Annotated in this window: 32 protein-coding genes and 1 pseudogene; 7 read left to right on the forward strand and 26 right to left on the reverse strand. The window is 40.3% G+C overall.

Translation table 11 applies throughout. From position 1 onward, the window contains the following. Nucleotides 1-196: 196 nt before the first annotated feature. The 12 genes from trpC to scyA form a co-directional block, all read right to left on the reverse strand. Nucleotides 197-1,024 (reverse strand): indole-3-glycerol phosphate synthase TrpC, encoded by an 828-nt coding sequence (gene trpC, locus V7L20_RS14815; RefSeq protein ID WP_334744815.1) that lies wholly within the window; start codon nt 1,022-1,024, stop codon nt 197-199. 415 nt (nt 1,025-1,439) lie between these two features. Continuing rightward, nucleotides 1,440-3,641 carry an anthranilate synthase gene (locus V7L20_RS14820; protein ID WP_334744816.1) on the reverse strand — a complete coding sequence of 734 codons (2,202 nt, stop codon included), beginning with the start codon at nt 3,639-3,641 and terminating at the stop codon, nt 1,440-1,442. Nucleotides 3,642-4,030: 389 nt separating this feature from the next. Continuing rightward, nucleotides 4,031-5,227, reverse strand: coding sequence for a 3-dehydroquinate synthase (locus V7L20_RS14825; RefSeq protein WP_334744817.1), 1,197 nt, complete (start codon nt 5,225-5,227; stop codon nt 4,031-4,033). Between the two features lie 8 nt (nt 5,228-5,235). Then, nucleotides 5,236-5,868 (reverse strand): DsbA family oxidoreductase, encoded by a 633-nt coding sequence (locus V7L20_RS14830; protein WP_334744818.1) that lies wholly within the window; start codon nt 5,866-5,868, stop codon nt 5,236-5,238. A gap of 11 nt (nt 5,869-5,879) precedes the next feature. Further along, a complete protein-coding gene (gene tyrA / locus V7L20_RS14835; protein WP_334744819.1) occupies nt 5,880-6,959 on the reverse strand; it encodes a bifunctional chorismate mutase/prephenate dehydrogenase in 1,080 nt (359 codons plus the stop codon). Next, nucleotides 6,956-8,359 carry a glycosyltransferase family 4 protein gene (locus tag V7L20_RS14840; RefSeq protein ID WP_334744820.1) on the reverse strand — a complete coding sequence of 468 codons (1,404 nt, stop codon included), beginning with the start codon at nt 8,357-8,359 and terminating at the stop codon, nt 6,956-6,958. The genes tyrA and V7L20_RS14840 overlap by 4 nt, the downstream gene beginning before the upstream one ends. 162 nt (nt 8,360-8,521) lie before the next feature. Next, nucleotides 8,522-9,703: a scytonemin biosynthesis PEP-CTERM protein ScyF gene (scyF, locus tag V7L20_RS14845; protein ID WP_334744821.1), complete on the reverse strand. Its 1,182-nt coding sequence runs from the start codon at nt 9,701-9,703 to the stop codon at nt 8,522-8,524. Nucleotides 9,704-9,876: 173 nt separating this feature from the next. Continuing rightward, complete coding sequence (locus V7L20_RS14850) at nt 9,877-11,250, reverse strand: ScyD/ScyE family protein (RefSeq protein WP_334744822.1); 1,374 nt, start codon at nt 11,248-11,250, stop codon at nt 9,877-9,879. A 70-nt stretch (nt 11,251-11,320) separates the two neighbouring features. After that, nucleotides 11,321-12,601 (reverse strand): ScyD/ScyE family protein, encoded by a 1,281-nt coding sequence (locus tag V7L20_RS14855; protein ID WP_334744823.1) that lies wholly within the window; start codon nt 12,599-12,601, stop codon nt 11,321-11,323. A gap of 66 nt (nt 12,602-12,667) precedes the next feature. Next, the gene (scyC, locus tag V7L20_RS14860; RefSeq protein ID WP_334744824.1) at nt 12,668-13,636 is read right to left on the reverse strand and encodes a scytonemin biosynthesis cyclase/decarboxylase ScyC; all 969 of its coding nucleotides are present in this window, start codon (nt 13,634-13,636) and stop codon (nt 12,668-12,670) included. A 25-nt stretch (nt 13,637-13,661) separates the two neighbouring features. Then, nucleotides 13,662-14,726 (reverse strand): tryptophan dehydrogenase ScyB, encoded by a 1,065-nt coding sequence (gene scyB, locus V7L20_RS14865; RefSeq protein ID WP_334744825.1) that lies wholly within the window; start codon nt 14,724-14,726, stop codon nt 13,662-13,664. A 303-nt stretch (nt 14,727-15,029) separates the two neighbouring features. Then, entirely contained in the window at nt 15,030-16,916 is a 1,887-nt protein-coding gene (gene scyA / locus V7L20_RS14870; protein ID WP_334744826.1) for a scytonemin biosynthesis protein ScyA, read from the reverse strand. 1,688 nt (nt 16,917-18,604) lie between these two features. On the opposite strand from scyA, the gene V7L20_RS14875 reads away from it, so the two are divergent. Both V7L20_RS14875 and V7L20_RS14880 read left to right on the forward strand, forming a co-directional pair. Then, nucleotides 18,605-20,584, forward strand: coding sequence for a scytonemin biosynthesis sensor histidine kinase (locus V7L20_RS14875; protein ID WP_334744827.1), 1,980 nt, complete (start codon nt 18,605-18,607; stop codon nt 20,582-20,584). Nucleotides 20,585-20,725: 141 nt separating this feature from the next. Beyond that, nucleotides 20,726-21,658 carry a response regulator transcription factor gene (locus V7L20_RS14880; RefSeq protein ID WP_334744828.1) on the forward strand — a complete coding sequence of 311 codons (933 nt, stop codon included), beginning with the start codon at nt 20,726-20,728 and terminating at the stop codon, nt 21,656-21,658. Nucleotides 21,659-21,788: 130 nt separating this feature from the next. Here the strand turns inward: V7L20_RS14880 and V7L20_RS14885 are convergent, their stop codons facing one another. The 6 genes and pseudogenes from V7L20_RS14885 to V7L20_RS14910 all read right to left on the reverse strand — a co-directional run bounded on the left by V7L20_RS14885 (nt 21,789) and on the right by V7L20_RS14910 (nt 27,314). Further along, the gene (locus tag V7L20_RS14885; RefSeq protein ID WP_334744829.1) at nt 21,789-22,991 is read right to left on the reverse strand and encodes an AAA family ATPase; all 1,203 of its coding nucleotides are present in this window, start codon (nt 22,989-22,991) and stop codon (nt 21,789-21,791) included. A gap of 864 nt (nt 22,992-23,855) precedes the next feature. Beyond that, on the reverse strand, nt 23,856-25,019 hold the full coding sequence (argJ, locus tag V7L20_RS14890) for a bifunctional glutamate N-acetyltransferase/amino-acid acetyltransferase ArgJ (RefSeq protein WP_334744830.1): 1,164 nt from the start codon (nt 25,017-25,019) through the stop codon (nt 23,856-23,858). A 138-nt stretch (nt 25,020-25,157) separates the two neighbouring features. Continuing rightward, nucleotides 25,158-25,289 carry an ATP-binding protein gene (locus tag V7L20_RS14895; RefSeq protein ID WP_334744845.1) on the reverse strand — a complete coding sequence of 44 codons (132 nt, stop codon included), beginning with the start codon at nt 25,287-25,289 and terminating at the stop codon, nt 25,158-25,160. Between the two features lie 166 nt (nt 25,290-25,455). Next, complete coding sequence (locus V7L20_RS14900; RefSeq protein ID WP_334744831.1) at nt 25,456-26,172, reverse strand: histidine kinase dimerization/phospho-acceptor domain-containing protein; 717 nt, start codon at nt 26,170-26,172, stop codon at nt 25,456-25,458. Nucleotides 26,173-26,507: 335 nt separating this feature from the next. Next, nucleotides 26,508-26,918 (reverse strand): annotated as a pseudogene (locus V7L20_RS14905) (PAS domain-containing protein); the annotation flags it as partial. A 63-nt stretch (nt 26,919-26,981) separates the two neighbouring features. After that, nucleotides 26,982-27,314: a hypothetical protein gene (locus V7L20_RS14910; protein WP_334744832.1), complete on the reverse strand. Its 333-nt coding sequence runs from the start codon at nt 27,312-27,314 to the stop codon at nt 26,982-26,984. Between the two features lie 2,063 nt (nt 27,315-29,377). Here V7L20_RS14910 and V7L20_RS32630 point away from each other — a divergent pair. Beyond that, on the forward strand, nt 29,378-30,346 hold the full coding sequence (locus V7L20_RS32630) for a WGxxGxxG family protein (RefSeq protein WP_442943551.1): 969 nt from the start codon (nt 29,378-29,380) through the stop codon (nt 30,344-30,346). Nucleotides 30,347-30,738: 392 nt separating this feature from the next. On the opposite strand, the gene V7L20_RS14920 is transcribed toward V7L20_RS32630, so the two are convergent. The 3 genes from V7L20_RS14920 to V7L20_RS14930 all read right to left on the reverse strand — a co-directional run bounded on the left by V7L20_RS14920 (nt 30,739) and on the right by V7L20_RS14930 (nt 33,645). Next, nucleotides 30,739-31,422, reverse strand: a complete 684-nt coding sequence (locus tag V7L20_RS14920; protein ID WP_334744833.1) for a TrkA C-terminal domain-containing protein — start codon at nt 31,420-31,422, stop codon at nt 30,739-30,741. Between the two features lie 48 nt (nt 31,423-31,470). After that, on the reverse strand, nt 31,471-32,799 hold the full coding sequence (locus V7L20_RS14925) for an NAD(P)-binding protein (protein WP_334744834.1): 1,329 nt from the start codon (nt 32,797-32,799) through the stop codon (nt 31,471-31,473). A gap of 72 nt (nt 32,800-32,871) precedes the next feature. After that, a complete protein-coding gene (locus V7L20_RS14930) occupies nt 32,872-33,645 on the reverse strand; it encodes a glucosamine-6-phosphate deaminase (RefSeq protein ID WP_334744835.1) in 774 nt (257 codons plus the stop codon). A 194-nt stretch (nt 33,646-33,839) separates the two neighbouring features. On the opposite strand from V7L20_RS14930, the gene V7L20_RS14935 reads away from it, so the two are divergent. After that, nucleotides 33,840-34,526 (forward strand): HAD family hydrolase, encoded by a 687-nt coding sequence (locus V7L20_RS14935; RefSeq protein ID WP_334744836.1) that lies wholly within the window; start codon nt 33,840-33,842, stop codon nt 34,524-34,526. A gap of 56 nt (nt 34,527-34,582) precedes the next feature. On the opposite strand, the gene V7L20_RS14940 is transcribed toward V7L20_RS14935, so the two are convergent. After that, entirely contained in the window at nt 34,583-35,209 is a 627-nt protein-coding gene (locus V7L20_RS14940) for a PadR family transcriptional regulator (protein WP_334744837.1), read from the reverse strand. Nucleotides 35,210-35,719: 510 nt separating this feature from the next. Between V7L20_RS14940 and V7L20_RS14945 the strand changes: the two genes are divergently transcribed. Next, entirely contained in the window at nt 35,720-36,178 is a 459-nt protein-coding gene (locus tag V7L20_RS14945; RefSeq protein WP_334744838.1) for a helix-turn-helix domain-containing protein, read from the forward strand. 158 nt (nt 36,179-36,336) lie between these two features. Here the strand turns inward: V7L20_RS14945 and gatA are convergent, their stop codons facing one another. From gatA to V7L20_RS14960, 3 genes are all read right to left on the reverse strand, one after another. Further along, the gene (gene gatA / locus V7L20_RS14950) at nt 36,337-37,797 is read right to left on the reverse strand and encodes an Asp-tRNA(Asn)/Glu-tRNA(Gln) amidotransferase subunit GatA (RefSeq protein ID WP_334744839.1); all 1,461 of its coding nucleotides are present in this window, start codon (nt 37,795-37,797) and stop codon (nt 36,337-36,339) included. Nucleotides 37,798-37,994: 197 nt separating this feature from the next. Then, complete coding sequence (locus V7L20_RS14955) at nt 37,995-39,197, reverse strand: acyl-CoA dehydrogenase family protein (RefSeq protein ID WP_334744840.1); 1,203 nt, start codon at nt 39,195-39,197, stop codon at nt 37,995-37,997. A gap of 543 nt (nt 39,198-39,740) precedes the next feature. Next, nucleotides 39,741-40,118, reverse strand: coding sequence for a hypothetical protein (locus V7L20_RS14960; protein WP_334744841.1), 378 nt, complete (start codon nt 40,116-40,118; stop codon nt 39,741-39,743). Nucleotides 40,119-40,866: 748 nt separating this feature from the next. Between V7L20_RS14960 and V7L20_RS14965 the strand changes: the two genes are divergently transcribed. Then, nucleotides 40,867-41,076, forward strand: coding sequence for a hypothetical protein (locus V7L20_RS14965; protein WP_334744842.1), 210 nt, complete (start codon nt 40,867-40,869; stop codon nt 41,074-41,076). A 1,135-nt stretch (nt 41,077-42,211) separates the two neighbouring features. Here V7L20_RS14965 and V7L20_RS14970 read toward each other — a convergent pair. Then, a complete protein-coding gene (locus V7L20_RS14970) occupies nt 42,212-43,048 on the reverse strand; it encodes a phytanoyl-CoA dioxygenase family protein (RefSeq protein ID WP_334744843.1) in 837 nt (278 codons plus the stop codon). A gap of 364 nt (nt 43,049-43,412) precedes the next feature. On the opposite strand from V7L20_RS14970, the gene V7L20_RS14975 reads away from it, so the two are divergent. Beyond that, a partial coding sequence (locus V7L20_RS14975; protein WP_334744844.1) for a hypothetical protein occupies nt 43,413-43,636 on the forward strand: 224 nt, incomplete at its 3' end.

Consider the following 43,636-nt stretch of genomic DNA (forward strand, 5'->3'; position numbering starts at 1 on the left):
TTTAGCTCCGTTAACGAGTCTTTGATACTCGTGAATGAGTCTTTTAGCTCCGTTAACGAGTCTTTGATACTCGTGAATGAGTCTTTTAGCTCCGTTAACGAGTCTTTGATACTCGTGAATGAGTCTTTTAGCTCCGTCGTCGAGTATCAGAGCATCATTTTTTTAGGTTGCAGATTCTATAAATTAGGTAATAGCTTTAAGAAAGACTTAAAAGACTACGCACAGCTTGTTCTACATCGCTTTGTTTAACTAAAGATTCTCCAATCAAAACCGCACGCGCACCAGCTTCAGCGACAAGAGATAAATCAGCAGGTGTATACAGTCCAGACTCGCTGACGACGGTGATATTCAAAGTTTGTAATTGTTGTTGACGCTGTGCTAAAAGTTGCTGTGTTGTGCTTATATCGAGGGTAAAATCTTCTAAATTGCGATTGTTGATTCCTACTAAACTTAGGTTGTCAAGCTTTAGCACTCGATCCAGTTCAGCCAGGGTATGGACTTCTACCAATGCATTCATGCCTAAATCATGAATTAGTTGCAAAAAAGCCTGAAGTTCTTGATCTGATAAAATGGCGGCAATCAACAAGACTGCATCTGCACCTGCTGTTCGGGCCAAATAAATTTGATAGGGGTTAATGATGAATTCTTTGCACAGTAGGGGTAATGCTACTTGTAATCGCACAGCCCGCAGATTATCAAAACTGCCTTGAAAAAACTTATGATCAGTCAGGACTGATAAACAAGCTGCGCCACCTCGTTCATAAGCTTGAGCAACAGCTACGGGGTCGAAATCTGCGCGGATAATACCACGGCTAGGTGATGCTTTTTTTACTTCGGCAATTAAGCTTGGTTGGTTAAGATTTTCTTGCAAAGCATTCAAGAAATTTCGCACAGTTGGGGCTGCCTTTAACTGTTGTCGCAAGGAGGTTAAAGGCAGTTCTTGCTGCATTTGTGCGATTTCTTTCTTTTTATGCGACACAATTTCTTCAAGAATATGGCGGGGAGGGGCAACTTGGTTAGTCATAATCTTTTAGAGGAGTGAGGAGGTTAATAGTTAAGAGTTAGGAGTTAATAGTTATTAATTATGAGTTATCTATGAGTTTTTGAGTTAAGAATTTCAGTTCTCCAAATTCTCTATTCTCAACTCCTAACTCCTAACTGCTAACTTTTAATCAATAACTCTTTGGTATGAGTTCTGAGTTAATAGTTATTAATTATGAGTTATCTATGAGTTTTTGAGTTAAGAATTTCAGTTCTCCAAATTCTCTATTCTCAACTTTTAACTCCTAATTCCTAACTCCTAACTTTTAATCAATAACTCTTTGGTATGAATTCTGAGTTAATAGTTATTAATTATGAGTTATCTATGAGTTTTTGAGTTAAGAATTTCAGTTCTCCAAATTCTCTATTCTCAACTTCTAACTCCTAATTCCTAACTGCTAACTTTTAATCAATGACTCTTTCGTTTGCGTATATGCACATACCACATTTTTAATGATTTCCAGACCGACTTCTCCCGCTAGAGTCATGATTGATTCTGGATGAAACTGAACGGCGGCGATGGGAAGTGTTTGATGTTCAATGCCCATAATTACGTCGTCATCAGAAATCGCTGTAACCTTGAGTTCTTTTGGCAAATGTTGCGGTAGGGCAAACAATGAATGATATCTACCCACTGGAAAAGATTGTGGTAAATTTTTGAATGTCACGGAATTAGGATCGGTGACAAAAATTCGTGAGGATTTACCATGTTGGGGATAGTTGAGAACTCCCAATTGTCCATCAAAAGCTTCAACGATACCTTGCAATCCTAGACAAACTCCGAAAATAGGAATTTGGCGATGAAGAAGGGCACCGACTGTCTGGGGAACCCGAAAATCACTTGGTCTACCAGGACCAGGAGATAATACAACTAAGTCAGGGCGTTCTGTATCGAATAGCGATTCTGAGAAACCATGACGGAGTGTAGTTACGCTTGCACCAGTTTGGCGAATGTAGTTGGCTAGGGTATGAACAAATGAGTCTTCATAGTCTATTAGTAAAATGCGTTTGCCATCTGCTCCACTTGGAAGGATTTTAGTTAATTTTATGGAACTGGATTGATCAATTTTCTGACTCGTTTGCTTTACACGACGAATCGTCTCAAATAAAGCAGCAGCTTTGGTAATTGTTTCTTGTTCTTCTGCTTGTGGTATGGAGTCATAAAGGACTGTAGCACCAACTCGCACTTCGGCGATGCAGTCTTTTAATCGGATTGTCCGCAGAATTAATCCAGTATTTAAATTCCCATTGAAATTTAAATAGCCAACTGCGCCACCATACCAACGTCGGGCGCTACGTTCATGCTGTTCAATAAAATCTATTGCTGCTCTTTTAGGTGCGCCGGTGACTGTAACCGCCCATGTATGACTTAAGAATGCATCTAAGGCATCAAATTGCGATCGCAGTGTCCCTTCAACATGATCTACTGTATGAATCAGGTGGCTGTATAATTCTATTTGACGACGACCAATAACTTGTACTGAACCAGGTTCGCAGATTCGGGATTTGTCATTGCGATCGACATCAGTACACATGGTCAACTCAGCTTCATCTTTGTGGGAGTTGAGTAACTGGCGAATTTGCACCGCATCGTCAAGAGCATCTTGTCCCCGGCTAATAGTGCCACTAATGGGACAAGTTTCTACTCGCCTACCTTCAACTCGCACAAACATTTCTGGAGATGCGCCAATCAGATATTCTCCACCTAAATTAAAAATAAACCCATAAGGGCTAGGATTTATTTCTTTCAAAGTTTCAAATAGTTTACTGGGTTCCTCTTCATAGCCTTCAAAAAAGTTTTGACTAGGAACTACCTCAAATAAATCGCCTCGGCGGAAGTAATCTAGCGCACCCTCAACTTTTTTGGCATACTCGCCTACTTTATGGTCACCAGTTTGATTTGACAGAAGATGTTTCCCTTGATAGTCTACAGACTCACCTGTTCGAGGAAGATCGTTAGTGTTGCCATGCGCTGTTTCAAATTCATATTGTAAACGAAATGCGCGTTGCTGATAGTAGTCAACAACTATCAATTCATCAGGTAGATAAAGTACTAAATCCCGTTGATCTGTAGGACGTTCTAAACGTTGAGTAATTGGTTCAAACTGAAAAACTAAGTCATAACCAAAAGCACCATACAATCCTAAATGCTCGTCTTCTTGGCTAGAAAAAGTGTGTAAAACTTCGCGGACAACTGTAAATGCTGAAGGTTGTTTACTGCGTTCTTCTTCAGCAAATAGTTGTTTTGTAGCTTTAACAAAGCCTACAACTTTATTATTATCTAGACTAACTTTCTCAAGTTGTATTGAGTTGGATAAACACTTAAAAAGTAATGGCAAAAGTAACCGACCGCGTTCATTCAACGCTATCAAAGTAAAAGTATTTTTCTGTGTAGTCAATTCCAATGGTGGATTGACAAATCCGATCGCCCATCTTTTATATCTGCCTGGATATTCGTAGCTGCTCCTTAACAAACCTCCACGCTGAGAATTTATGTGGAATAGAATGTCTTCGAGAGCAGTGTCTATCTTAACTTCTGTGATGGAGCGAGAAACAATTACACCGCCAAGGGTTTTGTAGGAATGGGAATTAAAAATCATGGGAGATTTCTCTGGAATAGTTATTAGTCAAGAGCCATTAATCATTATTGATAACTATCTTCAAATTAAAAACAAATCCAGATAATCCGATGTCAACTTAATTTAAATTATCCAAATCTGCATATTCTTTTTAAAAAATGTAATAAAAAACTTTTTGCTTCTTATTTAAGAATACTAGATATAAAGCAGATAAGACATTGAATAATTTTTCGATTAGGTGTCAATTTATTCGCTTCTTATACTGCTTTTCTAGTATATTTGCTGATAGTACTGGTTGAAAATTTTTGCCTCCCTCAAAGGTAGTAGATATTTTCACAACTTTGCATCAAACCTCAGCGTAGCCTTTGGTAAGCCGCGAAGGTGTCTACCTCTGCGTTTAAAATCCAATCCTAAAACTCGCGCAACAACGATATTGCTTGCCTGTACAATAACAAATTCACCTCATGAACCTCAATTCCTTTTCCAATTCGTTGTAACAGCATCAAAGTCAACTCTCCCCCCAAGTGTTCCCGAAACTCAGTTAAACCTCGGAACAAGCAATCAGGATGTTCCAATTGTGATAACTGCTGGGTCAATTCTGGCACATACAACGTGAAACCCAGTGCCGATAAAGTATTTAATATCCGTTGCCACTCTGAACAATCCAGCAATCCTGCTAAATAGGAATAAGTGCTATCCAAAGCGATACCGATCGCAACTGCTTCGCCATGACGCAAGCGATAATTTGTCAAATGCTCCAGTTTATGAGCCGCCCAATGTCCAAAATCCAGGGGCCGAGACGAACCCATTTCAAAAGGATCGCCGCTATTGGCAATATGTTCTAGATGCAATTGGGCGCAACGGTAGATAACCTCTTGCATGGTATCCATGTCTCGCTGCACAAGGGCTGCGCTGTGCAAATGGATAAAATAAAAAAAGCTAGCATCCTTAATCAGCGCCACTTTGATTGCTTCTGCGATTCCAGAACGCCAATCGCGATCGTCTAAGGTTGTCAAGAAGGCAGAATCATTGATAACTGCATAAGGTGGCGCAAAAGTGCCGAGAAAGTTCTTTTTACCAAAGGCGTTGATGCCGTTTTTTACGCCAACCCCGGAATCGTTTTGTGCTAACACCGTTGTCGGAATCCGAATTAGACGAATTCCCCGGTGAGCGGTTGCGGCTGCATATCCTACCAAATCCAACACAGCCCCGCCCCCGATGGCTAACACATAAGAATGGCGACATAATCCGGCTGCTTCAATCTGTTGGTGGATTTTATCTACTAAAGTGCGATCGTTTTTAGCAGCTTCTCCTCCCGAAATTATCATTGGTTCGGCTGCGATCGCTAATATCTCTGCATAAAACTTGGTATACGCTACTAATTGCTTAACTAATTCTGGGTGATGCTGCAATATTCCTGCGTCTATTATCGCTACAACTTTTTTCGGTTTTTTCTCTCCATCTGCTGTAATTACTTGGGCTAAGGTGGGGTTTTTCAACTCAAATAAATTTTTGGTGAAGTAAACTTCGTAGTTAAAAGTAACCGAAACACGTTGATGAATTGGTTGCAGATTGAATTTACTTTTTTGCTTAATGTCAACTACCATGTTTTTGCTTATATATTTACAAGTGAGGCACGATTTAAAGCTTGAAGAAACATTTCTACCGAGTGAGAACCATTTATCTTGACTTTCTTATTTATTATAAAGAACGGCACGCTGTTGATGCCATTAGGGCGAGTAAATATTGATTCAGCCACAAAAGCTTTAATGGCAGCATCATCACTCAATTGTAGTCGTAATTCCCTATAATCCATTTGGTAAGCTCTACCAATGGCAATCAGAACCTCAATATCTCCGATGTTCAAACCGTCTTCAAAGTAAGCTTTATAAATTGCTTCTACGATATCGTTTTTTACCTTTGCTGGTGCGAGTGTAATTAGTCGGTGCGAAAGTTTAGTATTGACAGCTAAACGAATTTTATCAAAATTTAGCTTGACTCCAACCGCTTCACCTGCATATTGGGTAGAATCAAACAGATATTGCAGTTCTTGGTCTTTTATGCCTTTTCTATTTTGCATAAAGCTGTGAAATTCGTACCCGTTAGCAGGAATGGTATTGTCGAGAATAAAGGGATGCCAACGGATATCTACTTCTTTTTCTGGCCATTTTGCCAGGGCATCAAACAGATTTTTTTTACCAATTCTGCACCACGGGCAAACGGGATCGTGAAAGATGTCTATCAGCATAGTTTTTTCACTCAAATGCTAATATTTGTGTGAATTTGGGGTTTTAAATCTCTTTGGATAGCCGTTGTGTTTAAAGGCTGTAGAAAAGTGTTAATCTTTTCTTCAAAAAAGCTTTGAGTCTTTTCAAATTCCTGAATTAATGCGTTTCTATCTTTCCTTGCTACCAATTTCGCCAACCGACTGTAAGTATTAGCTAAAAAGCTAATTGCATTACACCTTTCTTCTGTAGCTAGCATAATATCAACACATAAATTAGGATTTTGAGAAAATAAACGTTTAACAATGTCAATTTCTTGACGATAGTTAGGTGTTGACATTGTTAAGCTCTGTTCTATGTCCACTTTTACTTGTGCTAAGAAAACACCAAGACTAAATCTACAGAAATGCTGGGTAGCTTGAATAATCACCATCATTTGATCGTGTTCTTCAGGCGTACAAACAATTAATTCTCCACCTTGACTTTTGAGAAAGTCTAATAACCACTGAAATGAATCATTGTTTCGACCTGGGCATACTACTACTTTTTGTCCCAAAAATGATTTGATATTTGGCCCAAACATTGGATGTAAACCCATGACTGGGCCGGAATGATGTTCGAGCATCGCCTGAGTTGGCTGAGTTTTTACGCTTGTGATGTCACACAAAGCTGTATTTGGGCTAAGGTATTTTGCCGCTCGTTTGATAACATCAACTGTATGTTCAATGGGAACGCTTACTAATACTAATTCTGCCTGATTTAACAGTTTATGTGCGTATTCCCAATCTTCATGTTCGAGAACGCTAACGTTGTGACCTACTAGCGAAAGCTGTTCTTTAAATAATCTTCCCATCCTGCCGCCTCCACCGATGATGGTAATTTGTTGGGAAGTGACATGATTTGTTGCAGGTTTAGGAATTACACTCGCATGACAACTATTTATTACACTTGCCCAAACAGAGGCAGGAATACCAGCTTGGACGAGTAGGGGAGCTACATCAGCCAGTTGTTCATCTAAAGAAGGTGGTTCTGATGTTGCTAATAATGATATGCGATCGCTCAGTAGGGCGATCAAGCTTTGGTCAGTTTTTTTAAGCTGATCTGAATTTGTCATTTGTCATTTGTCATTAGTCCTTGAGAGACTACGCCAAGAAGGGACGTAGTTTTAATTAGTCCGATATGATTACTGTTTTCGCTGACAAGGGGGGAGGTATGTACTAAAAACTCTTGAGCAACAAGTGATTTATTAGAACTTAATTCGGGTAAGATATCCAAAGCAGTTGCTTCTTTAGCGATCACATCAGAAAATAACTCTTCATACCGATCTAGCGCTTGCTCAAAGGAATAGTTTTCTACCGCAAACTTTCTTCCTTTGCGTCCTAATTGTGCTGCTAATTCTGGCTGATTATATAAATCTAATACCGCACTTGCCAAAGCATCTGCTGACTCAGGCTCAACGATAATGCCGCCACCACTTTGTTTGATAGCTTTTGCAGCAGTCCCAGCTGCGGGAACTGAACCGACAATTGGGCGACCACTGGCTAACAGCAGTGGTATTTTAGAAGGCATATTGAAGGATATCACATTGCTTTTTTGCACAATCAACCCCACATCTGCGCCTGCTAACATTTGTGGTAGTTCTTCTCGCGGTTGCAAAGATAAGAGCAAAACGTTATCTGCACCACAAGCAAGACAATGTTTTTGCAACCTTTCGAGAGCTTGAGATTCACCTGCGATCGCAAAGACAATATCATTAATATGACGCAACCGAGATGCTGCTTCTATTACTGTCTCCAAACCTTGCGTTAGAGCAATATTACCTGAATAAAGCACTACAAATTTATTATCGAGTTGATGGGTAGCTCTCCAAGAGTTATTCTTTTTCGGCAAAGGGCGGATAAAATTTAGATTCACCCAATTGGGAATGCAGGCAATTTTATTAGCCGATACACCTTTATTTATTAAATTATCTACAAAGCCATCAGCAATCACGCTAATGGTATGTACACTTCGGTAGGCAAATTTTTCTAAAGCTTCCAGAGCTTGAATCATCAATTTATTCTTAATTAGTCCAACACGCACAGCAGCTTCCGGGAGGATATCTTGCACATTCAGCACTACTGGGCAGTTGTATAGCCAAGCTATTAAGGTTGCAGGTAAGCAAACTAGTAACGGTGGCACTGTTAAAAGAATTACATCAGGTCGCTCGCCCTTAAGGGCTTGTGGCAAACTTGTAAAAACAAAGCTCAACTCTAGCAGTAGCCTGTCTACAAGGTTAGGCTTAGACTTAATCCGCAGGTAACTACGCTGAATTTTGACACCATTTTTATGTTCAGTAACGTATAACTTACCTTGATACCCGTCGTAAATCTGACGCTGAGGATAGTTAGGCATACCTGTGATTACCCGCACTTGATGCCCTCGCTTCACCAGCCCTTCTGCTAGTTCAGTCATCAAAGGTGCAATACCAATTGGCTCTGGATGATAATTGTATGAATAAATCAGAATTTGCATGAACTGTTAATGTCCTGAAAGCACCTTGATAATGTTGACTTTATTTAGTGTTATCCAGTTTTATCTCCCTTATTCCAGATTTAATGACCTGAAATTTTCGTAGGGTGTGTTACCACCAAGGGCATAACGCACCCGACGAAATTTTTAATTACGAATTACAAATTAGTAATTCTTTAAATTAAAGACTGACTTTTGTTGTCCATGTTTCCGCAATGTGAAGGTAGCAGCCCCAAGTCCGAGCAATGCTAAACCCAATACTGAACTAGGTTCAGGTACTTTAGTTGTGCCTTCTACGTTTAACACTTGGACGCGACCTTGGAAGAAATCGCCCACATAAAGCTTGTCATCTTTAAGGGCTGTCCCACCTGTCCAGTTAAATCTGCCGGGAGTAAGGTCGAGGGGATTGCCAAAAGGAGGACCAGTTAATGCTGGAGGCGGGACTGGGTTGCCTGATGCATCTAGGGCTGGTTGACCGTAGGAAGTCAAGAATTTACCGTTTTTATCAAATACCTGAACGCGGCTATTGATAGCATCAGCTACATAAACATTCTCTTGGTCGTCCACTTCGATACCAATTGGGTTAAGAAGCTGTCCAGGTGCGCTACCTGCTGAACCAAATGTGTACAGAGGTTTACCATTTGGATCGAGTACTTTAACGCGGTTGTTATACTGGTCAGCTACAAAGATATTTCCACTGACTGGGGAAATTCTTATACCTGCTACACCTTGAGTTTCTCCAAGTCCAGTGCCCACCTTACCACCAATGACACCAATTTGCTTTCCATCAGGTGTGAATTTAAGGATTCTTTCGCCGTTAAAATCACCAACGTAAACGTTGCCAGTTTTGTCAAATGTTACACCAGATGGTCCAAAGAAAAGCCTATCATTTATACGAGGGGTAAAATCTCCATTTGCAAAGGATCTAATAAAGTTACCCTGAGAATCGAATTGATTGATGCGGTTGTTGTAAACATCACCTGCATACAAATCTCCTGTTACGGGATTAAAGTCTGCAGTTGTTGGCTCATCAAACTGTCCGGGTCCTGTGCCGCCGGAGCCAATTGCTCCAATGTACTGACCGCTTGGACTAAATTTTTCAATTTTGTCACCGAGGTTGAAGTTAGGAGTACCATCTGGGTTAACACCGCGTCCGTTAGATACAAGGATATTCCCTTGGTCATCCACCGCTATACCTTGGGGAACAAACAGTTGCCCAGGGCCGAAGCCAGGTTCGCCGATACTACTGTTGTAAGTTAATGTTACAGCTTTGGCTTGGGCTACTGTTGCCAGCACCATGAATCCAGTACCGAGAATGCCGATTGAGAAATTTTTGACTAATCCCATGAGTTTGAAGTCGTGGTTGTGTAAGTTATACTCTTTCCTAGACTAATTTTGTTCCCAGTCTCAGTTCGGGAACCTTAAATTCGGGCTGCTGCCTTTTGTTTGAAATGCAACTTTCTATGTGAGGCAGCAGCCTATTCTCTAAGCTTTACCTGACAGGGCCAGGTAAAGAGGAATTAGACAGTCTCTGCTTTGGCTAGCAATTCACCCAACTTTGCTGAAGGTTTGCGCTTGGCGAAAGCAGCAGTTGCGGCAACACCAGCAAGTGCTAATAAGCCAACTACTGAACCAGGTTCGGGGACTTTTTCGATAGCGACACCATCCACCCGAACAACTTCTCCTCGTCCTGGACCGACACCGCGATTGGTAATATAAATCTTGCCGTCAGGGCCAATATCAATTCCATCAGCCGAATCTAACCCTTGACCTGCTGCAACAAGTGTTGTCCGAGTGCCGTCAGGAGCAACTTCGATCAGAGAACCAGGTAGATTTGTAATGTCACCCCCTAACTGGGACTTATCGCTGAACTGTAAGACGAGCAAATCGCCATTTTTATCAAAGGTTAGGTCTGTGATGTGCGTAAACCCATCTAGAAAAACTTCTGGCTTATCATCCTTACCGATGCGCCAAATCCGTGATTTACCTTGTGGATAAGGGAAACCCGTATATTCGCCAACGTATAAAGCTCCATCGGGGCCAATTGCGCCACCTGTGGGTACTGCTTGAATTGCTACTTTTCCTCCTGGAACCTCCTGTAATAGCCCAGGAGGTAATTGTAATCCTGGTGGTAAATCTGACTTACTAATGATGTTTTTCGGAATTGCGATCGCATCTGACTTGCTTCCATCAAGTTTGATTTTGTAAGCAGTGTTCCCACCTCCGTCAACGACATAAGCACTATCGCCACTAATCGCCAGGTCATAGGGATTGGTAACCAGATCCCCCTTGTCTGGATTTTTGGTGATTTCATTCTTGGCAAAGTCAAAAATACTGGTGAGAGCTCCCGTCTTCAAATCAGCTTTATACAGTTGGGCTAGAAGCGGTGTATTCAAAACCTTATCGGGTGTTGATGGCGGGAAAGTCGCAAGTTGCTGTGGTGGAAGTGAGACTTGCGAACCAAGGTTAAGTGTTGTTAGATCGCGGTTTCCTGGATAACCAGCAAATCCAGTCAGCACATAAGCATTTCCTTGAGAATCGAATTGCACGTCTTCAATACCGGCCCCTTGATTGCCTGTAGGTTGTTCTGCTAAAGACTCAAAGTTATTAAGTAGACGCTCTTTTGTGCCGTCCGGTGAAACTTTGACGAGTGAACTAGTGTTACCAGCACAGATAGGCTGAAACAGGGTACTCGGTGATGGTTGGCAATTTCCGTTACCGCCGATACCTGGCTCTGCTACGTAGAGACTGCGGTCAGGACCGAAGCTAACACCCCGTGCATTACTAACTCCATCAACAATTGTCGTTAGGCTTACAGCTTGTGCAGATGCTGTTCCACAAATAGCAGTAAAACAAAATGTAACAGATGTAAGAGCAAATGACTTGAGTTTCATACCTTTAGAGATTGAGAATTAAATAAGTGGAAAACTTTCTTTGAGGAACGCAGGATTGGTTTGAAACTCTTTACTTGAGCGCCACGGCTCCATTTCTGAGGAGTTTAGTAGCTCTCTTCTTGTGCAAGCAACCAACGCCGAAAGCAGCGATCACTAATACACCTAAAGCAGAATCAGGTTCAGGAATGGACTTGGTATTCTCAATTCTGAGAACTTGTCCTCCTCCAGGGCGATCGCCTCGGTTTGTGACGTATACCGCACCATCAGCACCAATAGTCAAGGCGCTAGGCGACTCTAATCCATTCCCACTCAGAAGAGTTGTGCGTGTTCCATCAGGAGATATTTTGATGACAGAACCATCAAAATCACCCTTCCAAGCTGATTGATTGGCGTACTGCAAAGCGTACAAATTGCCCTCAGGATCAAATTCCAAGTCTGTGAGTTGGGTAAAGCCATCTGCATATACTGTTGGCTTGCCATCAGCACCGACTCGATAGATTTTTGCCCCTCCTTCTGGGAAGGGAAAACCTGTAAATTGGCTGATGTAATAAGCGCCATCAGGGCCTTTTGCCACACTTGAGGGTACTGCTTGGCTGGCAAACTGCGATTGCACCACTTCACCTTCAGATGGCACTTGTGCTGGTTCATTGGATGGTGTACCAGAAGGTGGAAAGACTGGATTAGTCAATACATCTTTAGGAAATGCGGTAATAGATTGCAAATGTCTGCCATCAGTATTAACGCTGAGTAAATCGTTTGCACCGGCATCAACTGCAACCAACTTATTGCCATCTATAACGAAACCCAAAGGATTGCTATCGACATCAGCACCATCGGGATTGTTGGTGAGTTCATAGTTACCTAAATCGGCAACACTCGTCCAAGAATTAGTATTAAAGTCGGGAGCAATGATTTTAGCGAGGTCAGTGTTACCTAAATTGCGATCGCGAAAGGTTGGATTAGCGCCATACCCAATCAGAACATAAGGTTTACCTTGAGCATCAAATTTGATATCACGAGGGCCAGCCGCTCCAGTGCCATCTGGTAATGCTAAGGAAGGAAGTCCTGTAAGTATGCGTTCGGTTTTACCATTCTCAATTTTGGTAACTGCCCCACTTGTGCCATAGCATAATGAATTGCCTTGACCGCTTGACGGTGGAACACAAGCTCCACTTCCCCCTATCCCCGCCTCTGTAATATAGAGATTACCATCAGGGCTAAAGCTCAGTCCGCCGGCGTTATATAGACCGTCGGCAATTACTGAAAAGGATGTAGCTGAGGCAGCTTTGATTCCAGAAAAAGCGGCAACACAAAAAGTAACGATAGTAATAGTAAGTTGTTTCAGTTTCATGTGTTGCAAGACAGCTTATTGTGGGGAATTTAGGGGTGAATTTTAAACGCAGAGTAACCTGATATTTTAGTTGGTAACTAGTGATTCTTGAATTTTTGGTAGATAGCTCATTCCCCGATCAAATGATTTGAGATTGCCAGCTTTAGCTTCGAGTAAACGTTTGATGTTCATGCTCTCAGCGCCAAAGTCTTCAATTTGAAGTTTGCCGTGGGTGACGGTTCCATCTGTTTTCCAGAATGTGATTCGATGCAGGATAAAACCTGAAGCTTCGGGATCGGCGAATGAGTATGCGGTTGGAATTAGTAACGCTACAGAACGCTGATAATATTGGTAGTCTGGATAAAAATGTTCCTGTTCAACCAAGTAGTATTTGCTCAGACTATGAACCCGCACGGAAACTTTTACCTTCTGGTCATATTCATCTTTGAATTCACCTGAATCAGAAGTAATATTCCCATCTGGTCGCAGTAAATGTGCCCATTCATCTATGTTTTTTATGTCTTTTAAGTACTCAATGCCGATTTCAATTGGGGCATCAACATAGATCGTATCTGTATCGATAAAGTAGCGACCTTTGGCTGCTGAAGTCAGACCGGCCTTGCGTTCCAAATTACCTTTAAGAGAACGACACTCGGAAGTATGTACCGTGTGAATTCCCTGCATAATCATCTGAGTTTGCCGTTTGGGATCGACAAAACTCAACCAATGAAAGTATACACCTTTTTCATCTGTTCCCGGCTCGATGTAATCTGTAGGAAACAGCAAAACAGGGTAAACCTGAAAATATTTCTGATATTCTAATCCACAGTGCCACTCAATGCCGTAGAAAAGTGGATTTTCTAATTTTTTAACATGATAATAGAGGTTTTTGTGATAACCAGATGCAGATCCGAGCCAGGTATCTTCGTCAATCTGTTCTTTCATCCGGCTATAAAGCGTCCATTCGTCTAAGTTTTTTAAACTACAAAGATACTCAAAGGCGCTCTCTGGTGAAGTAGCAATGTAAGCTGATGTTGCAAAGGTATTTTTTTCCACTTTTAACCCCTTAAGATAATAATAATTAAGCCGCGATCGCTGCTTTTGCCTTGTTTCGCTTACCGTGATGAATCCGGTCTTCTGCTAATCGTTTAGCAGCATCGTTGGTAGTAATTCCCTGCTCTTTAGAAATATTAAAAATGGCTAGTAGAGTGTCATAAATGTTATGCACTTGCTTAAAAGCTTTTTCTTCGTCATAGCCAATCATTTCGTTGTAAACGTTAATTAGCCCTCCGGCATTAATTACATAGTCAGGGCTATAAATAATCCCTTTTTTGGCAAGCATTTGACTATGTAGTTGCTCATTCTCTAATTGATTATTAGCTGCACCAGCAATAATAGAAGCTTTTAAAAAAGGAATTGTATGACTATTAAGAATTCCTCCTAAAGCGCAAGGAGCAAAGATATCTACATCAAGAGAGTAAATCTCGGCGGGTTCTACAATAGTTGCGCCAAAAAGCCGTTTTGCTTCTTCCGCTTTTACTGGATCTACATCGCTAGCAAAAAGCTTGACATCATGTTCATGTAAATGCTTGCAGAGGTTTTTACCTACATTTCCTAAACCTTGAACTGCAACTTTCATGCCATCAAGTCTTTTGCTTTGCCAACGAGACTCTACCGCAGCTTTAATTCCCAGAAAAACTCCTAGTGATGTTATGGGAGCAGGTCCACCAGATTTTTCTGATACTCCAACAACATATTTAGTTTCTTGACTGATTGTCCGCACATCGGCAGGGGTAATATTAACATCTTGTCCGGTAATAAAACGCCCATTTAGACTATCAACAAAACGTCCGTAAGCTCTTAACAGATCATCTGTTTTATTTTCAGGATTAGCGATAATGACTGCTTTTCCGCCACCAGCTGGGATGTTAGCACAAGCGGCTTTATATGTCATTCCACGACTCAGACGAAGGGCATCTTTTAAAGCAGCTTCTTCGTTGACATAAGGCAAAATTCTCGTAGCTCCCATCGCTGGGCCCAAGGTTGTGTCATGGATAGCAATAATCGCCTTAATGTCGGGATTTTTACCATGACAAAAGAGAACTTGTTCATGACCCATTTCTCTAACAGTTTCAAATAGCAGCATTTTCACCTCTCGATATTGTTTGGTATTGGTTAGAGAAAGTAGTTTGCATTATAAATTTTAAAGATATAAACACAAAAACTTCTCTAATCTTAAGATAGGATGAAGTAAGAAAAAAGTAATGTTCAGAAATCAAAAAATCCAGTTGATTTGGTGTAATTTTTTGCCTGGAATAAAGTTTTTACTACTTTTCAATTCATCCTTTATCTTTTACTGAATGGACTAATCTAAAATGGTTTAAAAAGTCCGCCTTTTTGAGATGTTTTAGTATCTATAACAATTTCAGGAAATTGTCAGGTTTAAAAGTTAAACCATTGGAAATGAAACTTGCTTGGCTGGATTTTTAGCTGAACTTGATTTGACTCCTTGTGCTGCCAAACTTTTATTACGTCCACCAGAGGGTGCTGGTCGATCGGCGTCAATCACTACATCGATCAAAAAGGGAGCATTTGATGCGATCGCTTGTTCTAATGCTGCTTCAATATCTGACTCTCTGACGACTACCAGCGCTTCTGCTCCCATACCACGAGCAATCATGGCAAAGTTTGTTGGTGGAATTGTTGCATCTGCGCCCTTTAATCCCAAGATTTTCATGCCTTGATGACACATGTTGTAACGCGCATCGTTGAGTACAATCCAGATTGCGGGAATTTTGTATTTCACGGCTGTGCTGATTTCGTTATTCATCAGCATTGCTCCATCGCCGACAATCCCTACAGCCTTGCTATTATTCGCTAGTGCTGCACCCAACACTCCTGTAACAGCGTGACCCATTGCGCCGACTCCGGTGCTGACTCGGTAACGATTGGCTTGGGAAAATTGCAGTAGATGAGTTGACCAAGTAAAGGAGTTACCACACTCCGCCATTACTACCGCATCGCTACCTTCAACAATTATCTTTTGAATTGCTGCCATCAATACTTCTGGTCGCACTGGATAATCTACATCTAAAGCAGGTTCAATTGCTTTGTGTTCTGGACGAGGTAGCGACAAAGTTGTGGAAGGAGGAGCATCTGGTAATTGCTGCAATAACTCTTCTACAAAAGCTTTGATATCAGACCGAACTCCGAAAGTTTCAACGTGGGGATAGGCTACACCTGGCACTTCTGGGTCAATATCTACATGCACAAAACCTTCTTTTGGAACTAGCGCCGAACTCCAGAAGGAAGTCGGTTCACCAAGGCGGGTTCCTAATACGAGTGTGCGTAATGGAGGTTGCTGTTCCATATAAGTCAAGACGGAAGCATGACCGCCTAAACCTGTAACACCCACAAACTGGGGATGATCTTCAGGGAAGATACCTTTACCACGGGGTGAACACATGACGGCTGCTCCGGTTTTTTCAGCAAGTTCAAGGATTTCGTCTGCTGCGTCACGCGCACCGAAACCAACCCAGATAGCAAAGGGGCCAGATGATAATAACTCTACAGATTTAGTGATCGCTTGTTTTGAAGGAGTCATCCCAAACGGAGTAACATCTAGTTGAGGCAAGGATATATTCTCAACTAAACTCGTCTGCACTGCCGTAGGAATGCTCAAATGGGCGATAAATCCGCCTGGTTGCGCCATAGCTAAAGCAAGTTTGCGGAAAATCTGCGGTAGTTGAGACGCAGATTCAATAGTGATCGCATAGTTGAATAGCGCTCCTGGGGTAAAAATTCCCCCACTGGGCAATGTGTAAGTGCTGGTTTCTTGAATTGCCCAACGTCCACGCTGCGGTGCTGAGGTGCAAGCCGACAACAAAATCACCTTTGCACCTTCACCACGAGCCGCAAATAACCCGGTGAGGGCATTAGTGATCCCCGGTCCTGCTGTGGTAAAAACTACAGCAGGGCGATTATTGGCAAAGTATGCCTCAGTCGCTGCAAAGGCTGCTCCTGATTCATGGCGGAAGTTCAACACGTCGATGGTGCTATTTGACAGCGCTCCCCAAATGCTTGCCATCGCCCCACCTGCGACACCAAAGGCATTGCTTACTCCCAAATTTACCAACATTTGAGCGATCGCATCGGCAACTGAGAGCGTTGAGGGTGTTTCGTCGTTCAAAAAAGGCTCAATTTCCTTGTTATTTTCCGATTCATCAACCTGACGAGAAGCGTCAGACACAGATTCTACATATCTGTTTGCTGGAAATTCCTTGTGTGGCTCTGTAGTGATTAAAGGAGAGTTTGAACCAGTATAGTTTTGACTCATTAGTTTCACGCAATTACATAAAATTACACAAAGGCTTTCTAGTTTACAATCACAGGGATGGCAATATCTAATACAAACGACTCTGTTGCTTTTATAGCTATGACCTAGCTTGGTCGTTCATAGAAAAGGTTAATCGCTGCTGATTGATGCTTGTGAGCGCACTACCAAAATTTTTCCCCAAAGAATACAGCAATCAATACTGTGCTTCTTGTGACCAGAATAAGGGACATAAAGACTGTTGTGCAATCAAAAATCCTTTGATGGGGATGTCAAATTTTTCGCTTCTACTATCATGAGTACAGTACTTAAGTAGGTTGGTGGGGAAAAACTAAACCATCTAAAAGTCTATAAATCAGTAAATAAGCTTAACTCAAGCGGCTCTCATAAAAGTTACAAAGCTTCATATAGTTAAGTTTAATAACGCTGAAAAATAATAAGCTGCTTGAAGAGGTGCTTATATTGTGATAAATATTACTATCGAAACCTATTTGCAATGAAAAATATTTTGATCAGGCTGTCAATTATTTCGCTTTTATCGTGATTGCGACATTTCCAACTTAGTCATTCTGAAAACTGCGATCGCACTTAAGACACATTACCAAATTTACAATAGAAAATCTTTAGATTTGGTTGTCAATTCTTTTGCTTGTATATCCCCCCTAACCTACGCCACTTTCTACAAGCGGGATAACGTTAAAAGTCCTCTTTTTAAAGGGGTTGAGGGATATCTTGTGCGTAAGTCCTAGTTTTCCATCCTCACCCCGAAGCAGTCAACAGTTCAGAAAAAGCTTGATTATTCACTATTGAACTCGCGGTTACAAATTATCCGCATTAAAGCATAAGCCTAACTACAGCAGTTTGCCAGCTTTTATATTGCCACGAAAAACTCATTGATTCAATTATTTGTAACGAGAAATACATAATTATTTAACTTTTGCTTTTCCTTAGAGAGATGGCTAAATACTAAGTAGGTGATTTTTTGATAAAATTCATTATTTTTGGCGTATTATATAGCATAAATTACGTACATAATCAATGTAAAAGTTTTAGATATAACAGAATAGCACAAAATACACGTAAAATAACCGTAATTTTCCTAATACAAATGTATTTCTGAGGATGGATGACTAAAGATATTATTTTGTAGTTAAATCCCTGAGAGAGTAAGTTAAGATAATTTAAGAAAATAAGTAGATGAGTAAAATTGTTTATTTAAGCCAAGCCCAGCACTGGAAATTCATTTATATTGAGAATTAAACGACTCTACACCAATAGTTCGTCAAATTGCTTGGTTGGTGAGCCATAAACCTAAGTTGGCTCTGGTGTAGGCCTGGTTTCAATGTCAATATTTATTTTTTCTACTTAAAAATTAGGAGTTTTGAACTCTTAATATAATAAAGTTTATTGACTAATCTTGATTTGATTCGTCTAGATTTTGTGTAACTCTAAAAAGCTGCTTGGGACAGAAACAATAAATAAATATTTAGCTTTTTTTAGAAAGATTTAATTTAATAATTTATATTTTCTTGATATGATAAGTTTTGTTAACATGATTAGTAATATTTTTTAATTTCCCAACTAATCTTATTTTTGAACAGCCTAACAGTGCCCCAAAGATTTTAGTAAGTTATGACTATTAACTCATTAATAGCTATGGTACTGATTGATAACCAGGAGGATGTAGGAATATGAATTCTGGCGATTATACATTAGCTAGATCAAACAATCAACGGGTGCTAAAACCAGAAGTAGAGATGAAGTTTGCTCACTTCTTAATAAATCATGCTGTAGATGCTGCCTTCTGTTTAGGAGAAAATGGACAGTTCCTCTACGTCAACGATGCCACTTGCCGAATGACTGAGTATTCCCGTGAGGAATTACTTTCCATGAGGCTGCATGATATAGACGTAGATTTTTCTCTACACAATTGGTCAGATATTAGCTCACAGAATTCCCTTACCTTTAAATCTCGCTACCGGACAAAAAGAGGTCGGATATTTTTGGTAGAAATATCCATCAGTTATGTAAAACAACAAGATATAGAATTTGGCTGTGCTTTTGCTCGTGAGATAAGTGATGAAATCGTAGAGTTGAGCGTGCAAAAGTGGACTGATGAATTAAGAGATGCCAAAGACAATTTGCAACAGGAATTTTATCAACTCAAGGCAAAAGAAGTAGAACTAGAAACATCTCTTTCTTTACTTCGTTCTACTCTCGAATCTACTGCCATTGGTATTGTTGCAGTTAACTTTGAGGGCGATATTCTGAGCTTGAATCAGAAATTTGTGGATATGTGGCAGATCCCAGAGTCCCTAATCCTATCTAAGAAATGTCCTCAATGCAAAGCCTTTTTTGAGAGTCAACTTAAAGATCCACAAGCGTTTAGTCGACTGATTTGGGAAGTGTCTAGCCAATCTGATTTCGAGAGCTACGACATTCTGGAGTTGAACGATGGAAGAGTTTTTGCACACTACTCTAAGCCTCAGTGGCTCGAAGACAAAATTATTGGTAGAGTGTGGAGTATTTGGGACATTACTGAATCGAAACAGACTGAAGAAGCATTACGGTTGAACGCAGCTAGATTTCGGACTTTAGCAGAAAGAACAGATGTTAGCACTTTTCTGATGCAAGGCACGCGACTTTGCTATATAAATCCAGCAGTGGAGAAACTCACTGGTTACACACAAGAAGAACTGCTTACAGGTTTTGAACTGCGCCGACTGATTAAAAGCAAAAAACATAGACAGGTACGTAACCAGGCTGAAGCTGCTAATTTGGAATACCAAGAAATAAATATTTTGACAAAAAACGGCACAGAGCGCTGGCTAGCTTGCGCGGTTGCCATATTGGAAGGAGTGTTAGATTTTGCGGGAAAACCAGTTGAACTGATTGCAGGCATTGATATTACCGATTACAAACACGCAGAATTTGGTCTTAATCAAGCTTTAGAACAAGCAAAACAACTTAGCGAACTCAGAGCGCGTTTTCTTTCTATGGTTTGCCATCAATTCCGTACACCTTTGAATATTGTTTCATTTTCTAATAGCTTACTAAAGGAAGAAGTAGACAAACGTACACAGAAGAAAATACAACCACTACTAGATCATATTCAAAAAGCTACCGAACAACTCAGTCAGATGTTGGATGATATTTTGTTCTTCTCTAAGGCAGAAGCAGCAAAAATCAACTGTGAACCCAAACCATTAGAGTTAGTTGGATTCTGTAATGATTTAGTTGCCCAAATGCAGATGAGCGTTAGCCAAATTCCGATTAATTTTGTAAGTCCAGATAACTCTTTAACAGCCTGTATAGATAAAAAACTGTTAGAGCCGATTTTGAAGAATTTACTCGATAATGCAATAAAGTATTCTCCCTCCCAGATTGCAATTGAATTAAAACTTTCTTGCAAAAATGAGAAAGTAATTTTTCAGGTCAAAGATAGGGGGATCGGTATTTCAGTCGCAGATCAACAACGAATATTTGAGCCATTTTACCGTGGAACTAATATTGATCATATACCTGGTACTGGATTAGGGTTATCAATTCTTAAAACCCTTGTAGATTTACATCACGGTCAAGTATTTGTAGAAAGTCAAGTTGATGTGGGCACTACGTTTACTGTGATGTTGCCATTAATCAAATCAGAGTTTAGTAGTTCCGAGTTATGAATGTTCAAATTAACAGAATTGTTAATTAACAGCTTAACAAGCATAACTCTTGGAACGAAAGAATTAATCTCATGCCTATTTACATATTCACCAAAGAGTATAGTAAGCAGCTTCTGTAAACAGTTATGATAATACAAAACTATGCAAGAATCGCCAAAGAAAATTCTCGTCATTGAAGATGATAACGTTACCCGCAATCTTTATTTAATGGGTCTTGAGGCTAAAGGTTTTGATACGATAGGTGCTGACACCGGTCTTGCTGGTATCCAACAAGCACAAGAGCATATACCTGACTTAGTAATTTGCGATATCACAATGCCTGATATGGATGGTTATAGCGTTTTAACTACGCTACGCCAAGATCCTGTTACAGCAATTATTCCTTTCATTTTTCTGACTGGGAGTAGTACCAAAGCAGATGTTCGCAAAGCTATGGAATTGGGAGCAGACGACTATCTTACCAAACCCTCTACACTAGACGAATTACTAAGAGCGATCGCTATTCGCTTGCAAAAACAAGCTACCCTCCAATACTGGTGGGCGATGAAATTGGAAAAAGCTCCACAATCAGTATTTGCAGATAATACTACAGCGATCGCTAGAGGTGTTAGCGTTGGCGTTGGCGTTGGTGTTGGCGAAGCCTTTGGTACAGAAGACTCTGGTAGAGCAGCCCCTGATACAGAAATCATGATTCCTCCTAAGTCAATATTTCCTTACATTCCCCAATTAAAAGAAGTTTTTGACTTTATCGAAGCCCATTATCATCAAGGAATTACTTTGTGTGATGTGGCTGTTGCTGTTGGTTACTCACCGGCTTACTTAACTAACCGAGTATCAAAGCAGACGGGCGAGACTGTAAACTGCTGGATTGTCAAACGCCGGATGGCGGGAGCACGTTTTTTACTCCAAAATAACGATCAGACAGTGGAAAAGATAGCGAAAGCCTTGGGCTATCAGGATGTGTCTCATTTCTCCCGCCAGTTTCGCCAACATCACGGTTTACCTCCGCAAGCTTGGCGCAAAGAGCATCAGCTTGTATCACAAAAACAAGTAAAACTTTGGCAAAATTGCTAAAGCATAAATACAGCAATTTTCATGTATTTAGACAGGGACGGGGAGTGCGGAGAAATCAATTCAAAATTCAAAACTTGTACTGAGCTTGTCCAAGTATTTAAAATTCAAAATTGAAGAACTCCTGCCTCCTTCAAATAAATAGTTGTGTAAACTCATATATTAAATCCACCCTGCCCTTACGTAACATGGCTGGATCTAATCTTTCAGTAGTATTGCAAGTCATCAAAATAACTAACCGTTGCTGCATCTGAATACCAGACTCATCAATTACACTCTGATACAAAGTACCATCCAGCAAACTCAGAATGTGTTCGGTTTTATTATTGTATTGCGCTACCTCAGAAGCACGATTTTGCGCTAGATTATCAGCTTCGTTAATAACGATACATATACGTTCTATGTAAGTTGGTGGGACAAAGTTAGCGATCGCATCATGATCTAAAATAAAAATTACATACCCCAAAGGTACAAGAATTTCTTTTGCTACTGCCTGTGTCCAAACTGTTTTACCAGTACCTGGTTCCCCATGTACAACAACCGCTAACTGGTTTTGATTCAGAATCGCTTGTTGTACAGAATCAGTAAAGTTTTGGATATCTGCTGGAAATGTGCGAATGTTAAATTGGCTGTGAACCTTACCTACACGACTTTGATATCCACTTAGCATTACTGCTAAATCGTAAGTCGCTTTGTTAATTAGTGGCGCAAGATTTTTTGCCATTAAAGTATATTGTCGTCGCCCGCGATCGTAGGGATCAATTTGCAACCAAACGTCATACTTCGACCAGTAAGCATAAACAGTATTGATCACGTCTAAGCGTTCCCAACTGACAAATTTATCTATAGGAAAATAAAAATCTCTTTCTGAATAATACTGGGTAATAATATCGGGATTACTTAACACTCCTAAAACTCGCAGTACAGTAATTTCTTGTAATCGATTAAGAACATAATCAATGGGGATGCTACTACGACTAACAAATTGAACGATGGGCGTTTCCGTACTCAAAACATCTTTGTAGCGATGATCTGGTGATTGAGGATCTGGCGTGATGTAATTCCAAAACTTTTCAACTTCGTAGCGGGTATTCTCAGATACAACATTTAATAAATTAGCCCACCAAGCATAATTATTTCGCCCCAAAACATCAGCAAGATTACTCGCTAAATTCAAACTTTTTTGAGTTAATTCGCGGGAGTCACTATACAACAGTTGCCATAAAAACTCCCAGTCCAATTCTCGGTTAAACGGTCGCCAACCGCTAGCAAGCAAGCTTTGCCGGGTATTATTTGTCGGAGTGCCTTCATTACTTCTAAAGTAGTCAAAATCCATATTTATTAGTTATGCAACGTTAATCGAGTTATTTTAGATTAAGTATGATATTTTTAAAAATTTTTATCGTAATATTAACTAATTGCGTACAAATAGTAATTTTATTTTCACCGGGCTGTAGTGGGTAGGAAACCTTTTTAATTTAACTCATTCTCAATGTATTACACTATAATACATATTAGCTATCGTCGTCAAATTTTTTGACAAAGCAATTAGTTCTTAATCTACCTGCGCCATTGATCCATCTCTAGGTAAGGACTAATATCATCACCGTGGAATTGCTCATAAGATAAAGCATATAACCCTGCTTTTGACTGATGTCAAAGTTTCTCTCATTGCTGGCTAGACTATAGGACTCATATTTAATTTTTGAAAAAACTCAGTACACCTTTATTCCTTCTTCCCAGCGATGCACTGAGTTTCGACTGTCCAAAAATCGAGTTTCGGCTACGCGGTAATCGAGCCAAGTCGAGATTCAACTCCCGCCAAGTCGAGATTCAACTACCGCTAGTCGTTGTGTCCCCAGCGATGTACTGAGTTTCGACTTTGCAAAAATCAAGTTTCGGCTACGCGGTAATCGAGCCAAGTCGAGATTCAACTGCCGCTTGTTGTTATGTTCCCAGTCTCTACGAGTAATTCAGGAATTAAATCAGATTACTATACTTACACAAGTAGGAAAACCTCATCCAGGCTTAAATCTGGTAGGGTGCGTTAGAGCTAATGTCCATAACGCAGCGAAAATCTGGGATGGTGCGTTAGCCTACGGCATAACACACCCTACAAAACTGTTGGCAGGGTAGGGTTACGATGAAGCGTAGCATCAACCTATGTAGAGACGCAAAATTTTGTGTCTTTTCTTGTTAATTAAGTTGAATATTTAGCATTAATTTCTATATAACCTTCTGAAAGATCGCAACCCCATACAGTTGCAGAGGCGTCGCCAATATTGAGGCTAACATGGATATCTACTTTATCTTTGGACATAATTTGCCGCAACTGTTCCAGATTTTCATTAGTTAAGCTATTAGGATAAACTTTCACGTTATCAAAATTAATAACAACTAGTTCTGGATTTATCTGCTGTTCTTTTTCACATTTGCCTATAGCCATAGCAACTCGCCCCCAATTCGGATCTGCTCCATAAACGGCGGTTTTTACTAATGGTGAATTCACAATTGCTTTAGCTACTGTTTTGGCTTGTGCATAGTCAATCGCTGAATCTACACTCACCTCAATAATTTTAGTAGCGCCTTCTGCATCTCTGGCAATTTTCAACACCAATTCTTGTGCAACTTCTTGCAATGCACTAGCAAAATCTGCTTCTGAAACTTCAGCTACTAAACCATTGGCTAGAATCACGGCGGAGTCACTAGTAGAAGTGTCAGTATCTACACTCAGGCAGTTAAAGGTTTTATCTATAGTAGAGCGAAAAATAGAACGAAGGCTATTTGCAGAAATTGCCGCGTCAGTAAAAAAGAAAGTTAGGAGAGTAGCCATATTAGGCTCAATCATGCCAACACCTTTAGCAATTCCTACCAGTTTGGCATTGCCTATTTGCCGTGTAGCTAGTTTCGGTACTGTATCGGTGGTCATAATACCACAGGCTGCGGCATAAAAATCAGCAGGAGTCAAATTTTTCCCCAATCCTAATAAACCTGCCCGGATTTTTTCAATCGGGTAACGTCTGCCAATTACACCTGTAGAGGCTATCACAATATTATGTGCAGCAATTCCAGTTTCAGTTGCAACTAATTGCAGAACCTCTTGGGCGTCAGCGATGCCAACAGATCCATTAGCTACATTTGCATTTTTAGATATAACCACAATTCCTTGTGCTTGTGAATCTTTTAAATTATTGCGGCTAATAGTAACGCTTGGCCCGGCAAAAAGACTTTGAGTAAAGACTCCATCAGCAACACAAGGAACTGATGATTTAATAAATACAAAATCATCAGTTGTATCTCGTATTCCCAAATTAGTAATAAATGCACTAAAACCCTGAGGTGTGGAAGATATAGTTAATGACATTTTTCTGGATTTAATAATTTGGATTAATTATCTCATAGCATTTCCAAAAATGTTTGCAACACATCAACGGGCTGTAGGGGCCTATAGATGTGCGCCTCTAGCAACGTATCAGTAGCAGAGATTATATAAACTAAAAACTTATAAATCAGTTAATGTGACAGTAAATGTAGTCCATGCGTTACCGCTTTCTACTTTAATGTTTCCTTGCAGTTGTTCGACTAATTTCTCTACTATAGCTAAACCTAATCCCGAACCACCTTGATTCCAGATGTCTGCATTTGGAACTCAATAAAATTTTTAAAATATTTGTAGTAACTCTGTTACTGAAATTTCTGCTGAATTACTGATAGTAATAATAGTTTTTACAGGCGCTTCCAAGGAATTGTGACGTACACTTAGGACAATTTCACCACCCGCAGGTGTGTATTTACAGGCATTATTGACCAATTAATTCTACTAAAATTAGTTCTAAGCTAATGCCATCTGAGAACAACGGGGGGAGATTTGAAGGAAGATTTATCTGTAGAGTTTGTTGATGTTCTTGAACACGGATTTGAAACGGCTCAATAACCCAAGGTAACCACTGTTGTAAGAGCAGGGAATCAGGTGTCATAACTGGATAGGATGAGCTTTCCAACCGTTGTAAGTCTAGTAGATCGTTAATTAATCTTAGCTCGCGATCGCACTCACCTTCCATCAGTTCTAGACAGCGTTGAGTTTCCTCAATACCAGGAGATGCTTGTATTGTTTGAATCATTAACTTGATATTACTCAAAAGCGATCGCAGTTCATGGTAAACTAAATTCAAAAAGTCATTTTTGAGTTGATTTATTTCTTCCCATTGCACCACCAGTTGCTCTTGCTCAATTTGCTTTTTACACGCCTCAATTCCTCGTTTACGCTCCGTAATATCTCGAAAAACTAACACAGCACCTGTAATATTATTTTGATCGTCTTTAATTGGTGCAGCACTGTCATCAATTGGTATTTCTCCACCATCTTTAGTAATCAGAATAGTTTCTGCTGCCAGATTGATGATAATACCATCTTGAAGAACTTTTATAATAGGACTTTCAATAGATTCACGAGTTTCTGCATTAACAATATTAAAATTTCTGATGAATTTCTGCCATAAGCTTCTTCCTGTTTCCATCCGGTTAGATTTTCAGCAATCGGATTCAGAAAAGTTACCAATTCTTGCATATCGCTAGCAATCGCACCATCGCCGATACTTATTAAAAGTGCATCTAGCCATTTTTTATTTACCTTTAATTGTTTTTATAAACCATGTTTACTCAGAGTTATTTCGATATTTATTTGTAGTTCTCTTTCTTGAAAATGTTTAATTAGGTAAGCAAAATACTCAGTTATTTTAGCTTGTTCTATTCGCTGACGCTCAATAATTTCTGCCTGTAATGATTGATTAATTCTTGTTAGCTCTGCTGTCCGTAGCTCAACCTTGCTTTCTAGTTAGTTCAGTAAACTACTTAGTTCCTCCTCTGCTTGCTTGCGCTCAGTGATGTCAGTATGTGAGCCTACCATCCGCACTACGTTACCATCTTCATCCCACAATGCCTGACCCTGATCCAAAATCCATTTGTAAGTGCCATCTTTACATAAAAATTGATACTCGATAGTATAAAACGGTGTTTTCTGAGCAAAATAGTCTTGAACTGCTTGTGTCGCCAAGTCAAGATGATCAGGATGCACTCGTGTCAGATATTCATCTAAATAGTTAAAAATTTCCTCGTTTTCGTAACCGAGCATTTTCTTCCAACGAAGCGAGAAGAACACTTCATTGGTTTTAACATTCCAGTCCCAAATTCTATCATTATTGCCGCGCAAAGCTAATTGCCAACGTTGTTCACTTTCTCTCAACACCTCCTCAGTCCGTATCCGTTCAGCCCTTTGCTAATTGGGCTGGACTAGGTAAAGCCAATACTGGGGTATTAATAGCACAATTTATATGGCTGTCAATACTGAGATAAAAGCGGTGATAGCTTTAATTAACCCTGATAGCCAATAGGTAGGGTTCCAAAGCGTCCACACATCCATTAAATGAGTTGTGCCACAAGCAACGATGAATGTGCCAAACATTAGGAAAATCCATCCGAAAGGCATATCTCGCCGTTTACGGACAACATAAACCAACATCACTGGAATTGAATAATAAGCAAGTCCAGTTAACACATCTGAAACCATATGCAACCATACCAATCCTGGTTTCCAGAGGTAGCAATGTCCGTGAGGAATAAACTGGTTAGTAGAGGAAAAATTATTTAAAAATTCCATCATAAAAACCTATACACCGCACAAGTCTTTACCAAAGCCCGAAGTGCCAAGGAAGAGGTTTTGAGACTAAGACCTCTGTAAACACGCAGATACTTATAGAGTGGCTTATAATACTTTAAAGTAGAACACGTTCGGCGTTTATCAGAGCTTTCCCGTACTAGCGTTAAGCTAGTACAGAATAGTAGTTAGGGTTTCTACATCCTGTATCTGTCATCCTTTCTAAGTTTTTTAAGCTGATAATGTGAGGTTTATTGAAATAAAAGTATCGCGATCGCTTTGCTTTTTGTTACCGTAGATTCTCTGAAATGAATTATTTATATATATACCTTCAAAAAAAACACACTAATATTTCGCTCATATAAAATAATTAGTACTGAATTTTTAAGTATATCGATGGTATAATATATTTTACAACCAGTACCTGATTACTACGTAAAAATTCTAAAAGTTCGGTTCCTTGTAATTCACCTCATACGGTGATAACTGCTTTTGACTTAGTGGCACGCTGAGAAATTTCTTTCTGTTGGCGGCCACTATCGACAATGACCAAATAAACCTTAGGAATTTTGGCAAAGATGTTCAAGTATGCATCTAAGTAACTCAGCGTCCAAAAACCAGCTATCTAAAGATAAATAAATACGCCAAGTTACTGAAGAGATAGGCGCCTCTAATGAGACGCTACCTGATGACGTTCTTTTCTAACGAGATGCTTTGCGTTTGCGTAGCGTTCCGTTCGCGCAGCGTCCCGTAAGCAAGGAAAGGCAGTTCGTTTCCTTATCTATATTTTTCACCACTGATTTAGGATTCCCACAACAAACTAACTAACAATAAAAATATTCCTTAAGTCTAATGTTAGACACACCTTGAGCATGAAGTTATAAGTGATTGGATGAAATAGTATTGTTAATATACTATGAAAATGTTGGCAGCATCTGAAATAGTTGTTCAAAACTTATAGTTTATTTGTATATACCAAAGTCACAAAAATTTATGTAAAGAGAGTCATTAGATTTACTAAGACCAAAATCTTGTTTAAATTAGCGATCACTTATACTTATTAATAAAGCTAATGATAAAGGTGATGCGAATAATTAAAATATTTTTAGTTTACCCGGTGACGGAAGTAAGCTACACTTAAGTTATTATAGATATATAGATTTAGCCATCATAACGAGTTACTTTAATTAATTATACATTATTGTGTAACATAGTATTACCTATTATTGACTACTTAGTTAACTTATAGTAATTTTATTTAATTTTTTTAAAAGACTTGGTATAACTCGAAAAGCCTGATTCCCCACTCTATACTCTGTGCCCATATAAAGAAGTTCAGAAATAAAATCGGATTGCTATATCTAAATAAGTAAGTGAAAAACGTTAAATTACTTATGACTGGTATATAATTTTATGGTTAAAGATTTTGTTTTTGTCTAAAATAGGCAGCTTTGTACTTTACATTTAAAAAATATCAAATACATAAAGACTATTCTGAATGCTTTATGAACTCTCTCTATGGATGTACCAATCCAGGGCAAAATCCCAAATGTGGAAATTGTGCTTATCTGGAAGCCTGCTTATCTAATTGCAAGCTCAAAAAAGTTTCATTATCTTCACGTTCATAAACTAAATTTTAATGCCAAATTAATTCCTGCGATAGAATTGACTTTACTCTTATGGTAGAGTCGCAATAAAAAAATAGCAGCTATTATTAATAAAAATCAAGAAATAATTTTCGATAAGTAAATTATGATGCAAATGAATGAAATATCATGAAAAATAAATATTATTTATTAACAATGTGAGCTAACTTTGTTACTAAGTAAAAATGAATATATAAATTAGGTAATTATAGTAGTTAATGATTATAATGAGTTTAAATTTGAAAAATAGCTAATTTGTTGTGTGTGGAAGCTGAAAATGTTTTCAAACTTACCAAATAAACTAGGCTAAAGACTGCTGAATCTATTTTGTGAAAAATTCCCTAATTTAGCAGTGGATTAAGTAGACAATATCGATTTTGAAAATCAATCAACCACAGAAAGAACATAAAAGGAACCATAACTATGAAACCTTTTGATTTATCTAAAGCTGTTTTAGCTACTGTCTTTGCCATAAGTTTCGCTTCTTTGTCTTTACCTTCTTCTGTTTATGCCCAAAGTGGAGGCTCTGGTAATGGAGGCTCCAGTGCTGGCAGTAGCTCAGGTAGTGGTGGTACAGGTAGTGGCACTACAGGCAGTGGTACAGGTACTAGCACTGGCACTACAGGTAGTGGCACTACAGGCAGTGGTACAGGTACTAGCACTGGCACTACAGGTAGTGGCACTACAGGCAGTGGTACAGGTAATGGCACTGGCACTACAGGTGGTGGTGTAGGCAGTGGTACAGGTAATGGCACTGGCACTACAGGTGGTGGTGTAGGCAGTGGTACAGGTAATGGCACTGGCACTACAGGTGGTGGTATAGGCAGTGGTACAGATAATGGCACTGGCACTACAGGTGGTGGTGTAGGCAGTGGTACAGGTAATGGCACTGGCACTACAGGTAGTGGTGTAGGCAGTGGTACAGATAATGGCACTAGCACTACAGGTAGTGGTGGTGTAGGCAGTGGTACAGGTACTGGTACTGGCACTACAGGTAGTGGTGGTGTAGGCAGTGGTACAGGTACTGGTACTGGCACTACAGGTAGTGGTAGTATGGGCAGTGGTACAGGTACTGGTACTACAGGTAGTGATACTACAGGTGGTGGCGCAACAGGTACTGGTACTACAGGTAGTGATACTACAGGTGGTGGCGCAACAGGTACTGGCACTACAGGTAGTGATGGTACAGGCACTGGCACTACAGGTAGTGATGGTACAAGTACTAATAGGAATGCAGGCGTCGCAGCTTCCGAAACAACTAGTGATCGCGGTTTCGATTGGGGTTGGCTAGGTTTACTTGGTTTAGCCGGTTTAGCAGGTCTGGTTCGTAATCGGGAAAAAGTCCGGGCTTACAGCGATCCTAATGAAGTAACAGGTACTCGTTCTAAATAGTATTCACAGCACTGTAAGAGCCGTACACTGTCGTTTGTTTCAACTTCAGGCTATTACAGTGGTTAAACCAGATGTGTAGGGGCACAATATACATTGGTGTCAACTTAAGAAAAAATCTGCTTTGAGAGGACGTTTTGCTCTCATCCCCTAACCCCTTCTCCCAACTTGGGAAAAGGGGAACTAGAGAATTTGCTCCCCTCTCCTAATTTTGCCTTCAGGGTTGGGGGTGAAGGTCAAACCTGAAAGTTCGCCAAATCTAGCTTATACGTGAAGTTGACACCTATGCACAATATATTTATGCACAATATATTAATATTGCACCCCTATAATCACTTCTGACTTCCCCGAACACGAGTACGTCCTGTAGCCAAGGGGCTGATACGTTAGTTTGCTCAAGTGAAGCTACTGCTTTGCCCAATAAAGATTACATTTGCTAAAACTTGTATTTTTGTTAACTCACGTACAAGGCGTTGAGCTTGATGTTTATAAAGTGGTATTGGCAACACTCCAGGCAAATTATTCATCCATTGCCTAGCACTAGCCAAACTACATCCAGTAATCAAAACGATTTCTTCAGCTCCATACATAATAGCATTTGTAGTCAGAGCTTTTTCAATTTGCACCTGCCAAAGGCGAGGCAGCATTTCACCCCATTCAATTCGCTGCAAACTACTGCTTGTGGCTAAAACAATCAAGCGATCGCCAGCGTAAAGTTTAACATCATACCAGGGCATCAAGGAGTAATTGTCTCGCTGATATTTCTGATAGAGAATCGGTACAACACTGTACCCATAGGCTATTTCAGATAAAAGCAGCCCATTGAGAGTATCGCCCTCTTCGATTTTATATTCCGTCACCATGACTATTTGCTCGCTCAAGTGAAACAAGCTCAGAACATTTTCTCCAAAGGCAGCACAACCAAAGACTTCTGCCGATAAAGCCGCGCCACATAAAACTTGGGCATAGGGAAACAGAGGGGCAATATTATCGCTAAAATGACGATCTTGAGAGCGGATAATCAAGCTAATGGTGGGGTTTATTGCATGAGCCATCAAACCAATTTCTAGATTTTCCATATTATCGTCCCCAACTAAAACAATGCTTTTAGCACCAAAGAGATTTACCTAAGTTAGTGCTTTGGTAGGATTGCCAACAATAAGAGGTATATCTGGTAAAGTATTTTGGTCGAGAGTGGTAGTATGAATTCCTACTAACGGCTGGTTGAGTTCTTGCAAAAGAGCAGCCACTCTCTGTCCTAAGCGATTTAAGCCAATAATCACCACATGGTTGTTCTGTGGTACAGGAGGATGAGAATTAAAAAAATGAAATCTTGAAGTGACAAGAGCATCAGTTAGTAGGGCGTATAATACTCCCACGAAAGCTTGACCTATTAACGTGAGTCCCAAGCTAAACAACCGCAACCACCAAGGCATCTGGTCTGAAGGCTCTGATTGCGATGAAAACTCAACACCGCCAAATAAATCTCCGTATCCTCCCAAGAGCAAAACTGCTGTGGCATAAAAAGCTTCTTGCAGAGTAATATGAGGAAAATACAAGCGGTAAAGAACTATTCCAGCCAACCACAGGAGGATTACAGTAATTGCATAGATTGTCGCAATTCGCCGGATTTGATTTTGGCTTTGGTAGTAAGATTGCCAAAATTGCGCTATTTTCTCCTTAAGATTCTTCGCTGTGATGCCTTGAATAAACTGTTGCCACTGCCACTTTTGGTTATGATATTTCCGGTGTTGCTCAGATAAAGCCAAATCGTATGCAACATCAATGTAAACTAGCGTGTCTCCTACCTGCACTTCTGCCTCTGGGTTCCAGCCAAACAATTCTTTGAGTGGATTAGATGAAGCAGGTGTGTGACTCAAAATGCGGCGAGTTGTGAGATTCAGCCTATGTACTGGCTTGCCATTACACCAGCCATCCTTCGCTTGTATCTGGTGCTTTATCACTTGTAATAGTTGCCCTTCTAAAGTAAAATATCCAATAGCTTCAGAGCCAAGGGCTGTCAGAGCGAAGGCATGAGCAGAAAGATGGGTAGGCTCAAAGGCTACAAAATTACCAAGATTTTCCCACAAAAGTTTGTTGAAATTTTGTTTGTCAGAACGTACAATCAGGCGAACATGCGGATTAAGACGCCGTGCTGCAAAGGCAGCTTCTATATTTATTCGCTCATTTCTGGTCACTAAAAGTATTGACCGACACTGGCTTATACCTGCCTGCTCTAAAACACTTGGCTGGCGGCAGTCTCCTATAATTAACTTTTCTAGTAAGCTTGGTACTTCTGGAACTTCCCAATGTTCGGGCTGCACATCATCAATGGCACTGACTTTAACATCGTACTCCTTTATAACTGCAACACAATGTTGCCCTAAACTTTGGAGTCCGCATACTAAGAAAAGGTCTTGGGGTTTTTTTTGATTGCTGGTAGAAGGGGGATGCACTTTCTGTTCATGGCAGCATTTGATACTGCTAACAGTATGTGTTTCCTATAATTATACAGCAGTTTTCGTTTTTCACGACAGCAAACTAGCAGAATTGACATCCAAAAATAACGTCGCTTGAGCTTGTTGACGGAGAATAGAAGCTGGACAGTTTGTACTTATAGCTCCTTGCAACATCTCTTTTACCACATTCGCTTTACGTTTTTCTGGAGCCAGACAGATAATTTTTTTAGCTGAACAAATTGTCGAGATGGTGACAGTAAAAGCATATTGTGGAACAGTTTCTAGATTCGGAAAGTGACCTGTGCTTACTTGTTGCTGACGGTTCACTGTATCCAGTTTCACTAGTTTCACACTGTAAGGATCTTGAAAATTTGCTACTGATGGATCGTTAAAAGCTAAATGTCCATTTTCGCCAACACCAAGACAGCATAAGTCAATTGGTTGTGCTTGCAGTAGTTTAGTGTAGCGATCGCACTCTGCTACTGGTTGCAATGTATCCCCTTCTATATAGTGAAATTTCTTAGGAACAACCCGTTTTTCTACACGTTCTCGCATATAGCGCCGGAAACTCGCACAATGGTCAGCAGTAATTCCCAAATATTCATCTAGATGGAACAGAATAATTCGTGACCAATCTACACCACCCAATGCAATTAAAGCATCAAGAAATCTAAGTTGGGAGTTACCTGTTGCTAACAATACAGCAGCTGTATCCTGTTGCTTGAGAACTTGCTGTAAATGCTTTTGCGCGATTTTGGCAACGTCCTGGGCCATTTCGACTTCAGAGTTGTAAATCTGCACTAGTAAATCATCAATGCGAAAAAAATTTGGATGGACTAGCATTTGGTTACATTGAAAGTTATCAATTATACGGTAGTTTTTGAGAAGCTCTACCTGTCTGCCTTGACATGGCTTATCCACTATAGATTTTAGGATTTAGCAGATTAATTTATAGCTTTTTGCGCTGTATAAAGACAAAAAAACAATGTAAACTATTTAAATTAACTTAACAATTATTTACATTTTATCCAAAAATTATGCTGGCTGCAATCCTCTTTGACCTAGACGGCACTATTGTCAACACTGACCCTATACACTACCAAGCTTGGCAGGAAATGCTGTTAATTTACAGCATAGAAATTGACGAAACATTTTATAAATCCCGAATTAGTGGGCGACTAAATCCATTAATTGTTAAGGACATTCTGCCACAATTATCAACAGTAGAAGGGCAACAATTTGCAGACGAAAAAGAGGCGCTTTTCCGTAAACTCGCCCCCCATCTAAAACCGTTGAGTGGATTTTCTGAACTACTAGCATGGACAGAGATACATCAGTTAAAGCGGGCATTAGTAACTAATGCCCCTAGATTAAATGTAGAATTTATGCTAGAAGTTTTAGGAATAAAAGAAGCTTTCCATACAGTTGTTTTAGGAGATGATTGTATTGCAGGTAAACCTGACCCCGCACCCTACCAAGTCGCCCTGAATAAGTTGGGGATTAATGCAGAGGAAGCGATCGCTTTAGAAGACTCTCCGTCTGGTATTTGGGCGGCGGTGAGCGCAGGTATCCGCACTATTGGCATCGCCTCCACCCACGATCCCCAACTTTTGGAGGAAATCGGCGCATTTATGGCAATTCCAGATTTTACTGATTTGCAGTTGTGGACATTGCTCAACTCACTCATTGAGCCAGATTTAAGTGCGATCGCTTCTAACTTATAAGCGTAAAATCTGAGAACATTAAGAGTAGAGACGCAAATTTGTTAACCCATCTCTACTTATTTTTCCGCAAGAATCGCGTAAATTTCCCGTTTAACTTGCTCTAAAAGCTCACGCACCCTATTTATGCGCTCTATATTGCCACTACGAGCAACCTGCACCACAACAGCAGCTAATTCTGTTGCAGCATTCCGCAACTCAATAAACTCTTGAGGCTTACCTGTCACAAAACTTTTGAAGGTATCCCAAGGAGAATCTGAAGTTTCCTGTTGGGCACGTTCTGCCAATAATTGTCTACCTTCGTCAGTGATCGTGTAAATCCGCTTGCCACCTTCCTGTGCGCTCTTGAGATAGCCTCCTTCCTCCAGCAATTGGAGTGTTGGATACACTGAGCCAGGACTGAGGCGACGGAAACCACCGTAGCGAGTTTCCGCATCTTTAATCAGGTCGTAACCATGACTAGGATGTTCGGATAACAATTCCAGCAGGATGAACTTGATGTCACCCCGACGAGTCCGATATTCATCTCCCCAACCACGACCAAACATTTCACTACCGAAGTGTTTGCCATGATCTCTACCATGATGCTTGCCATGTCCAAACCAAGACCTGACAAACAATGAATCATCTTCGTTAACTCCTGCCCATGCAGGTGCGCCAAAACGTGACCGAAAGTGTCTAAACATAAATCAATCTCAAATCAACTTTCTCTAGTATACGATATATCGCCATATATCACGATATATCGGAATAGAATTTTGATGAAGATTTTTGAAGTAAGCAATTTTGCCAATACCATAAGTGATGCCTGTGGCAGGGCAAAGTTAGTCGAAGCTGTTCAAATAGATACTAGCTTGTACTTATTAGACGAAAGCCTCTGCCCATTGCAAATATTGTGAAACGGCAACCTGAAGCAGGAACGCTGCAATTATCCCAGCCCAGAGTAGCAGTTGAAAAAATACTTGTATTATAAATTGCAGTTTATTAACTGTCATACTTTAACTTTTTCATAAATACAAAGTGTCTATATTAACAATATATTTACTTAATAGAAGCAGCTTTAGCATTTTCCAATCTAGATTTCAACCATTTTTAAAAAATTTATCTGAAAAATCAATTATTCAGTAAAAATACGTATGCACTTTTAAGTCTTCTGACTATATGAATAGTAAGATTAGCTTATACAGGAGAAGACAGTGACGCTCTTAAACCAAGCTCAAGTAGAGCAGCTAAAGGAAATAACTACACACTTGCGACAAGTAAGACAACAAAAATCTATATGCATAGAAGAAATAGCTGCAAGAACACTCATTAGAGCAGGTGTTTTGCAAGCTTTAGAAGAAGAACGATTTGAAGAATTGCCTGAGCCTATTTTTGTTCAAGGGTTCATCCGTCGCTATGGAGATGCTTTAGGACTGGATGGAAATGCTTTATCACATACTCTTATAAGCAATTTAGTCTGCCAAGACTTCAAGAATGATCATAATAATTCAGACAAAAAATCAAGTACGTATATACCTCTTGTTCTTACCTACATTCTGTTATTAGTAGCTGCATCTGCTGGTCTTTTATATACACTTAATCCACCACAAATTGCATCTCAATCCCCGACTCCAGAAGTCAATAGTCAACAGTCAATGGTTAGTAATCAGTGAGTGGGGAGTGGGGAGTGGGGAAGCAGGGAAGCAGGGGAAGAAGAACTTTTGATTATTGACCAATGCCCACTTGCCCTGAGCGACTTGTACCGAGCATCTCGACTTCGCTCGATGGAACCGGAGCCGAGGTAAGCCGAAGGGATGCCCAATTTCCATTTTCAAGATATTTGCGGTTTACGCAGATGCCAAGTAGTAGATTGCTCATAAGCGTAAGCTACTTGAAACAGTAGGTCTTCTCGCAGGACATTGCCAATTAGCTGTAATCCTATCGGTAGTCCCTGCTCGTCAAAACCACATGGCAAACTTAAACTAGGTAAACCAGCAAGATTTACAGGAATAGTCATCAAGTCAGTTAAATACATGCTCAAGGGGTCAGTAGTTTTTTCTCCTGCTTTGAATGCTGTAGTGGGAGATGTGGGACAAACTAACACATCAACTGCGCCAAAAGCCTTTTCAAAATCTCGCTTAATCAGGGTGCGAACTTTTTGCGCTTTCAGGTAGTAAGCGTCATAATACCCAGCCGAAAGTGCGTAAGTGCCGATCATAATTCGGCGTTTGACTTCTGTACCAAAACCAGTGGCACGGGTACGAGTGTACATCGATAGCAGGTTATCGGCATCAGGTGCGCGGTAACCATATTTAACACCATCGTAACGAGCTAGGTTTGCTGACGCTTCTGATGGGGCGATGATGTAGTAGGTGGGTAAACCATAGCGAAAGGTGGGACAGGAAATTATATGAATTTCCGCTCCCAAACTTTGTAATTGATCTACTGCTTTGGTAACAGCTTGTTCCACTACAGCATCTAAACCTTCACCAAAAGTTTCTTTGATGATTCCAATTCTTAGCTGACCTCTAGGTTTTAAGTGTGGTTTTAAGCTAGCAACGTAGTTGGGAATGGCAACTTTGAGACTGGTAGAGTCTCTGGGATCGTGACCTGCGATCGCACTTAATAATATTGCCGCATCTTCCACTGTGTTTCCAAATGGCCCAATTTGATCCAAAGAGGAAGCGTAAGCCACCAAACCATAACGCGAAACCAAACCATAAGTGGGTTTCATTCCTACCACACCGCAAAAAGATGCAGGTTGCCTAATCGAGCCGCCAGTATCAGAACCGAGAGCAACCACACATTCTTGAGCCGCTACCGCCGCCGCAGAACCCCCCGAAGAACCACCAGGAACTCGTGACAAATCCCAAGGATTAGCCGTGACTTGGTAGGCAGAATTTTCTGTAGAACTACCCATCGCAAACTCATCCAAGTTGGTTTTGCCTACCATTACCGCGCCAGCATCTGCCAGTTTTTGCGTCACTGTTGATTCATAAGGCGGCACGAAATTTTCCAAAATCCGGGAGGCGCAGGTGGTAGGAATTCCTTTGGTGCATAAATTGTCCTTGATTCCAACAGGAATGCCTGCTAGCAGCCCAATTTCTTCTCCCGCAGCAATTTTGGTATCCACAGCACCCGCCTGCTCTAATGCCCGTTCTGCGGTCACATATAAAAAGCTGTGCAATTTCGGCTCTAACGCTTGAATGCGCTCTAAAGCTTCTTGGGTAATTTCAACGGCAGAACGTTCTTTCTTAACCAGCTGTTGGTGCAACTCGCGGATGGATCCCATGACTGCTCTCTTTGTGACTCAAGTCATTGATTTTAGTACATATTGGTCGATATTGGGTATGGGGCATTGGGCATTAGGCATGGGGCACTTGTACTGAGCGAAGTCGAAGTATTGGGCATTGGTCATTAATTAATAATTCTTCTTCCCCTGCTCCCCTGCTCCCCTGCCCCCCTGCCTCCCCACTCTCTACTCTCCACTCACTTTACTTTTAGTACAGACTTCCCCAAAGACTGGCAAATAACATCATTTTGTGGTGTATGGATACGACTGCACAGAACGTCGCGGTAGTGTCGCTCTAAAGGATTCTTTTTTAATAGACCAGGATTACCAGTTAGTTCTAAGGCAATCTCTACAGCACGAATCGAGTTAGTTGTAGTCAGGTATTTAACAGCTTGTGCCTGTAATCCTACGTTAGGCTCATACTCGCCTTGATCAATATCTTGAGCCAAGCTATAAATCAATCTATTGTTAGCAAACAGCAGTGCTTCTATCTCACCCACAGCAGTTTGCAAGCGTGGCAGAGTTGCCAGTGGCTCTTTGAGATTAGAAGGCGATCGCTCCCAAAGATATTTTACAAGCCAGTCTCGCGCACTAGTAGCAACACCTAGATATAAAGCACTCACTGTCAAACTGCCCCAAGTGGAAATCAGAGGATCAAAGGATGGTGCGGTTGATATGGGGCTGATATTCAAAGCATACTCTTTTGGGATTAATACATTCTCCAAAATGAGATCGTGGCTGCCTGTAGCTCTCATCCCCAAGTGATCCCAGGTTTCAACAATTTGCAAACCGGGCAGATCGCGCGGAACCAGAAAACTGCCAACTTGTGGTTCATCCTCAGTTGTCCGTGCCCAAACAATAAAGTAACTGAGGATGGGACTACCCGTGGTGTATTGCTTGTGGCCTGTTAAACGCCAACCCTCTGTTATCGGCTCGGCAATTGTGGCAGGCAATCCGCCTCTAGCTGGCGTTCCTAACTCAGGTTCGACACGGGCAGCATTGAGCAGGGCAATACCTTCAATTGATTCACGACACAGCCGTTTATATACTTCTGGATGCCAGCGACGCCTACGGGCTGCATGGGCATGTTGCAGATAGTGCATTGTTAGTACTAGCGCCGTAGAAGCATCGCCACACGCTATCCCTTCAATCACTCGACAGATAGTTGGCAGCCCTAAACCCTGTCCACCTAATTCACGGGGAATGGTGAGGCTGAGTAATCCTGCCTCATGCAAAGCTGTAAAATTCTCGAAGGGAAAAGAACCATCTTTATCGTGTACGCCTGCACGGGTGGCAAAGTCTTTGGCCAGAGCCTCAACCTGGTCGAATAAATTATTGGGGAGAGTTTCTAAGCCTTTAGCTACAAAGGTGTCTGGCACTGCTTGCTCCAAGTGTGACATAAATATTCCTTTAAAACTCACTTTACTACTGAATCCCATCCTGCGAAAAATTGATATTTCTGCAAACTTGAGATGTTTTCATCGGAGTTAAGCGATCGCAACTACTTGTAACCTAAGAGCATGTTTGAAAAGTGGTGGCTGAGGTATCCAAAACTTTAGATCCTCCTAAATCCTCCTTAAAAAGGAGGACTTTGAAAAGGTTTTCCCCCTGCTTTTTAAGGAGTTAGGGGGGATCTCGATACAACGCTAGACTTTTCAAACAACCTCTGAACCCTACTTTCTTTTCTTTTTCAGCATCTGACCTCAAACTCAGGTCTTTTAGTGATTTTTTAAATACTACTTAAAGTCGCTCAAAAATTAGTAATTAATTATTACACAAACAGCTTTATAATAGCAAGCCAAACATCTAAATTTACTTTTGATTTTGACTTGGCTTAATTGGATCTATGCGTTGTTGATTCTTTGACAATCGTTCAAACATTTGTATTAAGCCTAACTGCATTTCTGGCGTAAATTCCAACGTGCCAGAACGCAGATGTAAATCTAACTGAGCGAAGGGAATTTCAATTTGTTTTTGCTGTAATACTTCATATATGTATCTTGTTCTGTGACTGTTAACAGATAGCGGCCATTTAGCAAAATAGTAGGTAGCTGGTTGCGTTGTTCAATCTTAACTTGAATAAATTCAGAAGTTTTAATCGCATATTTTAGTTGTGAGTTGATTAAATTTGTCCGTTCTTGAGCGCTATAGTGACCAGAATCGCTGATCTGAAAAAGTTGTTGCCCATCCAAAATAACCGGAGCTTTAGTTAATGCTTGAGCAACGACAGGAGTTAACCAGATAAATAAAACAAAAATTAGTACTGCAATGAAAATATTGAAATATTTTGATGGCAATCGCAAACAGTAAGAATAACGCATTAGAATTATAATAAGATAATTTTAGTCTAGCTAATTAATATTAACTAGATTTGTTTACCATCAATTTTTTACCATAAACTAAAACTAATAGAAAAAATTTAATTTAGAGTTACAGAACTGTTAGCTAGCGACAAGCCAAGAAAGCATTTATGGATTTTTGCAGTTCCACATACAAGCGTAGGCATCGCTCTTGATGCATTTGTAATTATTGCGATCGCTCCAGAGGCAAGTAATCCCGCATTTCTCACAAGCCCTGCATCGCACTCTTCATAATCCTTACCCAAAAGATGTTTTGGGCATTTTCCACAGGTTATTTTTGATGCAGTGTGAAAAACCGGAATCTAGATTTTATAAAGCTTTGATAAATAATTGTGGTGAGAAATTCGGGTAATCCAGATTCCGCTTCCTTGGTGATATCTGCGCCTATGCCCTTTCCTGGTAGCAGCATTTGTCACCAGAAATAAAAAGGTACAGAGCAACTAAATTTATTTATGGTTACTGAGCGTAGCCGAAGTATGGGGTTCAATATTTTTGACTTTTGACTTTTGACTTCCCAGAAGGGGCTGACTTTCCCGCTCCTGAGATTTGAGAGAAAATATAACAGGTATAATTACTCATGCATCTTCCGAGGGAAGCCAGTCAGCTGAAATATTTGTAATAATTCACAGTAATTGCGGTTACATAATTTTATTCATGAAATTTTAATCTGCTAATTGAATATAACCACTTGATTAAAGGAGAATTTTTGATGTCAGTCCAAGAATTGGAAGAATTTTTTCACACACAATTAGTCAAACACGGAGTGAACTACAACTTGGCTGCAAAAGCGGCTAAAATATTGGCTTCTGGCAAACCTGATGAACTATTAACACCACAAGAAAAGCATTTGGCTACAGAAGTTTGTCAGCAGTGGTTTAAACAGCGCCAACGTTTAGAGGGACTGAATTCTCATTTATAGAAGTAAACAAGGATATTTAGTAAATATTGTTACTTTAGTTATATATCTCAAGAAAAAATTAACCTTGAATATTTATCTTTAAAGAAGAATAAATTGAGTAGATTTGCAGAGCTAATTTAATGTGCAAGATTGGCCGTAAAGATGGTAATAATTCTCACAAAAATGATTGAGCTTCCGCTCAATGCTCTAACCTAAAGCTCTTTGGCGATGGCTGCGCTTACCGCCTCTCTAAAAGAGGCGATCGCAATTAAGATCAAGTCCGGGTAATTAGTTATGATTCCCACAGTCATAGCACCCCATCCCCGCACGCAAGGAGGGTAGACAAAGCTACTTGTACAACTGGGTGGGTTGAAAGAAATGCTGGGATAGAAATTATGCCGGATCAGCAAGTGGCAACAACCCTCCAGGTACTGGGTGGCTTGAAAGAGAATCAAATATCTCATACGTTGCCAGAAATATAGGTGGCAACAACCCTCTAGGTACTGGGTGGCTTGAAAGGCAAATCTGAAACTATTATGCACGCATACAAAAATGTTGTAATAACCCGCCAGGTACTAGGTGGGTTATCATAATTTTTATTAGGAGGGTTAAAAGAGAGCGCTACGTTGACATTATCTCTATAGTCTCTGTAAATAAATGACATTAATCTGTCACTGGCACTTAAACGATATCAATTTGTTCCGACGACAGTTAATTAGTCCTAACAACACTAATCTGTCAACGATGACTGTGACTTTACCCATAACTTTGCCGTCAACAACACTATAACCCTCATTCTTGCGTCAGCAAATTTTGGATGAAATTGACAGTTTGGAACCATAAGTTTGCCGCTAGTCCAAATTGGAAGGATAAGCTTGCCGTGAGTCCAATCAAGCATAGAAAGCACCGAATTTTTTTAGAATAAAGCAGAAGCGGTTCATGTTGGTAAGAGATAGAAACTTTCGGCTATCCATCTGTTCTAAGTAACTACTGGAGTATTAGAAGATCCTCCTAACCAGTGAGAACATTGCGAACAATAGTCTAAACTATATTGCCAATCTAACCAAAGTAGTTAATGTATCAAAAGCGGCGATGAAAAGTTAAATAGTGAAATCGGCAAGTCCCCTTAAATACTGTTAACTCACTCTATTATCAGCTAACTAGCTGATAATAGCTGCCTTTTGTCGTGCTGTGAACCGAAATACTCAGAGTAGGAGTAGTTGCGAACTGATCGCGTGTGCCACTCGGTGACAATAGCCTTGCGAGTAAGTGATGGATTGGGTGCAGGCATAGTGCCATGAATGACGTTTGGATCGAATAACACTACATCACCCTTATTAATCGAAAATGGAATTCTTGGTAGACCTTTCGTAAGAGAGGCTGTTTTCTGACAAACCACTTTCCAAATAGCTCGGTTTTCTAAAAATGCACTCTCTGAATCATTCGGTGACGGTGAGCGAAGCAGCTCAAAAATCTCTGGGTTGCTGCCTAGAACCTCATCATAAATACGAAGACGCTCATTGTTGTGCGTTCCAGGTATCACATAAAACATTCCGCAGTCTGGATGGATATCTTCGAGCGCACACCATGCACGACAGACTTTATCAGGTGGGTCGCGGAACAACATCACTGTGTCCGAGTGCGGTTCGCGGCCTCTCTCCCATAAACTTGTAAAGCCGTATTGAAGTACCGCCTCTTCTTGGAAAAGGGCATTCAAATATTGACGAAGTGTCGGATCGTTTCTAAGACTTTTTGTAGGTTCATGGTTATCATCGAGGGCTATTAGTTCCTCCCCAAAGGCTTTTTCGTTTTCCAGTGGGTCTTTTCTCCAAGGAAATTTCTGATAAATGCCATGTCGGCGTTGAATTTCCTCACAAGCTGCTACATGAGCATCTATTAGTTCCAAAGGCAGAATCTTTTCGAGTACGACGTAACCTTGCTTACGGTAATGGTCGATCCAAGAGCTATTAGCTTTTTCACTGTTCATGGCCATACATTTAGCAAAAATTAGTTTAAAAGCTGAACTGAGATAGATAAATTTATCACCTGAACTTGAATAAAAATGGTAAAAGATAATACTAGTTCATCAGTGTTTACCAATATAGTTGGTTAATTACTTTTAACATTACTAATAATACATTAATTGTGATCGCATTTAATTGTAATTTGTCAAGATTCTATCACCAAAAATGTTGGTATTAGGCATAATAGTTGGTATTGTATTAAAATTCCTGTTGCTAAAAGATAAAGGCTGATTGCTGATGCGATCGCCATATCTTTAGCATATTTTGTGGTGTGCTGATTTGAAAGCGAATAGCAAATTGTGAGGGGTAATAGTGGTTTTGGAAAAACTTTCTATGTTGTTTTGGCAGTGTGTTTTACTAACTGCCTCAATCGTAACGTCTACTCTTCCTGTTCTAGCCCAGCAGACAGCAAATGCAACCTCTAGGCAACTGTCACTCCAACAGAGACCAGCTAATCAAGTCGAACTCCATCATCAGATTTTGAGCTTGAGCGATATACAATCTCCTCTAAAGAGCGCTACATCCTTATTAAGGACACCGCGTCAGCAAAACTCTGT

Source organism: Nostoc sp. (assembly GCF_036916735.1).
Taxonomy (GTDB): Bacteria; Cyanobacteriota; Cyanobacteriia; order Cyanobacteriales; family Nostocaceae; genus Nostoc.

Excerpts from the sequence above, each read along its gene's own strand:
- scyA (WP_334744826.1), bottom strand. The coding sequence starts at position 16,916 with ATGAGTCAAAACTATACTGGTTCAAACTCTCCTTTAATCACTACAGAG.
- scyF (WP_334744821.1), bottom strand. The coding sequence starts at position 9,703 with ATGGGATTAGTCAAAAATTTCTCAATCGGCATTCTCGGTACTGGATTC.
- V7L20_RS14955 (WP_334744840.1), bottom strand. The coding sequence starts at position 39,197 with ATGTCACACTTGGAGCAAGCAGTGCCAGACACCTTTGTAGCTAAAGGC.
- V7L20_RS14885 (WP_334744829.1), bottom strand. The coding sequence starts at position 22,991 with ATGGATTTTGACTACTTTAGAAGTAATGAAGGCACTCCGACAAATAAT.
- argJ (WP_334744830.1), bottom strand. The coding sequence starts at position 25,019 with ATGTCATTAACTATATCTTCCACACCTCAGGGTTTTAGTGCATTTATT.
- tyrA (WP_334744819.1), bottom strand. The coding sequence starts at position 6,959 with ATGACAAATTCAGATCAGCTTAAAAAAACTGACCAAAGCTTGATCGCC.
- V7L20_RS14940 (WP_334744837.1), bottom strand. The coding sequence starts at position 35,209 with ATGTTTAGACACTTTCGGTCACGTTTTGGCGCACCTGCATGGGCAGGA.
- V7L20_RS14830 (WP_334744818.1), bottom strand. The coding sequence starts at position 5,868 with ATGCTGATAGACATCTTTCACGATCCCGTTTGCCCGTGGTGCAGAATT.
- gatA (WP_334744839.1), bottom strand. The coding sequence starts at position 37,797 with ATGGGATCCATCCGCGAGTTGCACCAACAGCTGGTTAAGAAAGAACGT.
- trpC (WP_334744815.1), bottom strand. The coding sequence starts at position 1,024 with ATGACTAACCAAGTTGCCCCTCCCCGCCATATTCTTGAAGAAATTGTG.
- V7L20_RS14900 (WP_334744831.1), bottom strand. The coding sequence starts at position 26,172 with ATGGAAACAGGAAGAAGCTTATGGCAGAAATTCATCAGAAATTTTAAT.
- V7L20_RS14930 (WP_334744835.1), bottom strand. The coding sequence starts at position 33,645 with ATGCTAGTCCATCCAAATTTTTTTCGCATTGATGATTTACTAGTGCAG.
- V7L20_RS14825 (WP_334744817.1), bottom strand. The coding sequence starts at position 5,227 with ATGGTAGTTGACATTAAGCAAAAAAGTAAATTCAATCTGCAACCAATT.
- V7L20_RS14935 (WP_334744836.1), top strand. The coding sequence starts at position 33,840 with ATGCTGGCTGCAATCCTCTTTGACCTAGACGGCACTATTGTCAACACT.
- V7L20_RS14970 (WP_334744843.1), bottom strand. The coding sequence starts at position 43,048 with ATGGCCATGAACAGTGAAAAAGCTAATAGCTCTTGGATCGACCATTAC.
- V7L20_RS14875 (WP_334744827.1), top strand. The coding sequence starts at position 18,605 with ATGAATTCTGGCGATTATACATTAGCTAGATCAAACAATCAACGGGTG.
- scyB (WP_334744825.1), bottom strand. The coding sequence starts at position 14,726 with ATGCTGCTATTTGAAACTGTTAGAGAAATGGGTCATGAACAAGTTCTC.
- V7L20_RS14910 (WP_334744832.1), bottom strand. The coding sequence starts at position 27,314 with ATGATGGAATTTTTAAATAATTTTTCCTCTACTAACCAGTTTATTCCT.
- V7L20_RS14960 (WP_334744841.1), bottom strand. The coding sequence starts at position 40,118 with ATGCGTTATTCTTACTGTTTGCGATTGCCATCAAAATATTTCAATATT.
- V7L20_RS14965 (WP_334744842.1), top strand. The coding sequence starts at position 40,867 with ATGTCAGTCCAAGAATTGGAAGAATTTTTTCACACACAATTAGTCAAA.
- V7L20_RS14820 (WP_334744816.1), bottom strand. The coding sequence starts at position 3,641 with ATGATTTTTAATTCCCATTCCTACAAAACCCTTGGCGGTGTAATTGTT.
- V7L20_RS14880 (WP_334744828.1), top strand. The coding sequence starts at position 20,726 with ATGCAAGAATCGCCAAAGAAAATTCTCGTCATTGAAGATGATAACGTT.
- V7L20_RS14920 (WP_334744833.1), bottom strand. The coding sequence starts at position 31,422 with ATGGAAAATCTAGAAATTGGTTTGATGGCTCATGCAATAAACCCCACC.
- V7L20_RS14850 (WP_334744822.1), bottom strand. The coding sequence starts at position 11,250 with ATGAAACTCAAGTCATTTGCTCTTACATCTGTTACATTTTGTTTTACT.
- V7L20_RS32630 (WP_442943551.1), top strand. The coding sequence starts at position 29,378 with ATGAAACCTTTTGATTTATCTAAAGCTGTTTTAGCTACTGTCTTTGCC.
- V7L20_RS14840 (WP_334744820.1), bottom strand. The coding sequence starts at position 8,359 with ATGCAAATTCTGATTTATTCATACAATTATCATCCAGAGCCAATTGGT.
- V7L20_RS14855 (WP_334744823.1), bottom strand. The coding sequence starts at position 12,601 with ATGAAACTGAAACAACTTACTATTACTATCGTTACTTTTTGTGTTGCC.